Below are 55786 nucleotides of genomic sequence, written 5' to 3' on the forward strand. Positions count from 1 at the left end.
ACGATCGCCTTCGCCCCGAGCACGCGCGCCCGGCTGGGGCAGGCGGTCAGGGTCGTACGGATCATGCCCGTGCCGTACTCGGAGGAGATCGTCATCACGCCGAGCGTCATCACCGGCATGATGCCGAGCAGTACGCCGACGAAGCCGAGCGCGACCGCCGACTCGCCCGGCGGCATGTCGCGGCGGGAGAGCGCGAGAGCGATCAGCGTGCCGATGCCGAGGACCAGCGCGAGCATGACGGCGAAGTTCCACAGGGTGGAGCGCACGGAGCGGATCTTCGTCCACTCCGAGGCGAGTGCGTCCTTGAGCGTGGCCCGCCGCAGCGGCACGGGGGAGACGTAACCCGTCTGCGCCTGCCACTGCTGTTCGGGCGCGGAGACGCTGCCGTACTGCGCCTGCGGGGTCGAGGGGGTCGTCATCGGGCGTCCTCGGGGGTGGTGTCGTCGCTCTTGCTGAGGCTCGGGGGAGTGGGCGCTGCTTCCTGTACGGGCGCCTGCACCGGCTGTGCGTACGGGTTCTGGTCTGCCGGCACCGGCCCCGATCCCGGCACTCCCGGGTGCGGGACGCCCGGCTGCGGCGGCGGGGGCGCGTACCAGCCCTGCTGCGGCACGGGCTGCGGCACGGGAGCCGCGGCGTCCGGCAGCAGTGCCCCGGGACCCTGCTGCGCGGCGAAGCCCGCGAGCTGGTCGTCGGTGGAGCGGTAGTCGACCGCCGTCTGCGTCATCCGCATGTACGCCTCCTCCAGCGAGGCCTGGTGCGGGGACAGTTCCCACAGCCGTACGTCCGCCTCGTGCGCGAGGTCGGAGATGCGCGGCAGGGCCAGGCCCGTGACGCGCAGTGCGCCGTCCTGCTCCGGCAGGACCTGGCCGCCCGCCTCGGTCAGCACCGCCGACAGCTTCTCCCGCTGGGCGGCGTCGGTCTGCGGGGTGCGCACCCGGGCGAAACCGGCGGAGTTGGCGGCGATGAAGTCCTTGACGCTCATGTCGGCGAGGAGCTGCCCGCGGCCGATCACGATGAGGTGCTCGGCGGTCAGCGCCATCTCGCTCATCAGGTGCGAGGAGACGAAGACGGTGCGGCCCTCGGAGGCCAGCATCTTCATCAGGTTGCGCACCCACAGGATGCCCTCGGGGTCGAGGCCGTTGACCGGCTCGTCGAAGAGCAGCACCTGCGGGTCGCCGAGCAGGGCGGCGGCGATGCCGAGCCGCTGGCCCATGCCGAGCGAGAAGCCCTTGGAACGGTTCTTGGCGACGTCCTGGAGTCCCACGACACCCAGCACCTCGTCGACCCGGCTCGCCGGGATGCCGGAGAGCTGGGCGAGGGAGAGCAGGTGGTTGCGGGCGCTGCGGCCGCCGTGCACGGCCTTGGCGTCCAGCAGCGCGCCGACCTGGCGGGGCGCGTTGGGCAGGTCGCGGAAGGCGTGGCCGCCGATGGTGACATGGCCCGCTGTGGGGCGGTCGAGGCCGAGGATCATGCGCATGGTGGTGGACTTGCCGGAGCCGTTGGGCCCCAGGAAGCCGGTCACGGTGCCCGGCCGCACCTGGAAGGAAAGGTTGTACACGGCCGTCTTGGCGCCGTAGCGCTTCGTCAGGCCGACTGCCTCGATCATTCTCCAGCCCCATCGACAGATCGTGGGGCCACGATCACGCGCCTGGTCATGTGCGGTGATCCTTTTTGCCCCCGTAAGCAGTAGGAGCTTAACCAGCGGCGACCGGTTCCGGCCAAGAACGGTCGTTCGGGGAGGTTCGGGTCACGCGCGGGGGAGAGCGGTGCTCACGCGAGAGAGCACCGCTCACGTCCACGAGGGAGCACTGCTCACGTCCCCGCGAGAGCACTGCTCATGCCAACGAGAGAGCACCGCTCCCGTCCGAGTGCACCGCTCACGCGTCGCGGTTCTTCAGCACCAGCCACCCGCACAGCACCGCCAGCGCCGCCCAGGCCACCATGATCCCGAAGCCGCCCCACGGTCCGTACGGCGCGACGTCGTTCTCCGGCGTCACCACCTGCATGACCTTGGTGCCGGCCTGGTCGGGAAGGTACTGGGCGATCTTCCGGGTGGCCTCCACGCCGCCCAGGATCGGCGCGATCAGGAAGAAGATCGGCATCAGGATGCCCAGCGACAGCATCGGCGAGCGCAGGATCGTCGCCACGCCCATCGCGAAGACCGCGATCAGCGTCATGTAGAGCGCCCCGCCGAACACCGCCCGCAGCACTCCCGGGTCGCCGATCGACGCCTTGAACCGACCGAGCGCCGCCTGCCCGACGAAGAACGTCACGAAGCTCGTCACCAGCGCCACCGCGAACGCCAGCAGCGTGGCAATTCCGATCTTGCTGAACAGGAATGCGCCGCGCCGGGGCACCGCGGCGAGAGAGGTGCGGATCATTCCGGTGCTGTATTCGTTGCCGACGACCAGCACACCGAAAACGATCATTGCGAGCTGGCCGAGACCCGTCCCCGCGAAACTCGTCAGCGTCGGGTCGATGAACTGCAGTTCCCTCGCGTTCATCTTCGAGAACTGGTCCTTGGACAGCAGACTGATCAGAAATCCGAGCCCGACCGTGAACACAAAGGCCATGGTCAGCGTCCACACTGTGGAACGCACGGATTTGATCTTGGTCCATTCCGAGTTCAATACCTGAGCGACCGCCATGTCAGTTCTCGCCTCCGGTCGATCCCCAGCCTTGCCCGGACGCAGGTTCCGAATGCGCGTGATACTCCACCGACCCGGCCGTGAGCTGCATGAACGCCTCTTCCAGCGAAGCCTGCTGCGGGCTCAGCTCATGGAGTACGAGCTGATGCTGGGCCGCCAGCTCACCGAGCTGCTCCGAGGCCACCCCGTCGACCTCCAGCGTGCCGTTCCCGGCCGTCACCACGGTGATCCCGGCCTGGTGCAGCACGTCCCGCAGCCGCTCCTGCTGCGGGCTGCGCAGCCGTACGTACGACCGTGAATTGGTCCGGATGAAGTCGGCCATCGAGGTGTCCGCGAGCAGCCGGCCCTGCCCGATGACCACCAGGTGGTCGGCGGTCAGCGCCATCTCGCTCATCAGGTGCGAGGAGACGAAGACGGTGCGGCCCTGCGCGGCCAGGGACTTCATCAGGTTGCGGATCCAGTGGATGCCCTCGGGGTCCAGTCCGTTCACCGGCTCGTCGAACATCAGGATCTGCGGGTCGCCCAGCAGCGCGCCCGCGATGCCGAGCCGCTGGCCCATGCCGAGCGAGAACCCCTTGGAGCGCTTCTTGGCGACGGCGGTCAGCCCGACCGTGTCCAGCACCTCGCCGACCCGGGAGGCGGGGATGCCGTTGCTCTGCGCCAGGCACAGGAGGTGGTTGTACGCGCTCCTGCCGCCGTGCAGCGCCTTGGCGTCCAGCAGGGCCCCCACGTACGTCAGCGGGTCCTTGAGGTCCGTGTAGCGCTTTCCGTCGATGCGGACGGCGCCGGCCGTGGGCCGGTCCAGGTCCAGCATCATGCGCATCGTGGTCGACTTGCCCGCGCCGTTGGGCCCCAGGAAGCCGGTGACGATGCCCGGGCGCACCTGGAAGGTGAGGTCGTCGACGGCCAGCTTCTGTCCGTAGCGCTTGGAGAGCCCCGCTACCTCAATCATGCGGCCACGCTAAGGGTGCGCGAAGCCCCCCGCCACCGGAGGTGGGGCGGGGGGCCACGGGGGGTGCGTAAAGGTACTAGCGGGACTGCTGGGCCGGGACTCCGCGGGAGATCGGCTCGTCGTCCACCGGGGCGCCGGCGGCGGCCACGGCCGCACCGGTCAGCGTCGCCAGCATCTCGCGGACGTTGGTCAGCTGGGCGTTGATCGAGTCGCGGCGGTTGGTGAGCGCCGCCAGCTCGCGCTCGGATTCCGAGCGGATCCGGTCGGCCTTGGCGTTCGCGTCGGCCACGATGTCCTCGGCCTGGCGCTGCGCCGTCTCCACCGTCTGACGGGCCCGGCGCTCGGCGTCCGTGCGCAGCTTCTCGGCCTCCAGGCGCAGCTGCTCCGCCCGGTGCTCGATCTCCGCGAGACGCTTCTCCGCCTTCGCCTGACGCGAGGCCAGGTCGCGCTCCGACTGCTCGCGGCGCTTGGCGAGGTTGGTCTCGAAGTCCGCGGCGGCCTGGGCGGCCTTGGCGCGGGTCTCCTCGAAGAGCGCGTCGGCCTCCTCGCGCTTGGACTGCGCGTCCTTCTGCGCCTCGGAGCGCAGCTGGGCGGAGTCGCCCTTCGCCTTCTCGACGATGCGGACGCCCTCGTCCTCGGCCTTCGCCTTGCGCTCGGCCGCGAACGACTCGGCGTCGTTGCGCACCTGCTGGGCGGCCGACTCGGCCAGCTCGCGGTGCTGCTCGGCGGCGCGACGGGCCTCCTCACGCAGGTCCTTCGCCTCCTCCTCGGCAAGACGGAGGATCTTCTCGACGCGGGCACCGAGACCGGCGTACGACGGCTCGGCGTCGTTCACCTGGGCCTGCGCGTTCTGCGTTTCGAGGTGGAGTTCCTCGATGCGCTTCTCCAGCGAGGTGATCCGGGCAAGCGCGCTGTCACGGTCGGCGAGCAGCTTGGCGATGCGGTCGTCCACCTGACCGCGGTCGTAACCACGCCGCACCTGCTCGAAGCCGTAGGGGGAGGCGGATGTGTCGCTCATGAGGTTCCTGTCGAATGAGACCGGTGAGGTGATAGGGGGAATCCTAGGGGCCATAGCGGCGTGTCATCGAGCCATTGCCGGTTTGATCTGGAGAATGACCCTCCTTTTGAGTGGCAACCCGTCCAGCTGCTTGCCACCCGCACGGATGAACACCCCGTCAAACCTGCCTGGAATCACAGCTCCATCACAAGTGGCCCGTCAGTCACGGATGAGATTTCTCGAAACATCCGTGACGTGCGTACCTCGCTCGTGACCGGATTCCCGCTAGCCGTCCGAGGACTTGCCACCCGATCGAGTCCCGCCCGCCGCCGCGCCGGCCTTGACGCCGCCCGAACCCGGACCGCCGGCCGGCTTGCCGCCCTGGGACGGAGCCTCGAATGATTCCAACGCCTCAAGCACGTCCTGGACACGGGAGATCTCGGCCTGAATGTCCTCGCGCCTGCGCACCAGCACGTCCAGTTCGCGCTTGCCCTCGGCGACCATGCGGTCCGCCTCGGCCTTCGCATCGTCCCTCAACTTCGTTGCCTCGCGGACCAGTTCGGCCTTCTTCTGCTCGGCCTCCTTGAGCAGCTGCTCGGCCTTCTTGACCGCCGCGATGCGGACCTTCCCGGCCTCCGAACTCGCCTCGGACACCATGGACTTGGCCTTCGCCTCGGCCTCGGCCTGCTGTTCGGTGGCCGCCTTCATGAGCTTGTCGACGCGCTCGCCCGCGGTCTTCATCTGCTCGGCGGTCTCGCGGCGCGCACGCTCGTGCAGCTCCTCGATCTCGCCCTCCAGACGCGCCCGCAGCTCTTCCGCCCGCTCCCTTATGGCAGTTGCGTCCCGGCGGGCGCCCACCAACAGCTCGTCGGCGTCCGTACGGGCCTGCTCCACCATCGAGTTGCCCTCGACCTTGGACTCCGAGACGATCCGCTCGGCCTCCTTGCGGGCCGCGCCGACCATCGTGTCGGCCTGCTCCTCGGCCTGCGTGGCGGCGCGCAGCGCCTCCTCCTGGGCCTTCGCGACGAGCTGGTCCGCCTGCTGCGCCGCGTCCGAGCGCCGCTTGGACGCCGCCTCGCGGGCCTCGTCGAGGAGCCGGTCGGCCTCGCTGCGCGCCTCGGTGCGCATCTGCTCGGCGGCGGCCTCGGTGTCCTCGCGGTGCTTGGCCGCCTCGGTGCGGATCCGCTCGGCGGCCTGCTGGGCGGAGCCCACCGTGTCGGCGGCCTCGGCGCGCAGCCGCTCCGCCTCGCCGGTGGCGTCCGACACCAGCTGCTCGGACTTCTGCGTCGCGTCCGTGACCAGCTTCTCGGCCTGCTGGAGCGCCTCGGTGGTCAGCTTGTCGGCCTCGGCCGCCGCCTCCGTGATGAGGGTGTCGACCTGCTCGGCGGCGTCCGTGCGCCGCTTGTCGGCGGCCTTGCGGGCCTCGTCGAGCACCTGCTCGCCGTCCGCACGGGCGGCCGCCCGCAGCTGCTCGGCCTGCGCCTCGCCGTCCGCCTTGACCTGCTCGGCCTCGGCGCGCAGCCGCTCCGCGTCCTGCTCGGCGGTGTTCAGGGTGGCCGCCGCGTGCGCGGTGATCCGCTCGGCCTCCGCGGTCGCCTCGGCGACGGCGCGGGTGGCCTCCTGGTCGGCCTTGTTGCGTACCTCCGCCGCTTCCCGCTCGATCCGCTCGGCCTCGCTGCGGGCCTCGCCGATCAGCAGGTCCGCCTGGGAGGCCGCTTCGTTGCGGATGCGGTTGGCGTCGTCGCGGGCCTCGGCGCGGGACTTCGCCGCCGCCTCCTCGGCCGCCGCGAGCGCGTCCGAGGCTTCGGTACGGAGCTGCTGGGCGCGCTCCTGGGAGTCGGTGCGCACCCGCTCGGCCTCGGCGATGGCGTCGCCCACCGTGCGCTCGGCCAGCGCCTTCGCCGCGTCCGACTCCTCCTGGGAGCGGCTGCGGATCCGGGACGCGTCCTCGGCGGCCCGCTCCCGCTCGGCGTGCGCGTCGGCGCGGACCCGGTCCGCCTCCTCCTGCGCCTCGGTCGTCGTGCGCTCCGCCGCGTGCTCGGCGGCGCTGCGCAGCCCGGCGATCTCCTCCTCGGCCTGCTCCTGGAGCCCGGCCACCGCGTCCCGCACCTGCTGCGCGGTCTGCTCGGCCGCCGACACCAGCTCCGAGGCGCGCCGCTCGGCGTCCTCGACCAGCCGCTGGGCCTCCGCCTGCGCCTCCTCGACCCGCTTGCGGGCCGACGCGAGAAGCTCCTCGCTCTGCTCGCGCGCCTGGGTACGCTCCCGCTCGGCCTCCTCGCGGGCCCCGGCCAGGGTCTCCTCGGCCTCACGACGACGTCGTACGGCCTCCTCCTGCGCGGCGGCAAGGGCTTCGGCGGCCTCCCCGGACACCCGCTCGGCGGCCGCGGCCGCCTCCGCGCGCACCCGGTCGGCGCTCTCCTGCGCCTCCGTCCTGAGCCGCTCGGCCTCCGCCGCGGCCTCGCTCCGCAGCCGTACGGCGACGTTCTCGCCCTCCGCACGCGCCTGCGAGGCGTCCGACGCGGCCTCGGTGCGCAGCCGCTCGGCCTCCTCCTCGGCCTGCGCCTGGAGCGCCCGGGCCCGCTCGGCGGCCTCGCCGCGCAGCCGGTCGGTCTCCTCGCCGGCCTCCCGGCGGATCCGCTCGGCCTCCGCACGGGCACCCAGCAGGGTCTCCTCGGAGGAGGTGAGGCGCTGCTCGGCCTCGCCGCGCAGCCGCTCGATCTCCGTGCTCGCCTCGGCCTGCCGGGCGGCCAGGGCACGCTCGGCGTCCGCGCGCAGCGCCCGTACGTCCTCCTCGGCGGCGGCCCGGGTCTGCTCCGCCTGCTCCTCGGACTCGGCGCGCAGCCGCTCCACCTCGGCGCGGGCGGCCTCCAGGGCCTCCTCGGCCTGGCCCCGCAGCGCGTTCGCCCGCTCGGTTGCCTCCGAGCGCACCCGCTCGCCGTCGGCGCCCGCGGTCTCCCGCAGCTCCTCGGCGTCCGTGCGGGCCTTGGTCAGCAGCTCCTCGGCGGTCCTGGCCGCCTCCTCGATCTGCTGCACGGCCTCCCGGCGGGCCTCGCCGCGGATCCGCTCGCCCTCGGCGACGGCCTCCGCACGCAACTGCTCGGCCTCGCCGCGCAGCCGCCGGGCCTCCTCCTGGAGCTCGACCGTCTTGGCCCGGTACTCCTTGGTGTCGTCCTTGGCCGCGCCCTTGAGCTCGTCGGCCTGCTCGGCGGCCTCGCCGCGCAGCCGCTCCGCCTCCGCCTCGGCCTCGCGGCGGATGCGCTCGGCCTCCTCGGCGGCCTTGCGGGTGGTCTCCTGGGCGTTCTCGGACGCCTTGGTGAGGACTTCCTCCGCCGTGCGGGCGGCCTTCGCGAGCTGCGCGGCCGAGTCCTCGGAAGCAGCCGTACGAGCCTTGTCCGCGGCCTCCTTCACCAGGCGCTCGGCCTCGGCGCGGGCGTCGGCGAGCGCCTGCTCGGCCTCCGCCTTCAGCGTCTCGGACTCCTTGGTGGCCTCGCCGACCAGGCGGGCGATCTCGGTCTTGGCCGTACGGGTGCGCTGCTCGTTGACGGACTCGGCGCCCGCGAGCTGCTTGGCCGCCGCCTCCTTCGCCTCCGAGAGGACCTTCTCGGCCTCGAGACGGGCCTCGCGCAGGGCCGTCTCGGCCTCCTGCATCCGGGTCTCGGCCGTGCGCGACATCTCGGCGGCCTGCTTGCGGGCCGCGTCCGACTCGGTGGTGGTGGTCGTACGCAGCTGCTCGGCGTGGGTGGTGGCCTCCTGCGCCTGCGTGGACGCGGCGTTCAGCAGCCGCTCGGCGTCCTTGCGGGCGCGCAGCAGGGTCGCCTCGGCCTCGGCGCGGGCGGCCTCGGAGTCGGCGGTGAGCCGCTGACGGGCCTCCTCGGCGACCCGGGTGGCCTCGGCGCGGGCGGCGGTCAGTGCCTGCTCGGCCTCGGCGCGGGACTCCTCCATGAGCCGCCGGGCCTGCGCCTCGGTGCGGGCGCGCAGCTGCTCGGCCCAGGCGACGTTCTCGTTGACGTGCGACTCGACGGTCTGCCGGCGCTCCGCCAGCTCCTGGTCCAGGCGCTGCCGGCGGGTGACCGCCTCCTGGTGCAACTCGGCCTGGAGCCTTGCCTGGTGCTCGGCGTGCTCCTGGAGGATGCGCTGCGTCTGGGCGCGGGCGTCGCGCAGCTCGCGCTCGGCGTCGGTGCGGAGTTGGTCCGCCTGCACCTGGGCATTGCGGAGCAACTGCTCGGCCTGGTACCCGATGTCCGCCGCGTCGTAGGCAGGCCGGGACGCGAGGTTGCGGCGCGCCTCGTGCAACTTGGCGCGCAGCACCTCGACCTGGTAGCCGAGGTCCTCGGCGTGCTGGACCGCCTTCTCCCGCTCGGTCTTCAGCCGGTCCATCTCGGCCTCGAACCGCGAGAGATGGTCGGACTCAGCCCGTAGAGGGCCCTCCTGGCGTTCGTAGCCCCGCACTGCGCGGTCCCATCCGTCCCCTGGTCGCAACTGACTGTCGTGACTCTGTTGTCGTACGTTCGTGGTCGTACGGCCCTTCCGAGCGCGGCCTTCGCGCACGTCCGTTCCATACGGCCCCACCCTGACAGCGGGCGGGCCCCCGGGGGAATGGTGTCAGATCAACAGCGGGCCACAAGTCGCAGGCCCGATTCCCGGCCCCGGCCCGGAACGGCCCACTCTACCGGCCGGGTCGGGCGGGAGTCAGTGGTCCTCCGGACTGCCCCCTTCGGCAGGCTCGGCCGCGGTGACCAGTTCGGTGAGCACGCCGTGGCAGTCCTTGGGGTGCAGGAAGGTGATCCGGGAGCCCATCGACCCGATGCGCGGCTCGTCGTACAGCACCCGTACGCCCTTCTCCCGGATGTCCGCGGAGTCCGCGTCGACGTCGGCGGTGCCGAAGGCGATGTGGTGGACGCCCTCGCCGTTCTTCGCCAGCCACTTGCCGACCGCGCTGTCCTCGCGCGTGGGTTCGAGGAGCTGGAGGTAGGTGGCGCCGCCGTCGGAGGCGTCGTTGATCTTGATCATGGCCTCGCGGACGCCCTGCTCCTCGTTGATCTCGGAGTGGTGCACCTCGAAGCCGTACGTGGCCCGGTAGAACTCGACGGTCTTGTCGAGGTCGTGGCAGGCAATCCCGATGTGGTCGATTCGCGTCAGCATGCTTGTAGTGCAGCGTGGTTGGGACCGGTTACGCAACGTGCGCGCCGTCACACCGGCTCCCCGGTGACGTGCGAGGGAGCCGTCAGTATCGTCAAGTAAACCCTCGTTCACTCCCAACCTCCCAAGGGGCCGTGCCTCATGTCTGGAACGACCGGTACCACTTCTGTCATCGTCGCGGGCGCCCGGACGCCCATGGGCCGTCTCCTCGGCTCCCTGAAGTCCTTCTCCGGAGCCGACCTGGGCGGCTTCGCGATCAAGGCGGCCGTCGAGCGTGCGGGCATCGGCGGCGACCAGGTGCAGTACGTGATCATGGGCCAGGTGCTCCAGGCCGGCGCGGGCCAGATCCCCGCCCGCCAGGCCGCCGTCAAGGCCGGCATCCCGATGAACGTCCCCGCGCTCACCATCAACAAGGTGTGCCTCTCCGGCCTGGACGCCATCGCGCTCGCCGACCAGCTGATCCGCGCCGGCGAGTTCGACATCGTGGTCGCGGGCGGCCAGGAGTCGATGACCAACGCCCCGCACCTGCTGCCGAAGTCCCGCGAGGGCTACAAGTACGGCTCGATCGAGATGCTCGACGCGATGGCGTACGACGGTCTCACCGACTCCTTCGAGAACATCCCGATGGGGGAGTCGACCGAGAAGCACAACACGCGCCTCGGCATCGAGCGCGCCCCGCAGGACGAGTTCGCCGCCCAGTCCCACCAGCGCGCCGCCGCCGCTCAGAAGAACGGCATCTTCGAGGCCGAGATCACCCCCGTCGAGGTACCGCAGCGCAAGGGCGACCCGGTGCTGGTGTCGACGGACGAGGGCGTGCGCCCGGAGACCACCGTCGAGTCCCTCGCCAAGCTGCGCCCCGCCTTCGCCAAGGACGGCACGATCACCGCCGGTACGTCGTCCCAGATCTCGGACGGTGCGGCCGCGGTCGTCGTCATGAGCAAGGCCAAGGCCGAGGAGCTGGGCCTGGACTGGATCGCCGAGATCGGCGCGCACGGCAACGTCGCCGGGCCGGACAACTCGCTCCAGTCGCAGCCGTCGAATGCCATCGCGCACGCCCTCAAGAAGGAGGGCCTGGGTGTTGACGACCTCGACCTCATCGAGATCAACGAGGCCTTCGCAGCCGTCGCCGTCCAGTCAATGAAGGACCTCGGCGTGTCCCCGGAAAAGGTGAACGTCAACGGTGGTGCGATCGCTCTGGGCCACCCCATCGGCATGTCCGGCGCGCGGGTCGTCCTGCACCTGGCGCTGGAGCTGAAGCGGCGCGGCGGCGGCGTCGGCGCTGCGGCCCTGTGCGGGGGCGGCGGCCAGGGCGACGCGCTGATCGTGCGCGTGCCGGGCAAGTAGTTCTCGTACGTACGGAGCGGATGAGCGGAGCGCTGTGATGCAGGACGTCCCCACGCTGGTGGAACAGGCCCGGGAAGGGCGGCCCAGGGCCGTGGCCCGGCTGATCTCGCTGGTCGAGGGGGCGTCCCCGCAGCTCCGCGAGGTGATGGCGGCGCTGGCGCCGCTGGCGGGCAACGCGTACGTGGTCGGGCTGACCGGCTCCCCGGGCGTCGGCAAGTCGACGTCGACGTCGGCGCTGGTGGCGACGTACCGGCGGGCGGGCAAGCGGGTCGCGGTGCTGGCCGTGGACCCGTCGTCGCCCTTCTCCGGGGGAGCGCTGCTGGGCGACCGGATCCGGATGGCCGACCACGCGTCGGACCCCGGCGTCTACATCCGGTCGATGGCGACGCGGGGGCACCTGGGCGGGCTCGCATGGGCCGCCCCGCAGGCGATCCGCGTCCTGGACGCGTCCGGCTTCGACGTCGTACTGGTCGAGACGGTCGGCGTCGGCCAGTCCGAGGTGGAGATCGCCGCCCAGGCGGACACCTCGATGGTGCTGCTCGCGCCCGGGATGGGCGACGGGATCCAGGCGGCGAAGGCCGGAATCCTGGAGATCGGCGATGTGTACGTCGTCAACAAGGCGGACCGTGACGGGGCGGACGCCACGGTCCGCGAGCTGAACCACATGCTCGGGCTCGGGGAGTCCCGGGGCCCCGGCGACTGGCGGCCGCCGATCGTCAAGACGGTCGCCGCCCGCGGCGAGGGCGTCGACGAGGTGGTCGAGGCGCTGGAGAAGCACCGGGCGTGGATGGAGGAGCACGGGGTGCTGGCCGAACGTCGGTCCGCCCGCGCCGCCCACGAGGTGGAGACGATCGCGGTCACCGCGCTGCGGGAGCGGATCGGGGATCTGCGGGGGGACCGGCGGCTGGGTGCGCTGGCGGAGCGGATCGTGGCGGGGGAGCTGGATCCGTACGCGGCGGCGGACGAGTTGGTGGCGGGGGTCACGGAGGGCTCGTGAGGCTCCGCCTGGGGGTGGGGAGTTGCTGTTCCGGCCGGGGCCGGCGGTGATCCCCGCCCCTGCAACGGGAGTTGTGCCATGAACCTGCGGAAACCCCTGTTCAGCACCCCCTCCCGCTGTTAGCTTGAGCGCATGATCTTCCTTCGTGGGTAGCCGGCATCCCCTCCACGACCCCCCTCCGGCAGGAGCGCGAGCGGTCGTGGTTCGGCATGTCCACACACCTGCACACCACCTCGGGAAGACTCATGTCCGCCAAGCCTTCATACGGTGCTGTCCTGCGCACCCCCCAGGCCGCCCGCACCTTCGGCTCCGCCCTGCTCGGGCGGCTCGCCTACGGGATCCTGCCGCTGCCCCTCGTCCTCACCGTCAAGAACGCCACCGGTTCGTACGCCGCCGCCGGTGTCCTGATGTCCGTGTACGGCGCCTGCTCCGTCCTGCTCAGCCCCTACCGGGCCGGGCTCGTCGACCGGTTCGGGCCCCGGCGGGCCCTGCTGCCGCTGGCCGCCGTGTTCGCCGCGTTCCTGGTCACCCTCGCCCTCGTCTGCTGGACGCCCGGCGCTCCCGTACCGCTGATCGGTCTGCTCGTCGCCCTCGTCGGCGTGAGCTGCCCGCCGCTCGGGCCCACGATGCGGGTGCTCTGGGGGCGGCTGGTGCCCGACCGGGCGCTGCTCCAGCGGGCGTACAGCCTGGACGGGGTGGTCGAGGAGCTGCTGTTCGTGGCCGGGCCGCTGATCGTCGGCATTCCGGTCGTGTACGCCCGCCCCGCCACCGGAATCCTCGCCGCCGCCGTGCTCGTCCTGGTCGGTACGACCGCCATGGTCACCTTTCCGGTCGCCGCGCAGGCGGAGGCCAAGGGCAAGAGCCCCAAGGGGGCGAAGGGCCCCCGCGTCCCCGGACTGGCCCTGCCCGCCGCCGTGGCCGCCGCCACCGGGCTCTCCCTCGGCGGTGTCGGCCTCCTCGGCATCGCGTTCACCGAGGCCCACGGCCACCCCGAGGCCATCAGCTGGGTGGAGGCCGCCCTCGTGGCCGGCAGCGCGGTCGGCGGACTGGTGTACGGCGCGGTGAACTGGCGTTCCGGCGGCCGGTCCCGGCTGCTCACCATCGCCTGCCTGCTGGGCTGCGCCCTCGCTGCGGCCGGGCTCGCGCCCGGGGTGTTCGTCCTGGTGCCCGCCGTGATGGTGGTCGGCCTGTTCATCGCACCTGCCATCACCACCGCGTACCTCATCGCCGACGAGGCGGCCGGTCCGGACTCCCGCGCCCGGGCCGGAGCCTGGGTCAACACCGCGCTCAATGCGGGCTCCTCGGTCGGCGCCGCCGCCGTCGGGGTGCTGGTGGGACACATTCCGCTGACTCTGTCCTACCTTCTGGTCGCCCTGCCGGTGCTCGCCACGGCGGCGGTCGGGTTCGTGCTGCGCGGCAGGGGGCGGCGGGCTCAGTCGTCGTCGGAGTCCGCGCCGTCGTCCCCGCCGGTCGCCCTGTCGTCGTCCTGACCCTTCGGGACCACGACGGCCTTTCCGGTCTTCGCGTCGACGTTCACATCGGTGTGGCGGCCGTCCTTGCCGCGCACCTCGATCTCCCAGTGACCGCGTTCGAGGTCGACTTCGGTGACGTGGCCGGGCGCGGCCTTCAGGGCCGCCGCCACAGCCTTCTCGACGGTGACGTCCGCGCCCTTCGGGGCGCGGTCGTCCCGGTCGTCGTTCCCGGTGTCGACGCGGTCGCTCCGTACCTTCGCCCCCGACGGATCCAGCGTCACGTCGTGCCACTTGTGGTCCGTGCCGTACACGTCGACGTCCCACTCCCGGCCGTCGTCCTCCAGGTCCGCGCCGGTCACGGTGCCGGGCACGGCGGACGCGGCCGTGGCGACGGCGCGGTTCACATCGGCGGCGGTGCCCGCGACTGCCGGACCGCCGTCCGACGGCAGGCTCAGCGCCGTCGCCGTACCCCCTCCGACCAGTACGACGACGATGGCCGCGGCGATGACGGACTTGCGCTTCATGGGGTCCTCCCGAGTTCGTACGAACCAGATCGCTTGGTACGTCCACCAATCTGCGCCCGGCATCCTTAACCCCACCTGAATGCGCCTGAAGCCCGTTTCAGGTTGGTCCTGCGACCCTTGTCCCCATGCGCCTGTTGATCGTGGAGGACGAGAAGCGGCTCGCGGTGTCGCTCGCCAAGGGACTCACCGCCGAGGGCTTCGCCGTGGACGTCGTGCACGACGGGCTCGAAGGGCTGCACCGGGCGAGCGAGAGCCCGTACGACCTGGTGGTCCTCGACATCATGCTGCCCGGCATGAACGGCTACCGGGTCTGCGCCGCCCTGCGGGCCGCCGGCAACGACGTCCCGATCCTGATGCTCACCGCCAAGGACGGCGAGTACGACGAGGCCGAGGGTCTCGACACCGGGGCCGACGACTACCTGACCAAGCCCTTCTCGTACGTCGTGCTGGTCGCCCGGATCCGGGCCCTGCTGCGCCGCCGGGGCAGCGCGGGGACTCCCTCGCCGGTGCTGACCGTCGGCGGGCTCAGCCTCGACACCGCGAGCCGCCGCGTGCACCGGGACGGGGAGGAAGTCACCCTCACCGCGAAGGAGTTCGCCGTGCTGGAACAACTCGCGCTGCGGCCCGACGCGGTCGTCAGCAAGGCCGAGATGCTGGAGCACGTCTGGGACTTCGCGTATGACGGCGATCCGAACATCGTCGAGGTGTACATCTCGACCCTGCGCAGGAAACTGGGCGCCGAGCGCATCCAGACCGTGCGCGGCGCCGGGTACCGGCTGGTCGCACGGTGATGCGCTCGGTACGGGCCCGCGCCGCGCTCGGGGCCACCGCCGTCGTCGCCGTCGCACTGGTCGCCGCCGGGCTCGCGGTGCTGCTCGTGCTCGCCACGAAGCTGACCGACCAGACCGACCTGCGGGCCGAGGTCGCCGCGCAGGAGGTGGCCTCGCAGGTCGCGCTCGGGACCGCGTACGAGAAGCTGGAGCTGCCCGACAAGGAGGACAACCCGGTCCAAGTGGTCACCAGCGAGGGGCAGTTGGTCGCCGTGAGCAAGAAGCTGGAGGCGATCTCGGGGGCGGGGAGTCCGCGGGTGAAGCCCGTCGCGGTCGGGGCCGTGCCCGCGGAGGACGACGACGCCGACGATGCGGACGACCCGGGCCGGGGCGAGGTCTCCCGCGACGAGCCCCGGATGTCGACCGGCAGCGCCACCGTCGACGGGGACGAGGGCGAGTACCGGTTCGCCGCCGTCGAGGCGACCAGGCCGGACGGGCGGACCGTCACCGTGTACGCGGGCGCACCCCTGTCCGGCGAGCGGGAGGCCGTGGGGACCGTGCGGGACGCCATGCTCACCGGGCTGCCGGTGCTGCTCGTGGTCGTGGCCGGGGTGACCTGGCTGGTGACCCGGCGTGCGCTGCGGCCCGTGGAGGGCATCCGGCGCGAGATGGCCGCCATCACCGCCTCCGCGGATCTGTCGCGCCGGGTGCCCGCGCCCGGCACCGGCGACGAGGTGGACCGGCTCGCGGTCACCACCAACGAGACGCTCGCCGCCCTGGAGGCCTCCGTCGACCGCCAGCGCCGCTTCGTCGCCGACGCCTCGCACGAGCTGCGCAGCCCGATCGCCTCCCTGCGCACCCAGCTCGAAGTGGGCGCGGCGCACCCGGAGCTGCTGGACCTGGAGGGGGCGGTGGAGGACACCGTACGGCTCCAGGACCTGGCCGCAGATCTCTTGCTGCTGGCCCGGCTCGACGCGGGAGAGAAGCCGGGGGCGGCACGGGTGGACCTGTCCGCCCTCGTACGGAGGGAAGTCGCCCAGCGCGCCGACCGGGACCGGATTCCGGTCGCGGTGGAAGTGGCGGACGGGGTCGAAGTGGCCGGATCGCGCGGCCAGTTGGGGCGGATCCTGGGCAACCTGCTCGACAACGCGCAGCGTCACGCGGCGGGTTCGGTCACGGTGACGCTGCGCGCCGAGGCCGGTCGGGCGGTCCTGGAGGTGGCCGACGACGGGGCCGGGGTGCCGGAGGCCGAGCGGGAGCGGATCTTCGAGCGGTTCGTACGGCTCGACGACGCCCGCAGCCGGGACGAGGGCGGTGCGGGCCTCGGCCTCGCCATCGCCCGGGACGTGGCCCACCGGCACGGCGGGACGCTCACGGTGGGGCGGGCGCCGGGCGGGGGCGCGCGGTTCGCTCTCGTACTGGAGCTGCTGCGGACGGACCGGTCGGACGCGGACTGATCAGATCTTGCCGCGCTTGCCCCGGAGGTCCTCGGTCACCGGCTTCAGGATGGTGCTCATCCGGATCAGCTCCTCCGGCTTGATCAGGTCGATGAAGTGCCGGCGCACCGACGCGACGTGGTACGGGGCGACCTTGTGCATCACCGCGCCGCCCTCCTCGGTGAGGACCGCGTAGAGGCCGCGGCGGTCGGACTCGCAGTTCTCGCGGCGGACCAGGCCCGCGTTCTCCATGCGGGTGATCTGGTGGGAGAGGCGGCTCTTGGACTGGAGGGTGACCGTGGCCAGGTCGCTCATCCGCATCCGCTTCTCGGCGGACTCCGAGAGGTTGACGAGGATCTCGTAGTCGTTGTTGGTCAGGCCGAAGGGCTGGAGGTCCTTCTCCATCTGATGCGTGATGAGCTTGCTCGCGTCCAGATAGGTGCGCCAGGCGCACTGCTCGGCGTCGCTGAGCCAGGGGGTGTCAGTCGATTCGCTGTCAGTGGGGGACATGCAGGCATCATACCTAAGAAGTTGAATACTGGACGAAAATGTCGGGTCTGCGCAGTGTGACGCCCGGCACGCCCGGAACAGACGGCTCCCCTCGAACAGGCGATCACACTGCGCAGACTACCGCTCACAGTCCGAAGCGACGCTGGAGGTCCCCGAGTTGGCCGGGAAGACGCGGTGCGGCCCCCTGCTGGCCGTGCTGTCCGCCGCCCGGCACACCGGCATTCTGCCCCGCCGCACCGCCGACCGCACCCACGGCCTGGTCGGCCATCAGCAGCTCGGTCGACTGGAGCAGCACCGTGCCCGCCCCGACGAACTCGAACTGGTGCTCCTCGCCGGAGGCGCCGCCGATTCCGGTCATGGCGCGAAGTCCACCCAGTACGCCGGCCATGTAGCCGTGGTCGTAGTGGTGGCAGGGGGAGGGGCAGTCCGCCCAGCCCACCAGCGCCTGCGGGTCGACCCGGATCGGCGGCTCCATGAAGACGACGGGGCCGTTGGACGCGGCGACGAACTTCCCCGTGCCGATCAGCGTCAGGAAGCCCGGCACGATCGACTGCTTCAGCGCCAGGGTCGGCTGGTACGCGAGGAGGTTCCCGGCGCGGATCGTCAGGTTGCCCTCCTCCAGGTCGAAGGAGTTCACGTCGAAGGCGCGGTCGGCGAGCAGCATCTTGCCGCTGCCCTCGGCGACCACCCAGTCACTGGCGTGCAGGGGTGAGTGGAAGCTCGTACGCAGCAGGCGGTCGAAGCGGCCGTGCCCGATGCCGTTGAACTCGATCTGCCCGTAGTAGGCGATCATCTTGCCCTTCTGCAGGAACCACTGGCTCCCCTTGAGTTCCACGCAGAAGGTGTACGGATTGACGTTGTCGTCGCTCGGGAGGGTGTGCGGGTCGAGCACTACGGGGCCGCCCGGCGCTCCTGTCAGGGGGCTGTTCACAGCTTCTCCTCCGAGGCCTGGACGTACACCGCGCCGTTGCCCGACAGCTCCAGCTGGAACGCCTCGCCGGAGCCGCGTCCCACCATGTCGCGCCAGCCGAGCGCGGTCGACAGCTTGTTGCGTACGTCCCCGTGGTGGGCGACGTACGCCTGCGGGTCGACGTGCACCGGGCGCTGCGGGGTGATCGGCAGCTCGATCACGCCGCCGTGCGCCATGACGGCGACCGCGCCGTGGCCCTTGAGGGTCGTGGTGAACAGGCCCTGACCGGTCACCTGGCCCCGCACCATGCCCATGACGCCGCCCTGCGAGCCCATGAACATCGTGCCCTGCGTCAGCGTCCCGTCGAAGGCGAGCAGCCGGTCCGCCTCCACGTACAAGGTGTCGCCGGAGAGGTTGATCACCTGGATGTGGTGGCCGCCGTGCCCGAACACCACCGTGCCGCTGCCCTCGACGGTCATCAGGGGCGTCGCCTCGTTGGCGACCCGGCGGCCGATCATCGACATGACGCCGCCCTGGCCGCCCTGGATGTTCGGGGTGAAGGACACCTCGCCCTGGTACGCGAGCATCGCGCCGCGCTGGCTGTACATCTTCTGGCCGGGCAGCACCTGCGCCTCGACCATCCGGGAGTTGATCTCGCGGAACGGCATCAGACGTCGCCCCCGATGGTGTTGCGCTCGCTGGGCTGGACGTACACGAGGCCCTCGCCCTCGAAACGGATCTGGAACGCCTCCCCGGAGCCCTCGCCGATGAAGGTCCGGAAATTGACCCCCGACTGGAAGGACTGGCGGAGGTTCCCGGTGTGGGCGATGTACGCACCCGGGTCGACCTGGAGCGGGTACTGGGAGGACACGCGCAGGGCGACCGCCTGCCCGTCGGAGGTGATGGCCGCCTGGCCGTGCCCCTCCACGGTCGTGGTGAAGAGCCCGTTGCCGGTCGCGCCGCCGCGCAGCCCGGTGAAGGTCGTGCCCGTGCGCAGGCCCGCGTCGGTGCACAGCAGGTTGCTGGACTCGACGTAGAGCTTCTCGCCGGTGAGGTTCACCAGGTTGATCTCGGAGGCGCGGTCGGCGAAGTAGCACGTGCCGTGCCCCTTGGCCTCCATCACCGTCATCTGTTCGCCGGTGAGACGGCGGGTCACCATGCCGCGCACGCCTTCACCGCCACCGGTCATCTTCTTGAAGGTGATCTGGCCGTCGTACGCCACCATGGAGCCGTTCTTCGCCTTGACGGCGTCCCCGGTCATGTCGACGGCGAGCACCTTGCTGCCTTGCAGTCGGAACTGAGCCACGGGATCGAAGGTATCGGGCGGGTGCCGTTGCGACCAGGGTCTTCCGGGGGAGTCCGCCCCTGACCCGACCCTGAGCCAAGGCTTGGCAAAGGCGGATGCCACAATGTGGGGAGCGCTTGTGCATACGTTCACAAGATCGCTTCCTGTTCCGGCTGCTGCCCCCTGCCGCCCTGCCCCTCGACGACGAAGGTTGCCCTTCCGTGGATCTCAAGACCGCTTCCGCACTCCGCCGCCTCCGCCTGGTCTCCGCCCCCGAGGCGGTGTCCTTCCTGCTGCTGCTCGTCTGCTCGGTGCTCAAGCGCACCACGGAATTCAACGCGGTACCGGCGATGGGTGCGATCCACGGCCTGCTCTTCGTGCTGTACGTCCTCTTCTGGGCCGACGCCTGGAACCGCACCAAGTGGTCGCTGAAGACCGCCGCCTTCTACTTCGTGATGTCGGTGCTGCCCACCGGCGGCTTCTTCGCCGAGCGCAAGCTCAAGGCCGAGGCCGAGCGGGCCGTCATCGCCGCCCGCGCCCGCAAGGAGGCCGTGGCCTAGCCGCCGCGCCCCAGGCCGAGGTCTCCCCTCGCCCCGGACCCCCTGCCCCGCCCCGGGCAGGGGGTCTTTCGCATGCCCGCACGTAGCCCCTTCGGACGTCCCCGGGTCGACACGAACTCATATCTGACGTTTCGTGGCTTTCGTGAGGTATAGGCCTCACGTGACCAGCTTGGAGGCAGTGTGTTGCCGGAGGGCTACGACTACGAGAAGCACAGCCGCCTCGCGGGGCCGTTGACGGACCCGGGCAGCGGCCCCTACACGGTCCAGTACACGAGCCTGCTCTCGAAGGAGCCCCACCGAATACGAGCCGTCCTCCTCATGACGCTCGCCCCGGTGCTCTCCGCCGTGCTGCTCGCCTACCTGGTCTGGCCCTCCCACTGGACCGAGCGGGAGAACGCCGACCCCTGGCTGGTCCGGGCCGACTACACGATGCTCGGCGCCATCGCTTTCATCATGTTCTTCATGCTGGTGAACGTGGTGTCCATCGCGCACGCCACGATGGTCGCCCGGGACCCGGTGCCGGTGACGGCCGAGAAGGGGACGCGGGTCGCGTTCCTGACGACGTACGTACCCGGCAAGGAGCCCCTGTCGATGGTCCGCGCCACCCTGGAGGGCGCGGTCAAGGTCCGGCACGACGGGCCCCTCGACGTATGGCTGCTCGACGAGGGCGACGACCCCGCGGCGAAGGCACTGTGCGAGGAGCTCGGCGTCAAGCACTTCACCCGCAAGGGGATTCCGGACTGGAACCGGAAGAAGGGCGTGCACCGGGCGAAGACCAAGCACGGCAACTACAACGCGTGGCTGGCGATGCACGGAGGCGAGTACGAGTACTTCGCGTCCGTCGACACCGATCACATCCCGCTGCCCAACTACCTGGAGCGGATGCTCGGGTACTTCCGCGACCCCGACATCGCCTTCGTCGTCGGCCCGCAGGTGTACGGCAACTACCAGGCCCTCGTCACCAAGGCCGCCGAGTCGCAGCAGTACCTCTTCCACGCGCTGATCCAGCGGGCGGGCAACCGCTACCGCGCGCCCATGTTCGTCGGCACCAACAACGTCGTGCGGATCAGTGCGCTGACGCAGATCGGCGGGCTGTACGACTCCATCACCGAGGACATGGCCACCGGCTTCGAGCTGCACCGCCGCAAGAACCCGCGCACCGGGCACTTCTGGCGGTCGGTGTACACCCCGGACGTGCTTGCGGTGGGGGAGGGGCCGGCCTCCTGGACGGACTTCTTCACCCAGCAGATGCGCTGGTCGCGGGGCACGTACGAGACCGTCTTCAAGCAGTTCTGGAAGGCGCCCTTCCGGATTCCGCCGGGGCGGCTCCTCAACTACGGCCTGATGCTCGTGTACTACCCCATGACGGCCGTCAACTGGCTGCTCGGCATCCTGAGCTGCGTGCTGTTCCTGTGGTTCGGGGCCTCGGGCACGCAGGTCTCCACGTCCGTGTGGCTGATGCTGTACAGCGACGCGGTGGCGCTCCAGATCTGCCTGTACCTGTGGAACCGGCGGCACAACGTCTCCCCGCACGAGCCCGAGGGCTCGGGCGGTCTGGCCGGCATGGCGATGTCCGCGATCTGCGCGCCGATCTACCTGAAGTCGCTGGGCGCGGCACTCGTCGGGCGGCGCGGGAAGTTCGTCGTCACCCCCAAGGGCGGCGAGGCCAGCCCCGACCGGCTGCTCACCTTCCGCATCCACCTGTTCTGGGCGGCCGTGCTCGTCGCGTCGCTGTGGGCGTCCGTGCACTACGGGCACACCCACGCGGCGATGCGCACCTGGGCTGTCCTCGCCCTGATCATCTCGCTCGCCCCGGTCACCCTGTGGATCTGGAGCCGGTACACCGAGCGGGACGTGACCACCTCCAGGCCGCGCCGCGCCCACGTCGACGTCGGCCCCGAGCCCCTGCTCCCCGCAGGCGCCCCGGCCGCCGCCAACGCCACCGCCGCAGCCACCGTCAACGCCGCATCCGGAGGGAAGTGACATGGCGCCCCGACCGCCCGAGGACCGGCCCCAGGCCCCCTCGAACAAGCCCGACGCCCCGAAGAAGGCCGCCAAGCCGCACCGGAAGCTGAAGAACTCCCTGCTCGGCGGCGGCGCGATCATCCTGCTCGTCGGCCTCAACGCCCCCGCGGCGCTGGACTTCGCGCAGGAGAAGTACCACGCGTACAAGATCGCCCAGCCCGGCTACATGGCCGAGAACGGCTCCTGGGACATGCTCGACGTGCCCGTGGAGTACAAGCTCAACGCCATCCACGCCGCCCTGCTGCGCACCGGCAAGGTGCTGCTCATCGCGGGGTCGGGCAACGACCAGAAGAAGTTCGACTCCGGCACCTTCGAGACCGTGCTGTGGGACCCGAAGAAGAACACCTTCAAGAAGATCCCCACCCCCGAGGACTTCTTCTGCGCCGGGCACGCCCAGCTCCCCGACGGCCAGCTGCTGGTGGCCGGCGGTACCGCCCGCTACGAGGTCCTCGACGGCAAGGTCACCCGGGCCGGCGGCGGCATGCGGGTCAAGAACGAGTCGCCGGACAAGGAGATCACCCTCAAGAAGGGGACGCGGTTCCGGTCCCCGTCCGGGGTGGAGTACATCTCGAAGTTCGACGTGACGGTCCCCAAGGCCAAGCGGGAATTCAAGATCGGCTACTTCGCGTCCGGACAGATGAAGCCCTGGGAGACCAAGGTGACGGCCGCCGAGTCGCGCGTCTTCGTCGAGGCCGCCAAGGAGGGCGCCGCCGCGCTCACCACCCAGGCCGCCCAGTACGAGGTCGTCGGCCTGGAGGGCGAGGACGCCGACAACGTCTACGGCCTCGCGCAGAAGATCACCACCGAGAAGCAGGACTTCCAGGGGATCAAGGCGGCGTACGAGTTCGACCCGAAGGCCGAGAAGTACGTACCGGTGGCGCCGATGAAGGACGCCCGCTGGTATCCGACGCTGACGACGCTGGAGGACGGGCGGGTGCTCGCCGCCTCCGGGCTCAACGACGTCGGTGACGTGGTCCCCGGCGACAACGAGATCTACGACCCGGAGACCAAGAAGTGGGGGAAGGGCCCCTTCCGCTACTTCCCGACCTACCCCGCCCTCTTCCTCACCAAGGGCGGCAAGCTCTTCTACTCCGGCTCCAACGCCGGGTACGGCCCCGCCGAGAAGGGCCGCGTGCCGGGCCTGTGGAACGTGGACGACAACACCTTCACCAAGGTCGGCGGCATGACCGACACCGACCAGCTGGAGACCTCCGCCTCCGTGCTGCTGCCGCCCGCGCAGGACCAGAAGGTGATGGTGCTCGGCGGCGGCGGGGTCGGCGAGTCCGAGAAGGCCACGACCCGTACCGCCATCGCCGACCTGAAGGCCGACAACCCGGCCTTCAAGACGGGACCGCAGCTCGCCCAGGGGACCAGGTACCTGTCCAGCGTCCTGATGCCGGACGACACCGTCTTCACCAGCGGCGGCTCCAAGGACTACCGGGGCCGGGGCGCCAGCGACATTCTCAAGGCGCAGTTCTACGACCCCAAGGCCAACGCCTTCCGTGACGCCGCCGAGCCGACGGTGGGCCGCAACTACCACTCCGAGGCGCTGCTGCTGCCCGACGGGCGCGTCGCCACCTTCGGTTCCGACCCGCTCTACGGCGACGAGGACAACACCAAGCTCGGCACCTTCGAGCAGCGCGTGGAGATCTTCACCCCGCCGTACCTGCACCAGGACAAGCCCCGCCCGGTCCTGGACGGCGCCGTCGACGCCTTCGACGAGGACAACTCGGCGACGTACAAGAGCAAGGACGCGGACCGGATCGTGAAGGCGCGGCTGATGCGGCCGAGCGCCGTCACGCACACCACCGACGTGGAGCAGCGGTCGATCGAGCTGGGAGTGAAGAAGGACAAGGGCGAGGTGACGTTCACCGTTCCGAAGGACCCCACGCTGGTTCCCGCGGGCTGGTACATGCTCTTCGTCACCGACAAGGACGGCGTGCCGTCCGAGGCGAAGTGGATTCAGGTCAAGTGAGCCGGGATCAGGGGGACTTGCGGGCCAGGCCGAGTGCGTAGTCCGGCCACCAGGTCCCCGCTGCGGGGCCGCCCCGGCACTCGCCGTCCGAGTCGCCGGGGCGCTTGACCCAGAGGTACGCGTCGAGCAGCGGGTCGCCGGTCTGGTCGGTCGGCGGTTTGCCGAGCGCTCGGCCGGACGGGTTGCACCAGGCGTCGGCGCGGGCCCCCGGGAGGGGGCCTTCGCCGTTGCGGCTGGAGTCGACCACGAAGTGCGCGCCGCCGAGCAGGGCGGAGAGCTGCTTGCCGTACGCCCTGACGTCGGCGTCGCGCTGGAAGTTCGAGACGTTGAGGGAGAAACCGTCGGCCCTCGCGATCCCGGCGCGCTTCAACGGGTCGACCAGCTTGCCCGGGTCGGTGATCCACGCCGGGTTCCCCGCGTCGACGTACACCTTGGTCTTCGGCTGCCTCTTCAGCCGGTCGACGGCCTGGGTGAGGAGGGCGCTGCGTTCGCCGTGGTGCACGCCGGGGGTGCAGCCGTCGACGATGTGCGGGACGGCGTCGGGCTCCAGGATCACGGTGGCGGGCGCGTTCCCGATGGCGGTGGCGAAGGCGTCGAGCCAGCCCCGGTAGGCGTTGGAGTCGGCGGCGCCGCCCGCGCTGTGCTGGCCGCAGTCGCGGTGCGGGATGTTGTACGCGACGAGGACGACCGTGCGGCCCTCCTTGGCCGCGCCCGCGGTGACCCGCTGGACGTCCGGGACCGGGTTGTCGCCCGCCGGCCAGTTCGCGACCGGCCGTTCGGAGATCTTCTTGAGCTGGTTCGCGTCGTCGGTACGTCCCTGCGCCGACCACTCCTTGACCTGCCGGGCGGCGCTGGAGTCGGGGTCGACCCAGAAGGGGGAGGTGTTGGCGGCGGGGCCCGTGGAGCGGTCCGGGGCGGCGGTTTCCGTGTCGGGGGAGGAGCAGGCGGCCGCCGTGCAGATCAGGGCGGCGGCGAGTGCGATCGACGCGGGGGTGCGGATCGACGCGGGGGTACGGATCGACGTGTGGGTACGGAAGGACCTGCGGCCGGACATCCAGCCCCCTCGGGACGACTGCGGGCGGGTGGAACGGGACGCCCAATCGTGACATAACGCCTGGTTTGTGAGGGGTTGCGACCCGGTGCGGAGGGGCTATGAACCGGTGCCCGAGGCGAGTGCGATGCCCAGGGGGGTGCGTTCGTACAGCACCTGGTGGCCGTAGCGGCGCGACACCAGCAGGCCCGCGTCGCGCAGTGCGGACAGGTGGTCCGAAACCGACGACGGCGCGAGGCCCAGGCGCAGGGCCAGCGCGGAGGTGGAGGCGGGCTCGGTCAGGGTGTGCAGGACGGTGGCGCGGTTGCGGCCGAGGAGGCGGGCGAGGGGGGTGGGGGCGACGTGGTCCGCGGTCGTCTCCGGGGTCCACAGGCTGCCGATGCCCCGGGCCGGGTACACGAGGGCGGGCTGCCAGGGGGCCTCCATCCCCGACACCAGGTCCGGCCAGCAGAACAGGCTCGGGACCAGCACCAGCCCCTGCCCGTCCAGCGGCCTGCGCTCCTCCCAGCCCGCCCGGGTGGTGAGGGTGAGGGTGGGCGGGGCCCAGGTCAGGCGCGGGTGCAGCTCGCTGAAGAGGGCCTCCAGGCCGCCCTGGGCGAGACGGCGGGTGTGGAAGAGGATGTCGGCTTCCAGGAGCGTGCGCAGCCGGGGCCAGTACGGCTCGATGAGGAGGTGCCAGACGGCTTCGAGGAGGTCGGCCAAGTCCCGTACGGCTTGGGCGGGTTGGGTCAGGAGGGCGCGGCCCGTGGGGGAGTCCGCCGCGCCCGGGGTGCAGGCGAGGGCCTGGGCCAGCTCGACGCGGGCGGAGCGCGGGTCGGTGGCCCGCAGGGCGGCGATCTCCTCGGAGAAGGGGACGTCGGGGCCCAGCGGTGGGGGGCCGAGGAAGGTGGGGGTGTAGCCGCGTTCCGGCATCAGGAGCCAGAGGGGGCGCAGGTCGAGCTGCTCGACGTCGGCGCGGATGCGGCGGAGCCAGGGGAGGTGGCGGCCGTGGCGGGCGGGGCGGTGGAGGGTGCGGACGGCTTCCTGGGTTTCCCAGAGGGGGGAGAGGGCGAAGCGGCAGCGGGTGAGGTCGGTGTGGGCGAAGTCGAAGTGGTAGGCGATTTTGGGGCTCCTGGGGGTTTTCTGCGGGTGGGTGGGGGTTGGTGTTCGTGCCGGGGGCGCTGCCCCCGGACCCCCGGTTTGTGCCCCTGTCCCGCCCCTTTCCCTAAAGCGCTTGCCGCGCGGCTTTGTGGGTGGCTGGTCGCGCAGTACCCCGCGCCCCTGTGGGGCGCGGGAAGATTCGGGTGGGGGCGAAAGAGTACCCGGGAGGGGGAGGGGGTGGCACGCTCCCCGCATGTCAGACGTTCCGGTAGCAAGTTCCGGTGCCGGCAGGCGACTTGGGTATCTGGATCTCTTCCGGGTGCGTGAGTTCCGGCCCGTGTTCCTCGCCCATCTGCTCTCGCTGCTGGGTGTCGTCGTCAGCGAGATTTCGCTCACCGTGCTCGTCTACGAGCTGACGTCGTCGCCCTTCCTCTCCGCCCTCACCTTCGGGCTGGGACTCCTGCCGTATCTCATCGGCGGGACCTTGCTGTCCGGGATCGCCGACCGGTATCCGGCCCGGCGCGTGCTGGTCGTCTGCGATCTGATCTGTGCGGCGTGCGTCGCGGTGATGGTGCTGCCGAGCACGCCCGTCGCAGCGCTGCTCGTGCTGCGGTGTCTCGTCGCCGCCGTCGCGCCCGTGTTCGCGGGGACGCGGATGGCCACCCTCGCCGACATCCTCGGCGACGGTGATCTGTACGTCCTCGGGCGGTCCCTCCTGCGGATCGTCTCGCAGAGCTCGATCCTCGCCGGGTTCGGCGTGGGCGGCGTACTTCTGGTCGTCCTCTCCCCGCGCCAGGCGATCACGATCACTGTCGGGACGTTCCTGTGCTCGGCGCTGCTCCTGCGTTTCGGTACGAAGCGCAGGCCCGCCCGCATCGACACCAAGGAGGGCGGCTCCTCGCTGCTGCGGGACTCCCTCGACGGGGCCCGGCTCGTCTTCCGCAACCGGCTCCTGCGGGCCCAGATCCTGCTGTTCTGGATGCCCGCCTTCTTCGTCGTGACCCCGGAGGCGCTGTCCACCGCGTACGCGGACCAGATCGGCGCGGGGCCCGCCGCGCTCGGACTGATCATGTGCGGGATGCCGATCGGGCACATCGCCGCCGAGCTGTACGTCGGGTCCGCGCTGTCGCCCGGGGCGCGCGCCCGGCTGGTGTTCCCGGCCGTGTCGCTCGGGCTCGTGCCCCTCGTCGCGTACCTCACCGTGCCCGGGCTGGTCTGGACGGTCGTCCTCCAGATCCTGGTCGGCATGAGCGGGGCGTACATCCTCGGCCTCGACCAGTGGTTCGTCGACGCCCTGCCCGAGGAACTGCGCGGCCGGGCCATGACCCTCCAGAGCGCCGGGCTGATGACCATCCAGGGATTGGGGATGACGCTGGCCGGGCTGGCGGCGGAGTTCGCTCCGGTGCACAGGGTCGTGGCGGGTGCCGGAGTGGTGGGCACACTGTGCACGCTGCTGCTCGTCGCGGAGCTGCGGAGGGCCCGGCGGGAGCAGGGCGCGGGTCCCGTACGACCCCGGAAAGCCGCACCCGTACGAATTCGGAAGACCGAACCGCGAGACAAAGCTGACCAGCATATGACTGACCGGTAGGGTCGGGCTGTGCCCAAGCCGCTCAGCCTCCCCTTCGATCCCATCTCCCGCGCCGACGAACTCTGGCAGCAGCGCTGGGGTCCCGTGCCCTCGATGGCCGCGATCACCTCGATCATGCGGGCCCAGCAGATCCTCCTCGCGGAGGTCGACGCGGTCGTCAAGCCGTACGGACTGACCTTCGCGCGGTACGAGGCGCTGGTGCTGCTCACCTTCTCCAAGGCCGGTGAGCTGCCCATGTCGAAGATCGGCGAGCGGCTCATGGTCCACCCGACCTCGGTGACCAACACCGTGGACCGGCTGGTGAAGTCCGGCCTCGTCGACAAGCGGCCCAACCCGAACGACGGGCGCGGCACGCTGGCCTCCATCACCGAGAAGGGGCGCGAGGTGGTCGAGGCCGCGACGCGGGACCTGGTGGCGATGGAGTTCGGGCTCGGGGTGTACGACGCGGAGGAGTGCGGGGAGATCTTCGCCATGCTGAGGCCCTTGCGGGTGGCGGCCAAGGACTTCGACGAGGGCTGAGCTTTCGGGGCGGGTCTTCTGTGCGGGTGGTGTGGTGGTTGCTGTTCGTGCCGGGGGCGCTGCCCCCGGACCCCCGGGTTTCGCCCCGGTCCCGCCCCTTCACCTGAAGCGCTCGGCCGCGCGGCTTGTTGTTGGGTTGCTCGCGCAGTTCCCCGCGCCCCTTTCAGGGGCCCGGACCCGGTCCAAGATCCCCCCGCTCGTCCCGTTACGCTCGATGCATGAAACAGAGCGTGCTGACCCGCTACCGGGTAATGGCCTACGTCACCGCCGTATGGCTCCTCGTCTTCACCGGGGCCATCGTCCTGAAGTACGCCTTCCAGATCGGCGACACCATGCTGATCTCGCAGATCCACGGCGTGCTCTTCATCATCTACGTGATCTTCGCCTTCGACCTCGGCTCCAAGGCGAAGTGGCCCTTCGGCAAGCTCCTGTGGGTGCTGGCCGCCGGCTGCATCCCCGTGGCCTCCTTCTTCGTCGAGCCGAAGATCACCCGCGAGGCCAAGCCCCTCGTCAAGGACCAGGGCCCGGTCACCAGCACCAGCAAGGCGTAACCCCACCGCCGTACGGATGCGCGAATCCGTACGGCGGTTGTCCATCGACATTTACTAGGACGTCCTAGTAAATTGAAGGGTATGGACGCCGAAGCGATCGAAGAGGGCCGCCAGCGCTGGCAGGCCCGGTACGACAAGGCCCGCAAGCGCGACGCCGACTTCACCACGCTCTCCGGGGACGAGGTCGCGCCCGTCTACGGCCCGCGCCCGGGAGACACGTACGAGGGCTTCGAGCGCATCGGCTGGCCGGGCGAGTACCCCTACACCCGTGGCCTGCACGCCACCGGATACCGGGGCCGGACCTGGACCATCCGCCAGTTCGCGGGCTTCGGCAACGCCGAGCAGACCAACGAGCGCTACAAGATGATCCTCGCGGCCGGCGGCGGAGGGCTGAGTGTCGCCTTCGACATGCCCACCCTCATGGGCCGCGACTCCGACGACCCCCGCTCCCTCGGCGAGGTCGGTCACTGCGGTGTGGCCATCGACTCGGCCGCCGACATGGAGATCCTCTTCAAGGACATCCCGCTCGGCGACGTCACGACGTCGATGACGATCAGCGGCCCGGCCGTCCCCGCCTTCTGCATGTACCTGGTCGCCGCCGAGCGGCAGGGCGTCGACCCGGCCGTCCTCAACGGCACGCTCCAGACCGACATCTTCAAGGAGTACATCGCGCAGAAGGAGTGGCTCTTCCAGCCGGAGCCGCACCTGCGCCTCATCGGTGACCTGATGGAGCACTGCGCGACCGGCATCCCCGCCTACAAGCCGCTCTCCGTCTCCGGCTACCACATCCGCGAGGCGGGCGCGACGGCCGCGCAGGAGCTGGCGTACACGCTCGCCGACGGCTTCGGATACGTGGAGCTGGGCCTGAGCCGAGGCCTGGACGTCGACGTCTTCGCCCCCGGCCTCTCCTTCTTCTTCGACGCGCACCTCGACTTCTTCGAGGAGATCGCCAAGTTCCGTGCGGCGCGCCGGATCTGGGCCCGCTGGATGAAGGAGGTGTACGGGGCGAAGACCGACAAGGCGCAGTGGCTCCGCTTCCACACCCAGACGGCAGGTGTCTCCCTGACCGCCCAGCAGCCGTACAACAACGTCGTGCGGACGGCGGTCGAGGCCCTGTCCGCCGTCCTCGGCGGCACCAACTCCCTCCACACCAACGCCCTCGACGAGACCCTGGCCCTCCCCAGCGAGCAGGCGGCGGAGATCGCTCTGCGCACCCAGCAGGTGCTGATGGAGGAGACCGGCGTCGCCAACGTGGCCGACCCGCTGGGCGGTTCCTGGTACGTCGAACAGCTCACGGACCGCATCGAGGCCGACGCCGAGAAGATCTTCGAGCAGATCAAGGAGCGCGGGCTCCGCGCCCACCCCGACAACCGGCACCCCATCGGCCCGATCACCTCGGGCATCCTGCGCGGGATCGAGGACGGCTGGTTCACCGGCGAGATCGCCGAGTCCGCCTTCCAGTACCAGCGCTCGCTGGAGAAGGGCGACAAGAAGGTCGTCGGCGTGAACACCGCGCACGGCTCGGTCACCGGCGACCTGGAGATCCTGCGGGTCAGCCACGAGGTGGAGACCGAGCAGGTGCGGGTCCTGGCCGACCGCAAGGCGCACCGCGACGACGCGTTGGTCCGCTCCTCGCTGGACGCGATGCTGGCCGCCGCCCGCGACGGCTCCAACATGATCGAGCCGATGCTGGCCGCCGTACGGGCGGAGGCGACGCTCGGCGAGATCTGCGGGGTGCTGCGGGACGAGTGGGGTGTGTACGTCGAACCCCCGGGGTTCTAGGGCCACTTGGTGGTGCGGATCACGCTTGACCTCAACTGCCCTTGAGGTCCTAGCGTGATCCGTATGACGACAACGACGAGCACCGCCACCGCCACCCCGCAGCACTCCGCCGACCCCCGGGCCGCCGACGCCGACCTCGCCTCGCAGCCCGTCGCCTACTGGACGGGGGTCGCGAGCAACGCGGTCAAGAATCTGCTGCGGGATTCGATGGCTCGGTACGACGTGACACAGCCGCAGTGGTGGGTCCTGAACCGGGTCGCCGGGGCCCCGGCGACCCGCGACGAGGTGGTCGCGGGGCTCGCGGAGGTGGCGGACAACCCGTACGACATCTCCCGCGTTGTCGACCAACTCCTCCACCGGGGCTGGCTCGTGGCCTCCGACGCGGGCCATCTCTCCCTCACGGAGGCGGGGCACGCGGGGCGCGCGGAGATCAAGACCCTGGTGACGTCACTGCGGGCGCAGGTGCACGAGGGGGTCACGGACGAGGAGTACGTGGCGGCGCTCAAGGTGCTGCGGCGGATGACGGCCAACGCGAGGCAGACCTCGCAGCCTTGGCATTGACATCCTCTGCCCCCTGAGGGGGCAGATTCCCCTCCGTGTCAGAGTGTGACGGGAGGGGTGGTTGACGCTTCTGGGCCTGCCCACTGGCTAAGGCTCCACGTCCTGACACCCGCAATGTCCTGGGGCGTTTGTTTCCTGGTGGCTGTCTCGATGTTGTATGAGCCGTTGGTATCGGCGTTGCCGGACCACCCGCAGGCTTCGTTCTTGCACACGAACACGGCCTGGGAGGCGCGGTTGCCTTCGATGAGGGACCCGCAGGCGTGACACCGTTTCGAGGTGTTCGGGGCGGGGACCTTGATCAGGTGTCCGCCCCGGTCGGGCAGCTTGTATGCGAGTAGGTTGACCGTGCGGCCCCATGCCTCGCCGCTGATCGCCCGGTTCAGCCCGGCCTTCTGCCGGACGTTGGTCCCCGGTTCCTCGGTGGTTCCCCTGGCCGACTTGATCATGTTCGGGATGTTGAGCTGTTCCACCCCGACGATGCCGAAGGTCTCGGCGATGTCGGTGGTGGTCTTGTGCTGCCAGTCGAGGGTGCGGCGCTTGGCTCTTGCCCGGTACCCGGCGATCAGCTGGTTGGTGCGGTGCAGCCGGTTCGATGTCTTCTCGCCGGGCCTGCGGTGGGACTTCTGGCGTTCGCGGGTGCGTTCCAGGCGGCGCAGCCGCTCCTGTTCCTTGAGGGTCAGCCACGGGGTGTGGTCGCGGAAGGAGCCGTCGGACAGGGCCAGGGGGCGGGTGACACCGACGTCGATACCGACACCGGGGCCCGGGTGCGGCTTGGGATCCTCCACCTCGCGCTGGAGGCGGAAGACGATGTGCCAGCCGTTCGCCTCCTTGATCAGACGGGCCCCGGTGACCCGGTTGTTCTTGTCCGCCCGTTTGCCTACGGGGAGGTCCTTGGTCCAGCGGAAACGGACCCACCCCACCATCGGCACCCAGCACTGGCCCCACCGGCGGGTCAGGCGGGTGATGCGCAGGTCGCGGCCCTGCGGGATGTCGATGGCGGCACGGGTGCGGGAGCGGATCTTGAAGGTGGGGGCCTGGGCCCGGCCTTCCCAGCAGTTCACCCATGCCCGCATGTACGTCTTGAGGACCTGCTGGGCGGCCTGTGCCGGAAGGGCGGCGAGCCAGTCGATGTCCTTGCGGGCGCGTCTGATCTCCGCATCCATCCGGGACAGGGACCGCTGACACTTCGGTGTCATGGTCCACAGATCGTGGAGCAGGTTCCACATCGCCCGGGCGGCATGGCCCTGATCCTCGATCTTCCACAGCTGGGCGGGGGTGAGGTCGAGCAACGCCTTGTGCCCACGCTGCCGTTTCAAGTCCCCACCCCCGTCCGCTTGTTGGCTGATCACTCGACTCTACTACGGTTGGTGCATGTCACCACGGTGGGAAGCAGAGCCCGATATCAGGCGCGGGGCGCATGTCGTATACAACCTGCACGTGCACTTGGTGTTTGTGACCAAGTACCGGCGTGGAGTGTTCACATCCGCGATGCTGGCGCGCTGTGAAGAGATCATGCGGGACGTCTGTGCGGATTTCGACGCGGAACTGAAGGAGTTCAACGGCGAGGACGACTATGTGCACCTCCTGGTGCACTACCCCCCGAAAGTCGCCCTCTCCAAGCTGGTCAACAGTCTCAAGGGGGTGTCTTCGCGGCGGCTGCGCATCGAATACGCGGGCGAGGTGAACCGGGTCATCATGCATGGCCGGTTCTGGTCCCGCTCCTACTTCGCCGGGTCCTGCGCAGGTGCGCCGATCACGGTGGTCCGTCAGTACATCGAGCAGCAGAAACGCCCGTACTGATCTGCGGGTCAGAGCAATCCTGAGATGGCCTACACCTCCCCGCCTCAAGCCGGGGGCACTGGCCAAGATCCGGTCGTATTTCCATGGGTGGTGTACGAGGCCCGCGCCGGCCGTCGACCTGTCCATGGGGGCGGCGACCGGAGCGAGTGAATGCGGGGCTACTTCGTGAACTTGTCCGGGGCAGCCTCGGGGGCGAGGTCGTCGGCGGTGATCGGGGCGCCGTAGCACAGGAGCGTCACCTCGTGCTCGGGGCAGTACGCGCCGGACTCGTCCTCGACGGGGAAGGCGTGCCCTCTCCCGTCGTGGCTCAGGCACCGGGTCATGACGGCTGCTTCCGCCAGCACAACTTGGCGTCATGCACCGCCATCAGCCGTTCGCCATCCGGGCACAGGGCACCGGCCATGCACGCGGCACACCGGGTGCCGTGCGTCATGAGTGCGACGAACTCGGGAAAGCTGGGGGCTCGGTCTATCCGTACGGATGACAACGGCTGGTCCATTGCCCTCACTGCTTCTCGGACAGGCGGGCGGCTCCGACGGCCACCATCTGGGCCACGGCCACCAAGTCGCAGAGACGCCCGGGGGTGTTCGGGGCCACCGCCCAGTGCAGTCCGGGCGGGCTGAGAAGGTCGACGTGGGGGACGGCGAGCCAGCCCGTGCCAGGTGCGTACCGGCATGAGTGGGCCAGGAGGCGGTGCCGCCCACGCGCGTCAGGGGGTATGTCCACTTCGCGCCGTCCTGGATCACCGGCCCGCCGAGCAGGACGGCCAGGGTGCTGCGGACGGTGTCCGGGGCGGTGGTGCCGAGGGCCGCGTGCACGACCGCGACCCGGATGCGGACGGCGTCGAACCGGTGGCCGAGGGGCAGCAGCGCCAACCCCTGCTCTGCCCACTCCCGGTGAGCGGTCGCCGGATCGGTGTGCGCGTGGGCCAGCCAGTCGGCGACGGATGTAGTGGCAGTTCTGCCGGTCACGGGAGCCCCCGGTCTGGTCGGATTCGTGTTTCTGTCGACCGTAGGACCGGGGGTTCCGGGTGGCGGGTATACCTCGTACCCCCACGGGGAGGGGTACGGAATGTACCCGCGCGACTACGCGGGGATCTTCAACTCCCTTGCGAGGTAGTGGATATCGTCGCGAAGCATGGCGGGACCGGACTCCACCAACTCGGTCACCGTGCTTCTGGTGAAGATGTTGAAGCGCGAGGTCTCCGGGCTCGTCCTGTACGCCTTCTTGAGGAGGTGGACGACCGCCATGTCCTCCCCCTCCATCCGGTACGCGCGCGCCGACTCCGTCATGTGGAAGCTGCGACGGGTGGCCGAAGGCATCGGTGCGAGATCGATCGTCGTCGCCACCTCCACTGCCTGCCCGGGCTTGGACAGGTCCGTGTGCATCGTCAGCCGGTACGCATCAACCATGCCTTGGCCGAAGATGAGATACGGGTGGGAGTAGCCCGGACCCAGCTTCTTCGCGGCCTGGTCCGCCTTTTCCCAGTGCCGCCAGGCGTCGCCGTCCCGGCCCACCTTCGCGTACGAGAGTGCGGCGGCAAGATGCAGCAGACCGTGATGGGCAACGTCCACCGGGTCGACGGCGGTTGGCTGGATCAGTGCTGCCGCCTTCATCGCCAGGTCGACCCGTGCCTCCGAAGCCTCCCCGGCATCGCGGAAGACGTGGTTCATGTACCAGGCGGCAACCGCGATCGCCCGTGGACTGTCCGCGTCCTGCGCTGCGCTCATGGCCCGGTCCCCGGTGAGCATCACCAGGTCGTGAGCAGGCTGGAAGGAAAGGAAGAGGTGGGTGAGGTGATACGTCTCGGCGAGGGCGACCAGGACACGGCGCCGCTCGGTGCCGTCGTGGGCGCGTGCCGCGTGCTGCAAGTCGCCGAGCAGGCCCGGGACCAGGTCGGCGATGCGCGACCGGTGGTCCCCGCTGGCGTGCCACAGCTCCCACGCCTGCCGTACTCGGGCGGTGAGTTCGGCGGCGGGCTGCGGTTCGTGATCGGATGCCTGGAAGTTGTACGTCGTCAGTGCCTCCCGCACCCGAGGGAGCCCGGGGTGCACCCCCTTCGAGTAGGTGGAGGAGGCGATCCGCTGTTCCCCTGTCAGCTCGGACAGATCGTCCACGCCGATCGCGTCGGCGAGCCGGAGGAGGAGCGGGAGGCGGGGCATGTGGAGACGGTCGCTCTCGATGGCCTCTACCTACTTGGCGGAGCGGCCGACGAAGTCGCCCACCAGAGCGCGCGTCTTGCCCCTGCGCTCCCTTGCGCGCTTCACACGCTTCCCGAAGGTGAGAGGCAGGGTGTGGTCCGTCGTGTTGTCGTTCGGATCGGGCATGGGGAAGCTCCGTTCTGACCTAGACACTCAGAACGCTACTCCCTCTGAACGGCTGGGGAGATGACGAAGTCGCCTCTGCCCGAGCTCCGGGCAGAGGGGAAGAGTGATCACCCCTGAGAGGTCGAGCTGGACGACGCGATGCACGGGTGGAGGGCGATGGTCAGCGCGCTTCAGCGTTGAACTTGGTGATCAGGTCGGGGAGTTCGGAGAGGCTGTCGACGCGGAACGTCGGCAGGTTCAGTGCTTCCTCGCTGCCCCACTGGATGGTGGCCCACGGGCCGCGGCGGACGAGCGCGGTGGGCATGCCCGCAGCGACGGCCGGCCGGAGGTCGTTGTCGACGCGGTCGCCCACGTAGAGGATCTCCTCCGGGGCGAACGGGACGACCTCGGCGACGCGTTCGAAGAAGAGCGGGTCCGGCTTGGACGCGCCCCAGTCGTCCGAGGTGCCGATCAGGTCGACGTCCTCGGTGAACAGGTTCCGCAGGATGCCGCCCGCGCGTACGGTCTGGTTGCCCGCGATGCCGATCCACAGACCCGCCTCGCGCAGCGCGGCCAGGGCCGGGCGGACGTCGGGGTAGAGGTCACTCTCGTCGAAGTGCTCCGGCTGCCCTGCATCCGCGCGGGCCTGTCGCTGCTCGTACAGGTCGAACCCGGGCCGGAACTCCTGGAAGGTCTCCCTGTAGTCCCGCCCCTGGGCGATCACGGCGCCGAACATCGCGGCGAACGTGTGGCGGGGGACGCCGAGCCAGTCGGCCCACGTGCCGTACTCCCGCGTCTCGTCGACCAAGCACTCACCGACGTCGAAGACCACAGCACGAATCATGATCGGAGGATAGGCCGGGGCCCGGACACGGCGATAGCCCGCGCCCCGGGAGGCGCTCGCTACCACCCCACCCGGTACGTCCGCCCTGTCTGGATGCCCTCCGCCGACTTGCGGTAGGCCTTCGCGGCCAGTTCCGCCGGGACCGGCTCGAAGCCGGGGAAGGAGGCGTCGTACTTGGACAGGGACTCCGTCAGCATCGTCGGGCTGACCGCGTTGATCCGCTGCCCGCGCGGCAGCTCCGTCGCGGCGGCCCGGACGAAAGCGTCCACCGCTCCGTTCGCCATCGCGGCCACTGCCCCCGCGCTGATCGGCTCGTGGGAGAGGATGCCCGTGATCAGCGTGAACGAGCCGCCGTCCGCGACCGCCTCCGCCTCCACGCCCCGCCGCACCAGCTCCACCTGGCCGAGCATCTTGTCCCGTGCCCCCGCCATCAGGTCGTCGTACGTCAGCTCCCCGACCGGCCGGAACGGCACCCCGCCCGCCGCGCACATCACCGCGTCGACCCGGCCCACCTCCGCGTACAGCGCGGCGATCGACGCCGGGTCGGTCAGGTCGACCTTCGGGCCCGCCGCGCCGCTGCGCGAGGCCGCGACGATCTCGTGCCGGGGGCCGAGCAGGGAGTGGACGGCGCGGCCGAGCGTGCCGGTGGCGCCGACGAGCAGGATCTTCACGGGGGTCCTCCATACGGTTCGTGGGATGCCGGGCAATTCGGCCGGGCAATTCATGGGACGAATTGCTCCCCCGTGACCGTAACCCCTGGTCGGAACCGGTGCAAAGCCGGTCACGGCAGGGCGCGGCCGACATTGGTTACAGGTGTCAACGGGCGGGCCCCGGGTAGGGGCGGCGCGACAGCAAGACCCGCCGCCACCTGCCAGTCGGAGGACCAACCCCCGTGCGCATCCCCCTCAGAAGCACCGCCGCCGCGACCATCGCCGCCGCAGCCTGCACCCTCGCCATGACCGGCTCCGCGCCCGCCGACACCCCGCACCCCGCCTCGTACCCGAAGACCCCCAAGATCCAGGACACCTTCGACTCCCTCGGCCCCGAGGTGAAGTCGGCCCGGCTGCCCACCGGCCGCACCGCGCACTACATCGACGACGGGCCCCGCGACGGCATCCCCGTCCTGTTCATCGGGGGCACCGGCACGAGCGCCCGGGCCGCGCACATGACCGACTTCTTCCGCACCACCCGCGAGAACCTCGGCCTCCGTCTCCTCTCCGTCGAGCGCAACGGTTTCGGCGACACCCCCTTCGACAGCAAGCTCGGCAAGGCCGACTTCGCGAAGGACGCCCTCGCGGTCCTCGAAAAGCTGGGGGTGCGGAAGGTCCGCGTGATCGCGATATCCGGCGGCGGCCCGTACGCCGCCGAGCTCGCCTCCCTCGCCCCCGACCGCATCGAGCAGCTCCATCTGGCCGCCGCCGCACCGCCGTTCGGGGCGAAGGCCGCGTACTGCGCGCTGCCCGACGACGTCCTCGCGAAGTCGCTCAAGGAGTCGATCACGGACCCGCGCAAGTGGTGGGCGTTCGCGGACGACAGCCCGGTGAAGTCGATCCCGGGCTTCGCGGACACGGCGTACGAGGAGGGTGCGCGTACGTACAACCAGCGCGGGCAGCAAGCGGATCCGGCCCCGCAGGTGCACGAGCAGAAGCTGTACTGCCAGCGTCCCGGCCCGGACCTGTCCAGGCTCAAGGCCCCCGTCTACCTCTACGGCGGGAAGAAGGACACGACCGTCCCGCCCGCGACGCTCAAGACCTGGCAGGAGCACCTTCCCGCCAAGCCCGTCGCGGTGCGCACCTATGCCGACACCGGGCACGACGTCCAGTACCGCCACTGGGACCAGATCCTCGCCGACCTCGCCGGGTACGGCAGCCGCACCGTGGTCTGCCACAAGGGGCGCAGTGAGATGCCGCCCGCCCGGGAGGCGGCGAAGCTGGTCTCCAACGGGCGGGCGACGGTGGGCAGTTGCGCCTGGCAGCGGCAGGGGCGCTGAGGTCCGTCAGTGTGCGCTGAGCCCCGCCAGAGGTTGTTGAGCCCCGTCAGAGGGTGCTGAGGAAGTCGGACACGTACGCGTTGAAGACCTCCGGCCGCTCCAGGCTCGGGTAGTGGGCGGTGTCCTCGACGCGTACGAGACGGCCGTGCGCCACGGTGCGCACCAGGCGATCCGCCATCGCGTGGTTGTCGTCGGAGTCGAGACCGCCGACGATCGCCAGCACCGGTACGTCGATCCGCGCGGCCCGCGCCCAGGTGTCGGTGACCGGGACGACGTGGTGGTCGGGGGAGACCTCGCTGTCCCGGTGCTTGGCGATCGTGTGCGAGGCGAGGTCGCGGAGCAGGCGCAGCACCTCGGGGTCGACCTCGGCGAGGGTCCGGTGCGGGCCGGAGGTGAAGCGCATGAACGCCTCCACCCAGCCCGCCGTGTCTCCCGCGCCGAGGGCCCGGCCCATCTCCGTGAGGGAACGCAGCACGAACGGGTCGTGGAACTCGGTCTCGCTCGTGCCCACCCCGCTGACCACCAACGCCCGTACAAGCGGCGGGTGTTCGAGCGCTACGTCGACGGCGGTCGCCCCGCCCATCGACAGCCCGACCAGGACGGCGGGCCCGGTGTCGAGGTGCTTCAGCAGCGCCGCGACATCGTCGGCCCGCCGGAACGGGGCCTTCGCCACGGACGACGCCCCGTGCCCCCGGGCGTCGGGGGCGATGACGCGGTGGGTGCGGGCGAGCGCGGGGATCTGGGCGTGCCACATGCGGTGGTCGACGAAGCCGCCGTGGAGGAGGACGACGGCGGGGCCGTTGCCGCCGGTGTCGAGGTAGGTGAGGGGGCCGTCCGGTGAGCCGAGGGTGCGCAAGTCGCCCCGACTGACCTCCGTCGAAGGGTGGTTGAACGTCTCCCCGCCCCTCACAGCGACTCCAGGAAATCCGCGAGGTGGGCGTTGAAGAGGTCCGGCCGTTCCATGTTGGGGTAGTGGGCGGTGCCTTCGATGCGCAGGGTCCGTCCGTCGCGTACGGTCCGGGCGAGCCGGTCCGCCATCTCCAGGTGGTCGTCGGAGTCGAGCGCCCCGTTGAGGGCGAGTACGGGCACGTCGACGCCGGCGGCGCGCGCCCAGGTGTCCGTGACAGGTACACGGTGGTCGGGCTCGGCCCCGGTGTGCTTGGAGATCGTGTACGTCTGCATCTCGCGCAGCAGTTGTACGACGTCGGGGTCGACGTCGTCGAGGGACCGGTGCGGGCCTGCGGCGAACAGCGTGAACTCCTCCACCCACCGGGCCGCGTCCCCGGCCGTGAGCGCCTTCACCTGTTCGGCCTGACGCTCCAGCACCCACGGGTCGCGCCACTCGGGCTCGCTGGTGCCGACGCCGCTGACCGCCAACGCCCTTACCAGCGTGGGGTGTTCGAGGGCCGTGTCGACGGCGGTCGCGCCGCCCATCGACAGCCCGACCAGCACGGCGGGCCCGACGCCCAGGTGCCGCATCAGGGCCGCCACGTCGTCGGCGGGCCGGAACGGGGCCTTCGCCACGGAGGAGTCGCCGTGTCCCCGGGCGTCGGGGGCGATGACGCGGTGGGTGCGGGCGAGCGCGGGGATCTGGGCGTGCCACATGCGGTGGTCGACGAAGCCGCCGTGGAGGAGGACGACGGCGGGGCCGTTGCCGCCGGTGTCGAGGTAGGTGAGGGGGCCGCCGTCGGCCTCGTAGACGTACGAGAAGGATTCCTGGGTCCTGAGCGCGTCAGTCATGACAACCAAGGTGTCATGCGGGGTGCTGGAATGGCAACCAAGGTGTCATTCTGGAGGCATGAACGAGACCCCCCTCCCGCCGGACGCACTCGCCCACCGCCTCACCGAGGTCTTCGACCTGGTCGGACCGCTCTACCGGCGCGTGCAGCGCAAGGTGGAGCAGGCGGCTCCGCTGGAGGGGGTGTCGGTGGGGGTGCGCGCGGTGCTGGACCTGCTGCGGGCGCGCGGCCCGATGACGGTGCCGCAGATGGGCCGGGCACAGTCGCTGAGCAGGCAGTTCGTCCAGCGGATGGTGAACGACGCGGGGGAGCGGGGCTGGGTGGAGACCGTCCCGAACCCGGCCCACCAGCGCTCCTCGCTGGTACGGCTCACGGACGCGGGCCGTACGGTCATCGCCGCGGTGACCGCCCGCGAACACGCGCTGCTGCGCCAGGTGGGCGGCGACCTGACGGAGGCGGAGGTGGGGGCGTGCGTGCATGTCCTCGGCCGGATGCTGGCCCTCTTCGACGACGTGGACGTCGACTGAGGGTGCGGCTGCGATCAGGCGGGATGCCAGGATGCGGGGATGAAATCTCGTACGCAAGGCATGTGGTGGGGCACGACCGTCGAGGCACCGGACCCCGGGGCGCTGGCCGCGTTCTACGCGGAGCTGCTCGGGTGGCACGTGGGGCACGAGGAGCCGGGGACGGCGATCGTGGCGGCCTCGCCGCAGGGGCCGTTCTTCGTGTTCCAGGAGGCGAAGGGGTACCGGGCCCCGGTGTGGCCCCCGGTGGAGGGGGAGCAGCGGCCGATGATGCACCTCGACTTCCAGGTGGGGGACCTGGACGAGGCCGTGGCGGAGGCGGTCGCGCTGGGGGCGACGCTGGCGGAGGCCCAGCCGCAGGAGAACGTGCGGGTGCTGTTCGACCCGGCCGGCCATCCCTTCTGTCTCTGCTACGACGAGGGGTGACCGGCGGGACTTGTCAGGCGGGGTTCAGCAGGGCCAGGTCCTCGTCGGTGAGTCGCAGGGCGGCGGCCTCGACGTTCGCCGCCAGGTGGGCGGGGTCGCCCGTGCCCGGGATGGCCAGGACGTGGGGGCCCTGGTGGAGGGTCCAGGCCAGGCGGATCTGGGCGGGGGAGGCGTCGTGGGCGCGCGCGACGGTGAGGACGCGGTCGTCGTCGGTGCCGGTGGTGCCTGTTTCGCGGCCCGCGCCGGCGATGGCGTAGAAGGGGACGAAGGCGATGCCCTGCTCGCCGCAGGTGCGCAGGACGGCGGTTTCCTCGGGGGTGGCTTCCAGGCCGTACGGGTTCTGGACGCAGACCACGGGTGCGATGGCCCGGGCTTCGGCGAGGTGGGCGGTGGTGACGTTGGAGAGGCCGAGGTGGCGGATGAGGCCGGCCTCGCGGAGTTCGGCGAGGGCGGAGAAGTGCTCGGCGATGGAGCCGGTCGTCCTGCTGCGGGGGATGCGGAGGTTGACGACGTCGAGGTGGTCGCGGCCGAGGGCGCGGAGGTTGTCCTCGACCTGGTCGCGGAGCTGGTGGGGCTCGGCGTACCACCAGGAGCCGTCCGGGTTGCGGGCCGGCCAGACCTTGGTGGTGATGGTCAGGTCGTCGGCGTACGGGGAGAAGGCGGCGCGGAGGAGGTCGTTGGAGGAGTGCGCGGAGGAGAAGTAGAAGGCGGCCGTGTCGAAGTGGTTCACGCCGAGGTCGAGGGCGCGGTGCAGGAGGGCGACGGCCTCGGCGCGGTCGCGCGGGGCGGAGGCGGTGTTGAGGGCCGGGCCGATCTGGGGCAGCCGCATGGTGCCGTAGCCGAGGCGGTTGACGGTGAGCTCACCGCCGAGCGTCCAGGTTCCGGCGGCGGCTGCGGGGTGCAGGGTCTGCGGCAAGGCACGTCCTCTGGGTCGGGGGTCCACGGGCCTGCTGGCGGTGGCCGACTCGGAGTATGGGGGTGTGGGGGGCTGGGGGAGAAGGGGTGCCGGGGTGGGCAAAGATCACACCGGGGTCGGGAACACGGGGGTGGGGTGTCGGGGTTGACACTGGTGTCGGTCGTTGGGGTGGGCGTGGGGTGGGCCGGCACGCGGTGCCGGGCGAGGCGCGAAGAGGACCGCCCCCGGCACCGGGCGCACAGGGCCCCCGCCTCACCCCCCGGACCGGGACCCCTCTCCGAACCGCAAGCGGAACAACGCCCCGCCGCCCGGCGCCCGTTCGGCGGTCAGCTCCGCGCCGTGCGCCCGGGCGATCTGGCGGGCCATCGCCAGGCCGAGGCCCGAGCCGGGCAGCGCGCGGGCCGCCTCCGCGCGGTAGAAGCGGTCGAAGACGTACGGGAGGTCCTCGGCGGAGATGCCGGGGCCGTGGTCGCGGACCGTGATCTCCAAGTGGCCCTGGGACAGGGTGAGTTCCACTTCGACCGGTGCTCCTGGTGGGCTGAACTTGGCCGCGTTGTCGAGCAGGTTCGTGAGGAGTCGGGTCAGGCGGGCGGGGACGCCGGGGAGGGTGAGGGGGGTGGCCTCGTTCGCCAGGGAGAGGGGGAAGGGGGTGGTGGGCCAGTGGGCCTCCGCCGTCGAGACCGCGTGTTCGACGAGTGAGGCGATCCGGACCTCCTCCAGGAGGGGCTGCGGCTCCTCGTCGCGGGCGAGCTCGATCAGGTCGTTGACCAGGCCGGTGACCTCACGGAGCTGGCGGCCGAGCGCACCGGACGCCCGGTCCCGCTGCTCCGGGCTCAACCGGTCGGCACGGGCCAGGAGTTCGGCGTTGGTGCGCAGGGCGGTGAGGGGGGTCCGGAGCTCGTGGGAGGCGTCGGCGACGAGGCGGCGCTGGGCGGAGACGGACTGTTCGAGCTCGCCGAGCATCGTGTTGAAGCTCGCGGCGAGGCGGGTGACCTCGTCCTCGCGGCCCGGCGGACCGGGCGGCAGCTCGATGCGGTGGCGGGGGTCACGGGTGGCGGCGATGCGTTCGGCGGTGGCGGTGAGCCGGGCGACGGGGGCCAGGCCCGTACGGGAGACCCAGTAGCCGAGCGCGGCGGCGAGCAGGACGCCCGCGCCGCCGACGGCCGACAGCAGCAGGGCCGCCTGGCGGATGCCGCGCTGCACCGAGTCGGAGCGCAGGGCGAGTTGGAGGGAGCGGCCGTCGTCGAGCGGGGTGACGGCCATGCGGGCCGGGTGGCCTTCGAGGGTGAAGTTGGAGAAGTACGGGGCGCGTTCGCCGGATGCCACCTCGCGCACCGGGGGCGAGACCGGCAGCACGTACGGCTCGGCCGGGTCCTTCGCCGGGTCGGCGGGGACGGCCTGCGCGCACGCCGGGGCGGACAGGTAGCGGCACTCGCCCGCGAGGACGCCCGTGGCCGGGTGCCGGTCGGCCTGGACGATGCGGGTGGCCGACTGGGTGAGGTTGAGGTCGAGCTGGTGGTACATCTCGTACCGGATGACGAAGTACGCGGCCGTGCACACCCCGATCGCGACCAGCGCGACGGCGGCCGACGCGGCCACCGCCAGCCGCGTCCGCAACGGCCGGTGCCTCCGCCACCGCGCCCCGAGCGCCCGCCTGCGCCGGCCCCCGCTCATGACGGGTCCCGGGGGAGTCGGGGCGCGCGCGTGGCGAGGGCCGTGCCGGCCGGCTCGTCCCGGCGAGGAGTGTCCGCAACCAGAGGTTCCAGAGGTCCCAGAGGTCCCAGAGGTCCCAGAGGTTCCAGTGGTCCCGGTGGCCCGCCGGGCCGAGGGGGTCCCGGTACGTTTCCGGGCGCGCGCCCCCGCGCACCCCCGCTCACGCCAGATCCAAGCGGTAGCCGACGCCGTGCACCGTGTGGACCAGGCGGGGCTCTCCCGCGGCTTCCAGTTTGCGGCGCAGGTAACCCACGTACACCGCAAGGGAGTTGGAGTCGGGGCCGAAGTCGCGGCCCCAGACCAGTTCGAGGATCAGCTCGCGGGGGAGGACCTGGCCCGGGTGGCGGAGCAGCAGCTCCAGCAGGGCGAATTCCGTGCGGCTGAATTCGAGGGGGCGGCCCGCGCGGTGGCCGGTGCGGGTGACCGGGTCGACGGTCAGGTCCGCGTACGAGAGGGAGTCGTCCTCCGGCAGCGGCGCGGCCCGGCGCAGCAGGGCGCGCACCCGGGCGACCAGCTCGTCCAGGGCGAAGGGCTTGACCAGGTAGTCGTCCGCGCCCGCGTCCAGGCCGTCGACCCGGTCGCTCACCGAGTCCAGGGCGGTGAGGACCAGGATCGGGATGCGGTTGCCCAGGCCGCGCAACTGGCGGCAGACCGCGAGGCCGTCCAGCACCGGCATCATCACGTCCAGGACGAGCGCGTCGGGCTGCCAGGAGGCGACGGTGGAGAGCGCCGTCAGGCCGTCCGGGGCGCCCCTGACCTCGTACCCCTCGATGGAGAGGCCGTCCTCGACGGCGGCCCGCACTTCCGGTTCGTCGTCGACCACCAGGATCTTCGTCATGGGGTGAATCCTGCCAAACCGGGCTCTTAGAAGCTTCTTAGGGATCTTCGTGAGTGTGGCGGCCATGAGCACACCACCCTCAGCGGGACCTCTTTCCGTCGTGATCGGCGCGGGCGGCACCGGCGGGCACATCTACCCGGGGCTGGCCCTCGCCGAAGCCGTGCGGCGGGCCGTGCCCGACGCCGTCGTCTCGTTCGTCGGGACGACGAGAGGGCTGGAGACCGACCTCATACCGGGGGCCGGGTACCGGCTGCACACCGTCGACATGATTCCGTTCGACCCGTCGCTCGGGGCGAAGAGATTCCTGCTGCCCGCCGCCCTGCTGAAGTCGGGGGCGCAGGCGCGGGCGATCCTCAAGCAGCAGGGCGCGCACGTTGCCGTCGGCATGGGCGGATATCCGAGTGCTCCGGTGATCGTCGGCGCGAGGATGGCCGGGCTGCCGAGCATCATTCACGAGTCGAATGCCGTCCCCGGGCGGGCCAATCAGTTCGCGGCCCGGCTGACCGGCAACATCGCGATCGCCTTCGACCGCAGCCGGGCCCACCTGGCGGGCGGGCAGAACGCCATGACGGTGGGCATGCCGATCGCCGCGTCCCTGGCCCGCCTCGACCGGGTGGGGCTGCGCGCCGAGGCGCGGCGGGCGCTGGGCGTCCCGGCGGGGGCGCGGCTCGTGCTCTTCAACGGGGGCAGCCTCGGCGCCGTACGGCTCACCGAGGCGGCGATCGGGCTCGCCGAGCGGTGGCGCGGGCGCAGCGACGTACACCTGCTGATCAAGACGGGTCCGGCCAAGCTGGAGGAGACGCGGGCGCGGGTCGGGGCCAACCCCGTCGCCACGGTCGTGAAGTACCTCGACCGGATGGACCTCGCGTACGCCGCCGCCGACCTCGTGGTCTGCCGGGCCGGGTCCGCGACCGTCGCCGAGCTGGAGACGGTCGGCGTCCCCGCCGTCCTCGTGCCCTACCCGCACGCCCCCGGCGACCACCAGACGCACAACGCGCGGGTGCTGTCGGACGCCGGCGCCGCCGAGCTCGTGCCGGACGAAGAGACCACCGCCGAGCGGCTGGCCGCGCTCGTCGAGCCGCTGCTCGCGGACCCGGCGCGGCTCGCGGCGATGTCCCGCGCGGCCGGTCCCAGCACGCACGCGCAGGCCGCCGATCTGCTGGCCGCGCAGGTGCTGCGGCTGTCCGGGCTTCCTCAATTCACCTACGGAGCAATGGAGTTCACGTCATGATCAATCGTATTGACTGGAACGGCCGCAAGGTCCTCGTCACCGGCGCCGAGGGCTTCATCGGCTCCACGCTCGTCGACCTGCTGGTGGACCTCGGGGCGGACGTCCGCGCCTTCGTGCACTACAAGCCGTACGCCGAAAAGGGCTTCCTCAAGCACCACTTGACGAGCAGTCAGGTGGAGATGTTCACGGGCGACGTGCGCGACGCGGGGCGTGTGTCCGACGCCGTCGCGGGCTGCGACACCGTCTTCCACCTCGCCGCGCTCATCGGCATCCCGTACAGCTACTCCTCGCCCGGCGCGTATGTCCAGACGAACGTGGTCGGTACGGAGAACATCGCGGAGGCATGCCGTCGGCACAGCGTCCGCCGCCTCGTGCACACCTCCACGAGCGAGGTGTACGGGACGGCCCTGACCGCCCCCATCAGCGAGGCCCACCCGCTCCAGCCGCAGTCCCCGTACTCCGCGTCGAAGATCGGCGCCGACATGATGGCGCTCAGCTTCCACCACGCCTTCGAGCTGCCGGTGACGGTCGTGCGGCCCTTCAACACGTACGGTCCGAGGCAGTCCGCGCGTGCCGTCATCCCGACCATCCTGGCCCAACTCCACTCCGGAGCACGGGAGATCAAGCTCGGCTCGCTCACGCCGACCCGCGACTTCACGTACGTCACGGACACCGCGCGCGGTTTCCTCGCGATGGCCGACTGCGACCGGGCCCTCGGGCAGACCGTGAACCTGGGCACCGGGCGCGAGATCGCCATCGGCGAGCTGGCCACCGCCCTGATCGCCGCCTCCGGGCGGGACGCCGAGGTCGTCGTCGACCCGGCCCGGCTGCGGCCCTCCGGCAGCGAGGTCGAGCGGCTGCTCTCCGACAACACCCGCGCGCGCGAGTGGGCGGGCTGGGAGCCGGAGACGAGCCTGGAGGACGGGCTGAAGCACACCAGCGAGTGGGTCGCGGAGAACGTCCACCTCTTCGCGCCGGACCGCTACCAGGTCTGAGCCGCGGGCGCCGGACCGCTGCCGGGTCTGAGCCCCGGGCACCGGACCGCTGCCGGGTCCGAGACCTAGGCAGGGGTCACGCCGCCCAGGCCGCCCACCAGCAGTGCCGTGAAATTGCGGGCCCACGTCTCGTCCACCGGCTCCGCGCTCACCAGCGCCCGGTGCACGACGGCCCCGGCGATCACGTCGAAGATCAGGTCCGCGTTGCGGGCTGCCTGTACGGGGGACTCCTCGTACGGCAGCTCGCCGCGGGCCTGCGCGCGTTCCCGGCCCAGGAGTACGAGGCGCTTCTGGCGGTCCACGATCGCCGAGCGGATCCGCTCGCGCAGGGCCGCGTCCCGGGTGGACTCCGCGACCACCGCCATCAGCGCGGTCTTCGTCTCGGGGCGTTCCAGGAGCGCCGCGAACTGCAGCACCACGCCCTGTACGTCCTCCAGCAGGCTGCCCCGGTCGGGCAGCTGCAGCTCGTCGAAGAGGACCGCGACCGCGTCCACCACCAGCTCGTTCTTGTGCGCCCAGCGCCGGTAGAGCGTCGTCTTGGCGACCCCGGCGCGCTGTGCCACGTCGCCCATGGTCAGCTTCGACCAGCCCAGTTCCACCAGTGCGTCCCGCGTCGCGTCCAGGATCGCCGCGTCGGCGGCGGCACTGCGGGGGCGCCCGGGACGAGGGTGCGCGGGAGTGGCGGGGGTGGACATGACCGCGACCATACCGGTGAGTAGGTACGGCCCGTCATCGGCTCGGCGCATGATCGTGAGGGAGATCACGAGGCGCCCCGGAGGGTTGTCGAGTTACGCTACGACCTGTAGCGAAAGCTCCTCCGCGGCCCCGTACCGGGACCCGGGCGGGCCGAGCGACAACCACCGGCGCCAGGTGGGGACCCGGCGCCCTACGCATCACCCGTCGCGGCAGTGCCGCGACGCTTTTCTGAACCGGTCGCCGAGGGGGGAGGATGTACGTATGCAGCCTAGGAACATGTCCATGAGCGGCGTCGTCGACCTCGCCGCGGTGAAAGCGGCCAACGAGGCCAAGCAGAAGGCGGAGCAGGCGCGTGCCGAGGCCGCCCGGCAGGGCGGCGCACCGGCCGTGCCCGCCGCCAACCTCGTCTTCGACGTCGACGAGGCCGGATTCGAGACCTCCGTCCTCCAGCTCGCCTCCGAGGTGCCGGTCGTCGTGGCCTTCTGGTCGCGCCGCTCCGAGCAGAGCGAGCAGCTCGTCCAGCAGCTCGCCGGCCTCGCCGCCGAGTACCGGGGACGCTTCGTCCTCGCCAAGGTCGAGGGCGAGAGCGCCCCGATGCTCCTCCAGCAGTTCGCCGTCCAGGGCGTCCCGGCCGTCTTCGCGGTCGTCGCCGGACAGGCCCTGCCGCTCTTCCAGGGCGTCGCGCCCGAGGAGCAGATCCGCGCCACCCTCGACCAGCTGATCCAGGTCGGCGAGGAGCGCTTCGGGCTCGTGGGCATCCAGGTCGCGGACGGTCCCGTCGCGGCCGACGCCCCGGTCCCGGTCGGTCCGTACGACGCCCTGCTGGACGCGGCGATGGACGCGCTGAACGCCAACGACTTCGCGGGCGCGGTCCAGGCGTACAAGAACGTACTGGCCGACGACCCGGCGAACCCGGACGCCAAGGCCGGTCTCGCGCAGGCCGAACTGCTCGGCCGCGTAACGAAGTTGGACCCGCAGCAGACCCGCAAGGACGCCGCCGAGCGTCCGGCGGACGTGCCCGCGCAGATCGCCGCCGCCGAACTCGACCTGGCCGGCGGCCACATCGAGGACGCCTTCGGGCGGCTCGTCGACACCGTGCGCGTGACGGCCGGGGACGACCGGGACGCGGCGCGCGTGCGACTGCTGGAACTCTTCGAGGTCGTCGGCGCGGACGACCCCCGGGTCGGCAAGGCGCGGACGGCGCTGGCGCGGGTGCTGTTCTAGGCGGGGCGCACGTCTCCGTCGGCGTACCGGACGTAACGAAGCCTCCTTGCGGAAGTGCTCCGTACGGAAGTGCTCAAAGCGGCCTCACGGGGTGTCGGTGCTGTGTGCATCGGCACCCCGTTCAGCTCTCCTTGTCGATAAACCGCGGCTCCGCTTTGCCAAAACTTGGCAATTGCGGGTGCTGTTACTCGCAGTAAAGCGAACTCGCCCTTCTGTCCGCCTTGTTGCGGCAATCACCCGATTTTCCGCGTCACGCGACGCAGCCGTCCGCGACCCTGCGAGACCGGCAGACAGCGCTTCGGTTATCCGCCCGTTACTAGCCAGTAACGAACCCCCTTGTGCCAGGCCCGTGAATGCACCACGATCGGCCACGCTCGGTCCATTGCCCCAGACCTGACAAGCCAGTCGGGTCCCGCGGGCCCTGGGTCCCCACCGAGTGGGCCGGCAGCAGTGGTGCCGGCTCTGGACAGGGGGGTCTCCGCCCATGCGGCGGGGCCTGTCCAGCAGGTTGCGCGAACGCGTGGCCAGTGGTTGTCGCTCGGGGGTGATCGCCGGTGATTCGGACGGCACGGACGTGGCTCACGCCGTGGTTCACGCCTGATGACACGGGCGCCCGCACTCCGAGGACGTAGCACTTCTCCCATCCCAGGACGGGCCCCTCGCCCGCATCCGGAGATGTACGTCCGAGAAGGAGGAAAGTACATGAGCTCAGCAGTACGCGGTGGGACCAGATGGCGTCGCTTCGCCGTCGTCATGGTGCCGAGCGTGGCCGCGACCGCGGCGATAGGCGTGGCCATGGCGCAGGGCGCGCTGGCGGCTTCGTTCAGCGTCTCCGGCCAGGACTTCAAGGTCACCACGGACAAGCTGGACGGCACGGGCTTCGTGCAGTACGGCTCGATCGCCGAGGGCACGGACCTGAAGGGGAACCCGGCCCTTCACCCGGTCGCGGTCTCCGGCTTCAAGTCGGCCACCATCACCAACATGTGCCAGTCGGTCGTCACGCCCGACGTCCCGATCTTCGGCAGCATCAGTCTGATGCTGAAGGCCGGTACGGACGCGTCGAAGCCGGTCGAGGCCAAGAACATCTACCTCGACGTCGCCGACCTCGACGCCGACGCGGAGTTCTCGAACATCGACATCGGTGTCGCCGCGGGCAAGGCCAACAAGGGCCCGGGCATCCAGCCGGGCACGAAGGCCAACCCCTTCGGCTTCGCGCAGCAGGCCGACCGGGCCGTGCTGACCAACGTGAAGCAGCGCGCCTGGGCGACCTCGGCGGGCACCTTCAAGCTCAGCGGTCTGAGCCTGCGCCTGCACAAGGGCGTCAAGGAGTGCTACTAAGCACTCCGTTGCGGGCGGGGCGCTAGCAACTGCCTTGCCCGGCAGCCGTGTTGAGCGGTTGCCGGACGAGTGCGGGGCGCTCCGCCCGTTCCCCCTCCCTCATCTTCTGCACAGCAACACCGGTTCCAGGGAGCTGTTTTCATGAGCGCCGAGACCTCGGTTCCGAGCGAGAGCCGCGATGGCGAGAGCCGCGATTTCCACTACTGGCGGCTGCGCTTCCGCGCCTGGCGGAGTGTCCGGCCGTTCTGGGCGGGCCTGTTCACCCTCATCGGTGGCATCCCGATCATGTATTTCCCGTACAACGGGCTCAAGATGGGGGCGCTCACGCTCACCATCGCGACGACGGCGGGAGCGGGCTCGCTGATCATCGGCGTGCTGCTGGTCACGCTGGGCCTCACGATGTGGTTCCACTCCATCGTGCGGATCTTCGCGGGTGTGGCCTCGATCCTGCTGGCCCTGGTCTCCATTCCGGTGTCGAACATCGGCGGCTTCCTCATCGGCTTCCTGTTCGCCATGGTGGGCGGCGCGATGTCGATCGCGTGGGCCCCGGTGAAGGGGGCGGCGGCTCCGGCCCCGGTCGAGGGGGCTGCCGCTGCTTCCGGAGCGCCGTTCGCGGGCGGGCTCTTCGACGGTACGCAGTCGGGCCCGGCCGGCCCCGAGGCGCCCGCCGAGCAGACGATGGCCCTGACGCAGGTGCCGCCGCAGGCGGAGCAGCCCTCGCAGCCCGGGCAGCCCAAGGCGAACCTCACGAAGTCCCCGGGGGCCGGACCGGACACGACCACGACCGACGCCGATGGCAGGAGGAACAGTGCGGGGTGACGAGGCCCAGGTGACCGCGGGCGGGGGAGCGGAGGCCCGCGGTAGAAGCGGGCCGCGTCACGCGGCCCCCAAGAAGTCGCTGCTGACCAAGTTCCACATGCCGGCCGGCAAGGCGCTCGCCCTCGCGGCGATGCCCACGGCGGTGCTCGTCGGGATGAGCCTCACGCCGAAGCTGGCGATGGCCGCCGAGGAGCCCGGCAACCCGTTCGCCCCCGGCCCGTGCGTGACCCAGCCGGACGAGGCGGGCAAGGACGACGCGGCCAAGGACGACGAGGCCAAGGGCAAGGACGACGCCGCCAAGGACGAGCCCGGCAAGGACGCGGAGAAGGACAAGCCCGCCAAGGACGAGCCGGCCGAGGACGGCAAGCCCGACCCGGCCGGCCCCGACGCCACGAAGCCGGACAAGACCCCGGCCCCGGACGGGACCAAGGCCCCGGCCGAGACCCCCACGCCGGAGAAGAAGGCCCCCGAGGCGCCCGCCACCACTCCGGCCCCCGCCGAGACGGAGACCAAGAACCCGCTGGACCCGCTCGGTGTGGGCCCCGCGATCAAGGACTTCTTCGAGGGCCTGGGCGGCAAGAAGGAGGAGCCCGCTCCTCCGGCGGCGGACCCGGCGAAGCAGGACGCGGCGAAGCCGGACGCGCCCGACGCGGCCAAGGACCCCGCGAAGAAGCCCGACGCGGACGCGGCCAAGAAGGACGCCGAGCCGGCGAAGAAGGCCGACAAGCCGGACCCGAAGGACGACGCCGAGGAGTCCAAGGCCGACAAGGAGTCCAAGGCCGAGAAGGACGCCAAGGAAGCCAAGGACAAGCTCGACAAGGCGGCCAAGGACGCCAAGGAGAAGGCGGACGCCGCCGCGGCCAAGACTGAGAAGGCCATCAAGGCCGCCGCCGAGAAGCTCGGCATCAAGGTCGAGGACTTCGACAAGGACGGCGACGGCAAGCCCGATCTCGTCCCCAACGAAGACGGCCAGATCCCCTTCCCCTGCCCCGTCGCGGACCCGGACGCCCTGGCCAACGCCAAGCTGGAACCGGGCATCCCGGACCTCCCGGACGACCCCTGGATCCTGGAAACCTCGATGCTCACGCTCCGGGGCCTGGACTACGCGGGTGTCGTCGAGGTGCGCACCGCGGGCGGCAAGATCAAGAAGGTCCTGAAGTTCACCGCCAAGGAAACGGACATCAAGGACCTGCACCAGACGACGGTCGGCCCCAACGGCACCACGGGCCACGTCCAGGCGCGCAAGGGCTCCACCTCGACCCTCCGCCAGGGCACCGTCACGATGTACACGGAGGAGCTGAAGGGCAACCTCTTCGGCCTCATCCCGGTGACCTTCAGCCCCCAGACCCCGCCCCCGCTGAACGTCCCCATCGCGATGTTCACCAAGGTCAAGGTCACTCAGGCGGGCCAGTTCGGCGGCACCCTGACCGTCCCCGGCCTGCACAACTACTTCACCGGCCCGGGCACGGGCAACGCGGCAGCGGCCGACTGAGCACAGCCGAAAGGGCGGGCCCGGGGTTCTCGAGGAACCCCGGGCCCGCCCTCATGCGGGGACCGCGCGACGTCAGTCGCGCTCGCCGCCGCCCAGGTGGTGCACCCGGACCATGTTGGTGGTGCCGGGGATGCCGGGGGGCGAGCCCGCCGTGATGACCATGGTGTCGCCGTCGTTGTAGCGCTTGAGCTTCAGCAGCTCCGCGTCCACCAGCTCCACCATCGAGTCCGTGTTGTGGACGTGGGGGACCACGAAGGACTCGACGCCCCAGCTGAGGGCCAGCTGGTTGCGGGTGCCCTCGTCCGTGGTGAAGGCCAGGATCGGCTGGGCCGCGCGGTAGCGGGACAGACGGCGGGCGGTGTCACCGGACTTGGTGAAGGCGACCAGCGCCTTGCCGTCCAGGAAGTCCGCGATCTCGCACGCGGCACGGGCGACGGAACCGCCCTGCGTGCGCGGCTTCTTGCCGGGGACCAGCGGCTGGAGGCCCTTGGAGAGCAGCTCCTCCTCGGCCGCGACGACGATCTTCGACATCGTCTTGACGGTCTCGATCGGGTAGGCGCCGACCGAGGACTCGGCGGACAGCATGACCGCGTCCGCGCCGTCGAGGATCGCGTTGGCGACGTCGGACGCCTCCGCGCGCGTCGGGCGGGAGTTGGTGATCATCGACTCCATCATCTGGGTCGCGACGATCACCGGCTTGGCGTTGCGGCGGCACAGCTCCACCAGGCGCTTCTGCACCATCGGGACCTTTTCGAGGGGGTACTCGACGGCCAGGTCACCACGCGCGACCATCACACCGTCGAACGCCATGACGACGCCCTCCATGTGCTCCACGGCCTGCGGCTTCTCCACCTTGGCGATGACGGGGACCCGGCGGCCCTCCTCGTCCATCACCTTGTGCACGTCCTTGACGTCGTCGGCGTCGCGGACGAAGGACAGGGCGACCAGGTCGCAGCCCATGCGAAGGGCGAAGCGGAGGTCCTCGACGTCCTTCTCCGAGAGGGCCGGGACGTTCACCGCCGCGCCGGGCAGGTTGATGCCCTTGTGGTCGGAGATGACGCCGCCCTCGATGACGATCGTCTTCACGCGCGGGCCGTCGACCGACACGACCTTCAGCTCGACGTTGCCGTCGTTGATGAGGATCGGGTCGCCCTTCTGGACGTCGCCCGGCAGGCCCTTGTACGTGGTGCCGCAGATGGACTTGTCGCCCGGGACGTCCTCGGCGGTGATGGTGAACTCGTCACCGCGCACCAGCTCGACGGGGCCCTCGGCGAACTTCGCCAGGCGGATCTTCGGACCCTGGAGGTCGGCGAGCACGCCCACCGCGCGGCCGGTCTCGGCGGCGGCCTTGCGGACGCGGTCGTACCGGCCCTGGTGCTCCTCGTGGGTGCCGTGGCTGAAGTTGAATCGGGCCACGCTCATGCCGGCTTCGATCAGAGCGACGAGCTGCTCGTGCGAGTCGACGGCGGGGCCAAGGGTGCAGACGATTTTGGAACGGCGCATAAGGCGGATCCTATCGGTTTGTTTCGCTGCGGAATATTCCGTCTGGTGGAATGTACAAATGGGCGCGGGTGCGCTCAGACGGGCTGTCCGGACAGCTCGGGATTACTTGCTGACCAGGTCGTAGACCTGGGTCGCGATTTCCAGTTCTTCGTCGGTCGGTACAACGGCGACAGCGACCCGGGCGTATTCCGGCGAAATCAGCCGCGGTTCGTCGGAACGTACGGAATTGAGGTCCGCGTCCACGGCCAGACCCAGCTCCTCCAGGCCCGCCACGGCCGCCTCGCGCACCGGAGCGGCGTTCTCGCCGACGCCGGCGGTGAAGGCCACCGCGTCCACCTTGCCGAGCACCGCGGAGTAGGCACCGATGTACTTCTTCAGCCGGTGGATGTAGATCTCGAAGGCGAGTGCGGCCTGCTTGTCGCCCGCGTCGATACGACGGCGGATTTCCCGCATGTCGTTGTCGCCGCAGAGTCCGACGAGCCCGCTCTTCTTGTTGAGGAGCGTGTCGATTTCGTCGGTCGACATTCCGGCCACCCGTTCCAGGTGGAAGATCACCGCCGGGTCGAGGTCGCCGGAACGGGTGCCCATCACGAGGCCTTCGAGCGGGGTGAGCCCCATCGAGGTGTCGACGCAGCGGCCGCCCGCGACGGCGGAGGCGGAGGCCCCGTTGCCGAGGTGCAGGACGATGACGTTGACCTCCTCCGGGGTCTTGCCGAGGAGTTCCGCCGTCTTGCGGGAGACGTACGCGTGCGAGGTGCCGTGGAAGCCGTAGCGGCGGATGCGGTGCGCGTCGGCGGTCTCGACGTCGATCGCGTAGCGGGCCGCGTACTCCGGCATCGTCGTGTGGAAGGCGGTGTCGAAGACGGCGACCTGGGGGAGGTCGGGGCGCAGCGCCTGGGCCGTCTTGATGCCGGTGATGTTCGCCGGGTTGTGCAGCGGGGCGACGGGCACGAGTCGCTCGATCTCCGCCATGACCTCGTCCGTGATGACGGTCGGCGCGGAGAACTTCAGGCCGCCGTGCACGACGCGGTGGCCGATCGCGGCCAGCTCCGGGGAGTCCAGGCCGATGCCGTCGGCCGTCAGCTCCTCGGCGACGGCCTTCAGTGCTTCGGCGTGGTCGGCGAACCGGGTCTCCTGCACGCGCTTCCTGCCCGCGTTCTCGCCGAGGAGGGGGGTGTGGGCGAGGGCCGAGGTGTCCTCGCCGATCTTCTCGACGAGGCCGACGGCGAGGCGGGTGCGGTCGCGCATGTCGAGGAGCTGGTACTTGACGGAGGAGGAGCCGGAGTTGAGGACCAGGATGCGGGTGGGGGTCACGGGGGGTGCCTTCTTGTACGGGTACGGGGGCGGGTTCGGCGGTACGGGGCGGCTTGGCGGTGTCCGGGGTGCGGCCGGTGCCGGGGCGGGGGGGGGGAGCCGGGGCGGGCCCGGATCGGGCGGGCCGCCCCCTTGCCCGCCCGTTCCGCCCCCGGGGGGCGGCCCCGCCGCCCAAGGCGGCTACGGGAGTGGGGTCATGAGGGGGTCATGAGGGGTCTCCCTGGGCCTGGATTGCCGTGATGGCGACCGTGTTGACGATGTCCTGGACCAGGGCGCCCCGCGAGAGGTCGTTGACCGGCTTGCGGAGGCCCTGGAGGACCGGGCCGACCGCCACGGCGCCCGCCGAGCGCTGGACCGCCTTGTAGGTGTTGTTGCCGGTGTTGAGGTCCGGGAAGATCAACACGCTGGCCTGGCCCGCGACTTCGGAGTCCGGGAGCTTGGTGGCGGCCACCGAGGGCTCGACGGCCGCGTCGTACTGGATCGGCCCCTCGACGAGCAGGTCCGGCCGCGAGGAGCGCACCAGCTCGGTCGCCTCGCGGACCTTGTCGACGTCCGCGCCCGCCCCCGAGGTGCCGGTGGAGTACGACAGCATCGCCATGCGCGGCTCGACGCCGAACTGGGCGGCGGTCCCGGCCGACTGGATCGCGATGTCGGCGAGCTGGACCGCGTTCGGGTCCGGGTTCACGGCGCAGTCCCCGTACACCAGGACCTTGTCGGCGAGGCACATGAAGAAGACCGAGGAGACGATCTTCGCGTCCGGCTTGGTCTTGATGATCTCGAAGGCCGGGCGGATGGTGGCGGCGGTGGAGTGCACCGAGCCGGACACCATGCCGTCGGCCAGGCCCTCCTGGACCATCAGGGTGCCGAAGTAGTTCACGTCGGCGACCACGTCGTACGCCAGCTCCACGGTGGCGCCCTTGTGGGCGCGCATCTCCGCGTACCGCTCGGCGAAGCGCTGGCGCAGCTCCGAGGTGGCGGGGTCGATGAGCTGGGTGGCGGCGAGGTCGATGCCCAGGTCGGCGGCCTTCTTGCGGATGACGTCCACGTCGCCGAGGAGGGTCAGGTCGCAGACGTCGCGGCGCAGCAGGACGTCGGCGGCGCGCAGCACGCGCTCCTCGGTGCCCTCGGGGAGGACGACGCGGCGGCGGTCGGCGCGGGCCTGCTCCAGGAGTTCGTGCTCGAACATCATCGGGGTGACCCGGCCGCTGCGGGCCACCGAGATCCGGGCCAGCAGGTCGGCGGTGTCGACGTGCCGCTCGAAGAGGCCGAGGGCGGTCTCCGCCTTGCGCGGGGTGGCCGCGTTCAGCTTGCCCTCCAGCGCGAACAGCTCGCCGGCGGTCGGGAAGGACCCGCCGTCCACCGAGATCACCGGGGTGCCGGGCGCGAGCCGCGAGGCCAGCGT

The 55786-nt window shown here is 70.9% G+C and carries 53 protein-coding genes (2 of these 53 cut by a window edge); 23 read left to right on the forward strand and 30 right to left on the reverse strand.

All coding sequences use genetic code 11. From position 1 onward, the window contains the following. The 7 genes from IE269_RS31830 to mce all read right to left on the reverse strand — a co-directional run. Window positions 1-419 carry the 5' end (the start) of an ABC transporter permease subunit gene (locus IE269_RS31830; RefSeq protein WP_189826708.1) on the reverse strand. 439 nt of this gene lie to the left of the window's left edge, so the window shows 419 of its 858 coding nt (coding positions 1-419); the start codon lies at window positions 417-419; its stop codon lies off the left edge, out of view. Then, entirely contained in the window at window positions 416-1606 is a 1191-nt protein-coding gene (locus IE269_RS31835) for an ABC transporter ATP-binding protein (RefSeq protein ID WP_189826709.1), read from the reverse strand. Before IE269_RS31835 ends, IE269_RS31830 begins: the two co-directional genes overlap by 4 nt. Window positions 1607-1877: 271 nt before the next feature. Further along, window positions 1878-2648 carry an ABC transporter permease gene (locus IE269_RS31840; RefSeq protein ID WP_189826710.1) on the reverse strand — a complete coding sequence of 257 codons (771 nt, stop codon included), beginning with the start codon at window positions 2646-2648 and terminating at the stop codon, window positions 1878-1880. 1 nt (window position 2649) lies between these two features. Continuing rightward, the gene (locus IE269_RS31845; RefSeq protein WP_189826711.1) at window positions 2650-3600 is read right to left on the reverse strand and encodes an ATP-binding cassette domain-containing protein; all 951 of its coding nucleotides are present in this window, start codon (window positions 3598-3600) and stop codon (window positions 2650-2652) included. 76 nt (window positions 3601-3676) lie between these two features. Next, window positions 3677-4618 carry a coiled-coil domain-containing protein gene (locus IE269_RS31850; protein ID WP_189826712.1) on the reverse strand — a complete coding sequence of 314 codons (942 nt, stop codon included), beginning with the start codon at window positions 4616-4618 and terminating at the stop codon, window positions 3677-3679. A gap of 264 nt (window positions 4619-4882) precedes the next feature. Then, window positions 4883-9046 (reverse strand): polarized growth protein Scy, encoded by a 4164-nt coding sequence (gene scy, locus IE269_RS31855; protein WP_189826713.1) that lies wholly within the window; start codon window positions 9044-9046, stop codon window positions 4883-4885. Between the two features lie 240 nt (window positions 9047-9286). Further along, window positions 9287-9739, reverse strand: coding sequence for a methylmalonyl-CoA epimerase (gene mce, locus IE269_RS31860; protein WP_189826714.1), 453 nt, complete (start codon window positions 9737-9739; stop codon window positions 9287-9289). Window positions 9740-9877: 138 nt separating this feature from the next. Between mce and IE269_RS31865 the strand changes: the two genes are divergently transcribed. From IE269_RS31865 to IE269_RS31875, 3 genes are all read left to right on the forward strand, one after another. Beyond that, entirely contained in the window at window positions 9878-11080 is a 1203-nt protein-coding gene (locus tag IE269_RS31865) for an acetyl-CoA C-acetyltransferase (RefSeq protein WP_189826715.1), read from the forward strand. Between the two features lie 37 nt (window positions 11081-11117). Further along, a complete protein-coding gene (gene meaB / locus IE269_RS31870; RefSeq protein ID WP_189826716.1) occupies window positions 11118-12077 on the forward strand; it encodes a methylmalonyl Co-A mutase-associated GTPase MeaB in 960 nt (319 codons plus the stop codon). Between the two features lie 245 nt (window positions 12078-12322). Next, complete coding sequence (locus IE269_RS31875) at window positions 12323-13567, forward strand: MFS transporter (protein ID WP_189826717.1); 1245 nt, start codon at window positions 12323-12325, stop codon at window positions 13565-13567. On the opposite strand, the gene IE269_RS31880 is transcribed toward IE269_RS31875, so the two are convergent. Beyond that, complete coding sequence (locus IE269_RS31880; RefSeq protein ID WP_189826718.1) at window positions 13510-14073, reverse strand: PepSY domain-containing protein; 564 nt, start codon at window positions 14071-14073, stop codon at window positions 13510-13512. The two genes, IE269_RS31875 and IE269_RS31880, sit on opposite strands and share 58 nt — an antisense overlap. 125 nt (window positions 14074-14198) lie before the next feature. On the opposite strand from IE269_RS31880, the gene IE269_RS31885 reads away from it, so the two are divergent. Further along, window positions 14199-14864, forward strand: coding sequence for a response regulator transcription factor (locus tag IE269_RS31885; RefSeq protein ID WP_189826719.1), 666 nt, complete (start codon window positions 14199-14201; stop codon window positions 14862-14864). After that, window positions 14864-16300 (forward strand): sensor histidine kinase, encoded by a 1437-nt coding sequence (locus tag IE269_RS31890; protein WP_189826720.1) that lies wholly within the window; start codon window positions 14864-14866, stop codon window positions 16298-16300. Before IE269_RS31885 ends, IE269_RS31890 begins: the two co-directional genes overlap by 1 nt. Here IE269_RS31890 and IE269_RS31895 read toward each other — a convergent pair whose 3' ends face one another. The 4 genes from IE269_RS31895 to IE269_RS31910 form a co-directional block, all read right to left on the reverse strand. Continuing rightward, on the reverse strand, window positions 16301-16789 hold the full coding sequence (locus IE269_RS31895) for a MarR family winged helix-turn-helix transcriptional regulator (RefSeq protein WP_189826721.1): 489 nt from the start codon (window positions 16787-16789) through the stop codon (window positions 16301-16303). Window positions 16790-16913: 124 nt separating this feature from the next. Further along, window positions 16914-17708 (reverse strand): AIM24 family protein, encoded by a 795-nt coding sequence (locus IE269_RS31900; protein ID WP_189826794.1) that lies wholly within the window; start codon window positions 17706-17708, stop codon window positions 16914-16916. An 8-nt stretch (window positions 17709-17716) separates the two neighbouring features. Next, window positions 17717-18367 (reverse strand): AIM24 family protein, encoded by a 651-nt coding sequence (locus IE269_RS31905; protein WP_189826722.1) that lies wholly within the window; start codon window positions 18365-18367, stop codon window positions 17717-17719. Beyond that, window positions 18367-19005, reverse strand: a complete 639-nt coding sequence (locus tag IE269_RS31910; RefSeq protein WP_189826723.1) for an AIM24 family protein — start codon at window positions 19003-19005, stop codon at window positions 18367-18369. The genes IE269_RS31905 and IE269_RS31910 overlap by 1 nt, the downstream gene beginning before the upstream one ends. A 200-nt stretch (window positions 19006-19205) precedes the next feature. Between IE269_RS31910 and IE269_RS31915 the strand changes: the two genes are divergently transcribed. The 3 genes from IE269_RS31915 to glxA all read left to right on the forward strand — a co-directional run bounded on the left by IE269_RS31915 (window position 19206) and on the right by glxA (window position 23544). Further along, window positions 19206-19544: a DUF3817 domain-containing protein gene (locus tag IE269_RS31915; protein WP_189826724.1), complete on the forward strand. Its 339-nt coding sequence runs from the start codon at window positions 19206-19208 to the stop codon at window positions 19542-19544. A 180-nt stretch (window positions 19545-19724) separates the two neighbouring features. Beyond that, on the forward strand, window positions 19725-21527 hold the full coding sequence (locus IE269_RS31920; protein WP_189826725.1) for a glycosyltransferase family 2 protein: 1803 nt from the start codon (window positions 19725-19727) through the stop codon (window positions 21525-21527). A 1-nt stretch (window position 21528) separates the two neighbouring features. After that, window positions 21529-23544 (forward strand): radical copper oxidase GlxA, encoded by a 2016-nt coding sequence (glxA, locus tag IE269_RS31925; protein ID WP_189826726.1) that lies wholly within the window; start codon window positions 21529-21531, stop codon window positions 23542-23544. A gap of 7 nt (window positions 23545-23551) precedes the next feature. Here glxA and IE269_RS31930 read toward each other — a convergent pair whose 3' ends face one another. Together IE269_RS31930 and IE269_RS31935 are read right to left on the reverse strand one after the other, a co-directional pair. Continuing rightward, window positions 23552-24598, reverse strand: a complete 1047-nt coding sequence (locus tag IE269_RS31930; protein WP_189826727.1) for a glycoside hydrolase family 6 protein — start codon at window positions 24596-24598, stop codon at window positions 23552-23554. A gap of 96 nt (window positions 24599-24694) precedes the next feature. Further along, the gene (locus IE269_RS31935) at window positions 24695-25696 is read right to left on the reverse strand and encodes an ArsR/SmtB family transcription factor (RefSeq protein WP_189826795.1); all 1002 of its coding nucleotides are present in this window, start codon (window positions 25694-25696) and stop codon (window positions 24695-24697) included. A 232-nt stretch (window positions 25697-25928) separates the two neighbouring features. Between IE269_RS31935 and IE269_RS31940 the strand changes: the two genes are divergently transcribed. From IE269_RS31940 to IE269_RS31960, 5 genes are all read left to right on the forward strand, one after another. Then, window positions 25929-27263, forward strand: coding sequence for an MFS transporter (locus tag IE269_RS31940; RefSeq protein ID WP_189826728.1), 1335 nt, complete (start codon window positions 25929-25931; stop codon window positions 27261-27263). A gap of 9 nt (window positions 27264-27272) precedes the next feature. Beyond that, window positions 27273-27782 carry a MarR family winged helix-turn-helix transcriptional regulator gene (locus tag IE269_RS31945; protein ID WP_189826729.1) on the forward strand — a complete coding sequence of 170 codons (510 nt, stop codon included), beginning with the start codon at window positions 27273-27275 and terminating at the stop codon, window positions 27780-27782. Window positions 27783-28000: 218 nt separating this feature from the next. Beyond that, a complete protein-coding gene (locus IE269_RS31950) occupies window positions 28001-28333 on the forward strand; it encodes a DUF3817 domain-containing protein (protein WP_189826730.1) in 333 nt (110 codons plus the stop codon). Between the two features lie 81 nt (window positions 28334-28414). After that, window positions 28415-30115, forward strand: coding sequence for a coenzyme B12-dependent isobutyryl-CoA mutase large subunit (locus IE269_RS31955; protein ID WP_189826731.1), 1701 nt, complete (start codon window positions 28415-28417; stop codon window positions 30113-30115). A gap of 63 nt (window positions 30116-30178) precedes the next feature. Beyond that, window positions 30179-30676, forward strand: coding sequence for a MarR family winged helix-turn-helix transcriptional regulator (locus IE269_RS31960; protein ID WP_189826732.1), 498 nt, complete (start codon window positions 30179-30181; stop codon window positions 30674-30676). 38 nt (window positions 30677-30714) lie between these two features. On the opposite strand, the gene IE269_RS31965 is transcribed toward IE269_RS31960, so the two are convergent. Continuing rightward, a complete protein-coding gene (locus IE269_RS31965; protein WP_229898386.1) occupies window positions 30715-31992 on the reverse strand; it encodes an RNA-guided endonuclease InsQ/TnpB family protein in 1278 nt (425 codons plus the stop codon). 55 nt (window positions 31993-32047) lie between these two features. Here IE269_RS31965 and tnpA point away from each other — a divergent pair, with 55 nt between their 5' ends. Next, the gene (gene tnpA / locus IE269_RS31970) at window positions 32048-32476 is read left to right on the forward strand and encodes an IS200/IS605 family transposase (protein ID WP_189826733.1); all 429 of its coding nucleotides are present in this window, start codon (window positions 32048-32050) and stop codon (window positions 32474-32476) included. A gap of 158 nt (window positions 32477-32634) precedes the next feature. On the opposite strand, the gene IE269_RS31975 is transcribed toward tnpA, so the two are convergent. The 6 genes from IE269_RS31975 to IE269_RS31995 all read right to left on the reverse strand — a co-directional run bounded on the left by IE269_RS31975 (window position 32635) and on the right by IE269_RS31995 (window position 36297). Further along, entirely contained in the window at window positions 32635-32799 is a 165-nt protein-coding gene (locus IE269_RS31975) for a hypothetical protein (RefSeq protein WP_189826734.1), read from the reverse strand. Window positions 32800-32980: 181 nt separating this feature from the next. Beyond that, a complete protein-coding gene (locus tag IE269_RS31980; RefSeq protein WP_189826735.1) occupies window positions 32981-33202 on the reverse strand; it encodes a hypothetical protein in 222 nt (73 codons plus the stop codon). A 359-nt stretch (window positions 33203-33561) separates the two neighbouring features. After that, window positions 33562-34638 (reverse strand): DNA-binding protein, encoded by a 1077-nt coding sequence (locus IE269_RS31985; RefSeq protein WP_229898385.1) that lies wholly within the window; start codon window positions 34636-34638, stop codon window positions 33562-33564. A 30-nt stretch (window positions 34639-34668) separates the two neighbouring features. Further along, complete coding sequence (locus IE269_RS43420) at window positions 34669-34803, reverse strand: hypothetical protein (protein WP_268253635.1); 135 nt, start codon at window positions 34801-34803, stop codon at window positions 34669-34671. A gap of 160 nt (window positions 34804-34963) precedes the next feature. Continuing rightward, complete coding sequence (locus IE269_RS31990) at window positions 34964-35626, reverse strand: HAD family hydrolase (RefSeq protein ID WP_189826736.1); 663 nt, start codon at window positions 35624-35626, stop codon at window positions 34964-34966. Window positions 35627-35685: 59 nt separating this feature from the next. Beyond that, window positions 35686-36297, reverse strand: coding sequence for a short chain dehydrogenase (locus IE269_RS31995; RefSeq protein ID WP_189826737.1), 612 nt, complete (start codon window positions 36295-36297; stop codon window positions 35686-35688). 221 nt (window positions 36298-36518) lie between these two features. Here IE269_RS31995 and IE269_RS32000 point away from each other — a divergent pair, with 221 nt between their 5' ends. Beyond that, window positions 36519-37616, forward strand: coding sequence for an alpha/beta fold hydrolase (locus IE269_RS32000; RefSeq protein WP_229898384.1), 1098 nt, complete (start codon window positions 36519-36521; stop codon window positions 37614-37616). Between the two features lie 46 nt (window positions 37617-37662). On the opposite strand, the gene IE269_RS32005 is transcribed toward IE269_RS32000, so the two are convergent. Next, on the reverse strand, window positions 37663-38526 hold the full coding sequence (locus IE269_RS32005) for an alpha/beta fold hydrolase (protein WP_189826738.1): 864 nt from the start codon (window positions 38524-38526) through the stop codon (window positions 37663-37665). Next, window positions 38523-39356 (reverse strand): alpha/beta fold hydrolase, encoded by an 834-nt coding sequence (locus IE269_RS32010; RefSeq protein WP_189826739.1) that lies wholly within the window; start codon window positions 39354-39356, stop codon window positions 38523-38525. Before IE269_RS32010 ends, IE269_RS32005 begins: the two co-directional genes overlap by 4 nt. A 58-nt stretch (window positions 39357-39414) precedes the next feature. Between IE269_RS32010 and IE269_RS32015 the strand changes: the two genes are divergently transcribed. Then, a complete protein-coding gene (locus tag IE269_RS32015) occupies window positions 39415-39882 on the forward strand; it encodes a MarR family winged helix-turn-helix transcriptional regulator (RefSeq protein WP_189826740.1) in 468 nt (155 codons plus the stop codon). A 39-nt stretch (window positions 39883-39921) separates the two neighbouring features. Further along, window positions 39922-40305, forward strand: coding sequence for a VOC family protein (locus tag IE269_RS32020; RefSeq protein WP_229898383.1), 384 nt, complete (start codon window positions 39922-39924; stop codon window positions 40303-40305). Window positions 40306-40318: 13 nt separating this feature from the next. On the opposite strand, the gene IE269_RS32025 is transcribed toward IE269_RS32020, so the two are convergent. The 3 genes from IE269_RS32025 to IE269_RS32035 all read right to left on the reverse strand — a co-directional run bounded on the left by IE269_RS32025 (window position 40319) and on the right by IE269_RS32035 (window position 43772). Beyond that, window positions 40319-41221, reverse strand: a complete 903-nt coding sequence (locus IE269_RS32025; protein WP_229898382.1) for an aldo/keto reductase — start codon at window positions 41219-41221, stop codon at window positions 40319-40321. 252 nt (window positions 41222-41473) lie between these two features. Next, a complete protein-coding gene (locus IE269_RS32030; RefSeq protein ID WP_189826741.1) occupies window positions 41474-42895 on the reverse strand; it encodes a sensor histidine kinase in 1422 nt (473 codons plus the stop codon). 199 nt (window positions 42896-43094) lie between these two features. Further along, entirely contained in the window at window positions 43095-43772 is a 678-nt protein-coding gene (locus IE269_RS32035; RefSeq protein ID WP_189826742.1) for a response regulator transcription factor, read from the reverse strand. A 64-nt stretch (window positions 43773-43836) separates the two neighbouring features. Between IE269_RS32035 and IE269_RS32040 the strand changes: the two genes are divergently transcribed. After that, window positions 43837-45003, forward strand: coding sequence for a UDP-N-acetylglucosamine--N-acetylmuramyl-(pentapeptide) pyrophosphoryl-undecaprenol N-acetylglucosamine transferase (locus IE269_RS32040; protein ID WP_189826743.1), 1167 nt, complete (start codon window positions 43837-43839; stop codon window positions 45001-45003). Next, the gene (locus tag IE269_RS32045) at window positions 45000-45998 is read left to right on the forward strand and encodes a GDP-mannose 4,6-dehydratase (protein ID WP_189826744.1); all 999 of its coding nucleotides are present in this window, start codon (window positions 45000-45002) and stop codon (window positions 45996-45998) included. The genes IE269_RS32040 and IE269_RS32045 overlap by 4 nt, the downstream gene beginning before the upstream one ends. 65 nt (window positions 45999-46063) lie before the next feature. Here IE269_RS32045 and IE269_RS32050 read toward each other — a convergent pair whose 3' ends face one another. Further along, window positions 46064-46693, reverse strand: coding sequence for a TetR/AcrR family transcriptional regulator (locus IE269_RS32050; RefSeq protein ID WP_189826745.1), 630 nt, complete (start codon window positions 46691-46693; stop codon window positions 46064-46066). Window positions 46694-46955: 262 nt separating this feature from the next. On the opposite strand from IE269_RS32050, the gene IE269_RS32055 reads away from it, so the two are divergent. The 4 genes from IE269_RS32055 (at window position 46956) to IE269_RS32070 (ending at window position 51567) form a co-directional block, all read left to right on the forward strand. Then, window positions 46956-47918 carry a tetratricopeptide repeat protein gene (locus tag IE269_RS32055; protein ID WP_189826746.1) on the forward strand — a complete coding sequence of 321 codons (963 nt, stop codon included), beginning with the start codon at window positions 46956-46958 and terminating at the stop codon, window positions 47916-47918. A gap of 702 nt (window positions 47919-48620) precedes the next feature. Continuing rightward, window positions 48621-49256 (forward strand): DUF6230 family protein, encoded by a 636-nt coding sequence (locus IE269_RS32060; protein WP_189826747.1) that lies wholly within the window; start codon window positions 48621-48623, stop codon window positions 49254-49256. Between the two features lie 141 nt (window positions 49257-49397). Further along, window positions 49398-50075: a DUF6114 domain-containing protein gene (locus IE269_RS32065; RefSeq protein WP_189826748.1), complete on the forward strand. Its 678-nt coding sequence runs from the start codon at window positions 49398-49400 to the stop codon at window positions 50073-50075. Continuing rightward, window positions 50065-51567: a hypothetical protein gene (locus IE269_RS32070; RefSeq protein WP_189826749.1), complete on the forward strand. Its 1503-nt coding sequence runs from the start codon at window positions 50065-50067 to the stop codon at window positions 51565-51567. The genes IE269_RS32065 and IE269_RS32070 overlap by 11 nt, the downstream gene beginning before the upstream one ends. 72 nt (window positions 51568-51639) lie before the next feature. Here the strand turns inward: IE269_RS32070 and pyk are convergent, their stop codons facing one another. The 3 genes from pyk to pta all read right to left on the reverse strand — a co-directional run. Continuing rightward, complete coding sequence (gene pyk, locus IE269_RS32075; RefSeq protein WP_189826750.1) at window positions 51640-53070, reverse strand: pyruvate kinase; 1431 nt, start codon at window positions 53068-53070, stop codon at window positions 51640-51642. Window positions 53071-53172: 102 nt separating this feature from the next. After that, on the reverse strand, window positions 53173-54384 hold the full coding sequence (locus IE269_RS32080; RefSeq protein ID WP_189826751.1) for an acetate kinase: 1212 nt from the start codon (window positions 54382-54384) through the stop codon (window positions 53173-53175). A gap of 205 nt (window positions 54385-54589) precedes the next feature. Next, window positions 54590-55786, reverse strand: the 3' portion of a protein-coding gene (gene pta / locus IE269_RS32085; protein WP_189826752.1) for a phosphate acetyltransferase. It continues 879 nt past the right edge of the window; 1197 of the gene's 2076 nt are visible here — the last part of the coding sequence; its start codon lies off the right edge, out of view; its stop codon occupies window positions 54590-54592.

This window comes from Streptomyces spiroverticillatus (genome assembly GCA_014650415.1).
Taxonomy (GTDB): Bacteria; Actinomycetota; Actinomycetes; order Streptomycetales; family Streptomycetaceae; genus Streptomyces; species Streptomyces spiroverticillatus.

What these genes read in the sequence shown, in the direction of transcription:
- IE269_RS31835 (WP_189826709.1), bottom strand. Translation starts at nt 1,606, where the DNA reads ATGATCGAGGCAGTCGGCCTGACGAAGCGCTACGGCGCCAAGACGGCC.
- IE269_RS31840 (WP_189826710.1), bottom strand. Translation starts at nt 2,648, where the DNA reads ATGGCGGTCGCTCAGGTATTGAACTCGGAATGGACCAAGATCAAATCC.
- IE269_RS31845 (WP_189826711.1), bottom strand. Translation starts at nt 3,600, where the DNA reads ATGATTGAGGTAGCGGGGCTCTCCAAGCGCTACGGACAGAAGCTGGCC.
- IE269_RS31850 (WP_189826712.1), bottom strand. Translation starts at nt 4,618, where the DNA reads ATGAGCGACACATCCGCCTCCCCCTACGGCTTCGAGCAGGTGCGGCGT.
- mce (WP_189826714.1), bottom strand. Translation starts at nt 9,739, where the DNA reads ATGCTGACGCGAATCGACCACATCGGGATTGCCTGCCACGACCTCGAC.
- IE269_RS31865 (WP_189826715.1), top strand. Translation starts at nt 9,878, where the DNA reads ATGTCTGGAACGACCGGTACCACTTCTGTCATCGTCGCGGGCGCCCGG.
- meaB (WP_189826716.1), top strand. Translation starts at nt 11,118, where the DNA reads ATGCAGGACGTCCCCACGCTGGTGGAACAGGCCCGGGAAGGGCGGCCC.
- IE269_RS31875 (WP_189826717.1), top strand. Translation starts at nt 12,323, where the DNA reads ATGTCCGCCAAGCCTTCATACGGTGCTGTCCTGCGCACCCCCCAGGCC.
- IE269_RS31880 (WP_189826718.1), bottom strand. Translation starts at nt 14,073, where the DNA reads ATGAAGCGCAAGTCCGTCATCGCCGCGGCCATCGTCGTCGTACTGGTC.
- IE269_RS31885 (WP_189826719.1), top strand. Translation starts at nt 14,199, where the DNA reads ATGCGCCTGTTGATCGTGGAGGACGAGAAGCGGCTCGCGGTGTCGCTC.
- IE269_RS31890 (WP_189826720.1), top strand. Translation starts at nt 14,864, where the DNA reads ATGCGCTCGGTACGGGCCCGCGCCGCGCTCGGGGCCACCGCCGTCGTC.
- IE269_RS31895 (WP_189826721.1), bottom strand. Translation starts at nt 16,789, where the DNA reads ATGTCCCCCACTGACAGCGAATCGACTGACACCCCCTGGCTCAGCGAC.
- IE269_RS31905 (WP_189826722.1), bottom strand. Translation starts at nt 18,367, where the DNA reads ATGCCGTTCCGCGAGATCAACTCCCGGATGGTCGAGGCGCAGGTGCTG.
- glxA (WP_189826726.1), top strand. Translation starts at nt 21,529, where the DNA reads ATGGCGCCCCGACCGCCCGAGGACCGGCCCCAGGCCCCCTCGAACAAG.
- IE269_RS31930 (WP_189826727.1), bottom strand. Translation starts at nt 24,598, where the DNA reads ATGTCCGGCCGCAGGTCCTTCCGTACCCACACGTCGATCCGTACCCCC.
- IE269_RS31940 (WP_189826728.1), top strand. Translation starts at nt 25,929, where the DNA reads ATGTCAGACGTTCCGGTAGCAAGTTCCGGTGCCGGCAGGCGACTTGGG.
- IE269_RS31950 (WP_189826730.1), top strand. Translation starts at nt 28,001, where the DNA reads ATGAAACAGAGCGTGCTGACCCGCTACCGGGTAATGGCCTACGTCACC.
- IE269_RS31955 (WP_189826731.1), top strand. Translation starts at nt 28,415, where the DNA reads ATGGACGCCGAAGCGATCGAAGAGGGCCGCCAGCGCTGGCAGGCCCGG.
- IE269_RS31960 (WP_189826732.1), top strand. Translation starts at nt 30,179, where the DNA reads ATGACGACAACGACGAGCACCGCCACCGCCACCCCGCAGCACTCCGCC.
- tnpA (WP_189826733.1), top strand. Translation starts at nt 32,048, where the DNA reads ATGTCACCACGGTGGGAAGCAGAGCCCGATATCAGGCGCGGGGCGCAT.
- IE269_RS31975 (WP_189826734.1), bottom strand. Translation starts at nt 32,799, where the DNA reads ATGACCCGGTGCCTGAGCCACGACGGGAGAGGGCACGCCTTCCCCGTC.
- IE269_RS31985 (WP_229898385.1), bottom strand. Translation starts at nt 34,638, where the DNA reads ATGCCCCGCCTCCCGCTCCTCCTCCGGCTCGCCGACGCGATCGGCGTG.
- IE269_RS43420 (WP_268253635.1), bottom strand. Translation starts at nt 34,803, where the DNA reads ATGCCCGATCCGAACGACAACACGACGGACCACACCCTGCCTCTCACC.
- IE269_RS31990 (WP_189826736.1), bottom strand. Translation starts at nt 35,626, where the DNA reads ATGATTCGTGCTGTGGTCTTCGACGTCGGTGAGTGCTTGGTCGACGAG.
- IE269_RS32010 (WP_189826739.1), bottom strand. Translation starts at nt 39,356, where the DNA reads ATGACTGACGCGCTCAGGACCCAGGAATCCTTCTCGTACGTCTACGAG.
- IE269_RS32015 (WP_189826740.1), top strand. Translation starts at nt 39,415, where the DNA reads ATGAACGAGACCCCCCTCCCGCCGGACGCACTCGCCCACCGCCTCACC.
- IE269_RS32020 (WP_229898383.1), top strand. Translation starts at nt 39,922, where the DNA reads ATGAAATCTCGTACGCAAGGCATGTGGTGGGGCACGACCGTCGAGGCA.
- IE269_RS32030 (WP_189826741.1), bottom strand. Translation starts at nt 42,895, where the DNA reads ATGAGCGGGGGCCGGCGCAGGCGGGCGCTCGGGGCGCGGTGGCGGAGG.
- IE269_RS32035 (WP_189826742.1), bottom strand. Translation starts at nt 43,772, where the DNA reads ATGACGAAGATCCTGGTGGTCGACGACGAACCGGAAGTGCGGGCCGCC.
- IE269_RS32040 (WP_189826743.1), top strand. Translation starts at nt 43,837, where the DNA reads ATGAGCACACCACCCTCAGCGGGACCTCTTTCCGTCGTGATCGGCGCG.
- IE269_RS32045 (WP_189826744.1), top strand. Translation starts at nt 45,000, where the DNA reads ATGATCAATCGTATTGACTGGAACGGCCGCAAGGTCCTCGTCACCGGC.
- IE269_RS32050 (WP_189826745.1), bottom strand. Translation starts at nt 46,693, where the DNA reads ATGTCCACCCCCGCCACTCCCGCGCACCCTCGTCCCGGGCGCCCCCGC.
- IE269_RS32055 (WP_189826746.1), top strand. Translation starts at nt 46,956, where the DNA reads ATGCAGCCTAGGAACATGTCCATGAGCGGCGTCGTCGACCTCGCCGCG.
- IE269_RS32060 (WP_189826747.1), top strand. Translation starts at nt 48,621, where the DNA reads ATGAGCTCAGCAGTACGCGGTGGGACCAGATGGCGTCGCTTCGCCGTC.
- IE269_RS32065 (WP_189826748.1), top strand. Translation starts at nt 49,398, where the DNA reads ATGAGCGCCGAGACCTCGGTTCCGAGCGAGAGCCGCGATGGCGAGAGC.
- pyk (WP_189826750.1), bottom strand. Translation starts at nt 53,070, where the DNA reads ATGCGCCGTTCCAAAATCGTCTGCACCCTTGGCCCCGCCGTCGACTCG.